The organism is Thermoactinomyces sp. DSM 45891 (assembly GCF_900119485.1).
GTDB lineage: Bacteria > Bacillota > Bacilli > Thermoactinomycetales > Thermoactinomycetaceae > Baia.
This window is the reverse complement of the sequence record NZ_FPJZ01000001.1, coordinates 115343-173013: the sequence shown is the minus strand read 5'-3', so window position 1 is coordinate 173013 and position 57671 is coordinate 115343. Positions and strand designations below refer to the sequence as shown.

Sequence of the window (57671 nt, the reverse complement as noted above, 5' to 3'; positions counted from 1 at the left end):
ATTTGTACCGAACCAAGCAATTAATGTAAGTGTAGAGGAAGGTTTAAAAGTAAATGTACGCTTAGTAGATTGTGTAGGATATGTTGTCGAAGGTGCCAAAGGATACCAAGATGAAAATGGTCCTAGAATGATTAATACCCCTTGGTTTGATGAGCCAGTTCCGTTTCAAGAAGCGGCTGAGGTTGGTACGAGAAAAGTCATTCAAGAGCATTCTACCTTGGGTATTGTTGTAACAACAGATGGGAGTATCGCTGATATTCCCCGGTATTCCTACGAAGATGTAGAAGAGAGAATTGTGAATGAGTTAAAAGAAGTAGGGAAACCATTTATCATGCTATTAAACTCCACTCGTCCTTACAGTGAGTCCGTACAAGCGCTCCGAGCCGAACTAGTTGAGAAGTATGACATCCCTGTGGTAGCACTATCTGTGGCGACGATGGGAGAGGACGATATTTTAGGTGTTTTACGTGAAGTATTGTATGAGTTCCCAGTGCATGAAGTAAACGTAAATCTTCCTAGCTGGGTTATGGTACTAGACGATGAGCACTGGTTGCGTCGTGATTTCGAAAATTCTGTTAGAGAAACTGTCAAAGATATCAAACGGCTTCGCGATGTAGACCGCGTGGTAGGTCACTTTTACAATTTTGAGTTTATCCAGAAAGCAGCACTTTCAGGTATGCAAATGGGGCAAGGAATCGCAGAAATCGATCTCTATGCACCGGATGAGTTGTATGATCATGTTTTAGCAGAAGTAGTGGGTGTCGAAATCCGAGGCAAAGATCATCTGCTTGAGATGATGCAAGAGTTTTCACTAGCGAAGCGAGAGTATGATAAAGTGGCGGAAGCACTCAAGATGGTACGGACAACTGGTTACGGAGTAGCTTCCCCTTCACTAGAGGAAATGAGTCTGGATGAGCCAGAATTAATTAAACAAGGTCCTCGTTTCGGAGTTAGACTAAAAGCGACTGCTCCTTCGATTCACATGATTCGGGTAAATGTACACTCTGAGTTTGCACCGATCATTGGTAGTGAGAGACAGTCTGAAGAGTTGGTAAACTACCTGATGAGAGATTTTGAGACCGACCCACTACGTATTTGGGAGTCGGATATCTTTGGACGTTCGCTCAATTCCATTGTTCGAGAAGGAATTCAAGCAAAGTTGTCCATGATGCCAGAAAATGCCCGTTATAAATTGCAAGAAACGTTAGAGCGTATCATCAACGAAGGCTCTGGCGGACTTATTGCCATTATTCTGTAAAGCAAAAGGTCTAGATGTAACCGTCTAGGCCTTTTTTGTGTCTTTTTGAGCAATCCTAGGGGAATCAAGGACATTTCTCTTGCAAAGGGGATCAGCACTGTATTAGTATAGGATTGTCCCAACCGGTTCTAGATTTTATCTGGAATTTGCTTGGATCTAATCAGGAGGTGCTTTATGAATAAAACCGACTTGATCAATCAAGTAGCAGATGCTACACAAATGACAAAAAAAGAGGCTTCAGAAGCAGTTGAAGCAGTATTACGTACAATCTCTGAATCTTTATCCCAAGGCGAGAAAGTACAATTGATTGGATTTGGCAACTTTGAAGTACGCGATCGTCAAGCTCGTAAAGGCCGTAATCCACAAACAGGTGAAGAAATCGACATTCCTGCAACCAAAGTTCCGGCTTTTACAGCGGGTAAGAAACTAAAAGATGTAATCAACCAGTAATACAGATAAGTATATTTCTGAGTGGATTTCAGGAAATTACATATACTGAGCAAAAAGTCCCTTTTTAAGAAAGGGGCTTTTTGCTAACATCTAGTTTTTACCTTACATACTTATATTAGGCTGAAGTATAATGTAATTTGTTTTATAGATTAGATAAATGAGATGGAGGACATCATCTTGAAACAAGTTGATCATGATAAAATTGAACAAGCAGTACGGATGATTTTGGAAGCTGTAGGTGAAGATCCGCAGCGAGAGGGCTTGTTGGATACACCGGCTCGTGTTGCTAGAATGTATGCGGAGGTGTTTCAAGGATTAGATCAAAATCCTAAGGATCATTTCTCTGTTGTATTTGGTGAAGACCATGAAGAGGTTGTCTTAGTAAAAGATATTCCGTTTTTCTCTACCTGTGAGCACCACTTAGTGCCATTCTTTGGACATGCTCATATAGCCTATATCCCACGTGGGGGAAGGGTAACTGGTCTATCTAAATTAGCTCGTGCGGTAGATTCTGTAACTAAGCGCCCTCAGCTTCAGGAGCGGATTACAAGTACGATTGCTGATTCGATGATGGAGACACTCGATCCACATGGTGTATTTGTGGTGCTAGAAGCAGAACACATGTGTATGACGATGAGAGGCGTAAAGAAGCCTGGCTCGAAAACCGTAACCAGCGTAGCTCGTGGTATCTATGCAGAAGATACAGGTAAGCGAGATGAAGTGTTTAAAATGATTCGAATGGGATCATTGACCTAGGTTATTGGGTCTTGACGTGTCTCCAGCCCGATCTTATAATGAAATGGTAAGATTTACTGTTTATTTAGATCGGGCTATGGCGCAGCTTGGTAGCGCGCTTGCATGGGGTGCAAGAGGTCGTCAGTTCAAATCTGGTTAGCCCGACCAACAAACTCTTCCAGAGATGGGAGAGTCTTTTTTATTTTGAAATTCGTATGATTATCCTGTTTTGTGGTACACTTTGGATTGCATAGTGAGAGGAGGCTGATCCTTATGTCAAATCATTCTGGAGAGTATTTTATTATTAAAGCAAAAGAAAATGGCGTAAATGTAATTGGGCTTACAAGAGGAAAAGATACAAGATTCCATCATTCAGAGAAATTAGATCAGGGCGAGATTATGATCGCTCAATTTACTGAACATACATCGGCTATAAAAGTACGAGGGAAGGCAACGATCATCACGCCATTTAGCACAATTGAATCGGATGAATAATCAAGCAAAAAAGGTCAAGCATAGCATGTTTCTGCTCTGAGTGCGTAAACTGGTGAAAAAGCCTACGGAGGATTACATGAAATGAGGACCTTTTTTCGCTATTGGTCATGGGGAATGATTGGAGCTATTTGTTTAGCAATAGGGCTTTCGCTGTGTGTATCGTATTCAGAAGAGCAAGAGGGACCAGTTAAAGAAGTGATGTTGCAGGATGAAAACTCATGGGTTTCGTTTGTTGTCGATCTGAACCGAAAATGGAATGTAGGGCGGGCGGATCAAAAACAAGGAACTCTTTTTATTGAGCTCAAGGAAGTTGCGATCGAATGGGAAGAGTTGGCGCAAGATGTAATTACGGAATCCTTTATCAAATTGAAACAAATCGAGGTGATTCGTCTTCGTTTGATGAATAATGAGCCAGAATCAGCCCGATTGATTCATGTCAGGAGATCGGATTGGCAAGATAGAGTGAAAAAATCGCAGTGGTCAAAAGAAAGTATTCAAGATTTCGACTTGTCAAATGACAAAAAAACAACAGATTGATTGTGCTGATTTTCACGAAAGTATGGTATACTATCAAGGAAATTATCTATTCTCATTTGGCATTTTTAGGGGGCGTGTAGATGACGTCCATATCTACAGATCAAAATAAAATTCTTATGGATTTAGAAAGACTTGTTGTGAATTCGGATTTGTATCTAAATCTGGGTGCACCACCCATCCCAACTCGATTTGTTCGTTTATTGGACCTCGTTTTGACGGCTTGTGAGGTGCCAGAAGAGCGTAAAAAGACTTTTGTCCAAGCGGCAGCATGTTTACATATGGCGCTTACAACGCACGAGCAAATCCCTTTGCAGACGATCGAAAACGAGGGATTACATCGAGTTCGCCAGTTGACAGTACTCGCAGGAGACTTTTATAGCAGTCTTTTTTATCAACAATTAGCCATGGCTGGAGAAATCGATGGAATTGTGTGTCTCTCCCAAGCTACCAGCCGTACAAACGAGCGAAAAATGAAAATGTATTGTGGAGAAGAAACTGTCTCCCTTTCTATACGAAAGATCGAATCGGTGGAAATCTTAACTGCTATCGCCGGTTTTTTTCTTGTCGAACATTATATAGGAAAAGAATGGATGACTGTTTTATTGCCATTATTGCTATTGGACGAGCTAAGAGAGCGTTCTGGATGGCAAGATCGCTTTCACGACGCTGTTTCTCAGGGAGAAAAAATCTGGAGACAGTCCCGTTTTCCGATATGGCTGAGATGCGAACTAGAGCAATGGATCGAACAAGAGTGCAGAAATCTCTAACAGAAGGAGGTAAGGGAGATGGAGAAACGGACTGGGGCTGAGAAAGAAAAATTCGTTCATGGTGTGTTTCAAAGTATCGCCAAAGATTATGATCGGATGAACACACTGCTTAGTTTCCGCCGTCATAAAGCCTGGCGCAAATTTGCGATGATAAAGATGAACGTCCAACCGGGGCAGACGGCGTTAGATATATGCTGTGGAACCTGCGATTGGACTCTAGCATTGGCCGAAGCATCTGGGCATGGAAACATAGTTGGATTAGACTTTAGCTCCAATATGCTAGAGATCGGGCGACAAAAAGTGCAAGAGAGTGGGCATGGCGACCAGATTGAGCTGGTACAGGGAAATGCGATGAGTCTTCCGTTTGAGGATTCTAGTTTTGACTATGTAACGATTGGCTTTGCACTGCGGAATGTTCCTGATTATGTGCAAGTGTTAAAAGAGATGAAACGGGTTGTGAAACCAGGCGGTCTTGTTGTGTCGCTTGAATTATCAAAACCTACTTGGAAGCCATTTCGTAAGTTGTACTACTTTTATTTTCAACGCCTATTACCGCTCTTAGGGAAGCTGTTTGCGAATCGATATGAGCAGTATAGCTGGTTACCCGAGTCGCTCATCGCCTTTCCTGACTATGTAGAGTTAGCTAGCGTGATGAAAAATGAGGTTGGGTTAGAGGTAGAAGTGTATCCTCTCTCAGCCGGAATTACAGCACTACATGTGGGGAGAAAGAGTGCCGAGTAAGGATGGTGTAGGACTACTATGAAATTTTTTCACAAGATAAGACTCATACTAGATATGATTAAGTTTGAACACTCGATTTTTGCATTGCCATTTGCGTATCTTGGCGCGATCTTAGGTAGTTTAGAAGTCTTAGGACATTTTCCTACTTGGGCACAGATCGGATGGATTACGCTTGCGATGGTGGGTGCGAGAAGTGCTGCTATGGCCCTCAATCGCATTATCGATCGAAAAATCGATGCGCGAAATCCGCGGACAGCTACAAGGCACATCCCAGCAGGTCTTATATCAGAGTTGTATGCGTGGGGGTTTGTAGTCGTTTCCTTTATCGGACTGTTCATTGCCGCATCTCAGTTAAATATGCTAGCTGTCAAGCTATTGCCGGTCGCTGTGTTTTTCTTGGTGCTTTATTCATATACGAAGCGCTTTACATGGTTTTGTCATGTTGTGTTGGGAATCGCAACTGCGCTTGGACCTTTGGGTGGTTGGGTGGCTACAACCGGTCAGATTGACCTGAAGTCGCTTATTTTATTTACTACGGTGGCTCTTTGGATCGGCGGTTTTGATGTGATCTATGCCTGCCAAGATGTGGAGTTTGATAAGCGAGAAGGCTTGCATTCGATTCCATCTCGATTTGGAGTTCGAGTAGCGCTCCTCATTTCTAGCTGGATGCACGTGGGAACCGCACTTGGACTGATTGCGCTTGCTTTTTTCACCCAATTAAGTTGGATTTATGTGCTGGGTGTCGTGATTGCCGTCATGATTCTCGTTTATGAGCATTCGATTGTTTCGGCAGATGATTTATCTCGTCTAAACATGGCCTTTTTTACCATGAATGGGGTATTAAGTATAATCGTGTTCGTCTTTAGCCTTGTGGATGTGTTGATGATATGAGACGTTATATTGTGGCGATGAGTGGTGCGAGCGGGGCACCGTACGCCTTATCGGTTATGGGGGAGTTGCTACGTCAAGGTCATGAAGTTCATGTGATCGTAACGGAGGCGGCTTGGCGAGTGTTATTAGAGGAGCATGATTGGGAAGTAGTAAAGAGAGAGCAAAATTTTGTAGAGCGATTTGGTCACCTCTCTGGAAAACTAGTCTATCATCCCATTCGTGATATAGGTGCTTCGATTGCTTCGGGGTCTTTTCAGGTAGATGGAATGGTTGTGGTTCCATGTACAATGGGGACGCTTGCGAAGATTGCTTCAGGTATCTCGTCCAATTTATTGGAACGGGCGGCCGATGTTATGATAAAAGAGCGTTATCCCCTGATCCTCGTACCCCGTGAGACTCCACTTAGCCCGATTCATCTAGAAAATATGCTAAAGTTAAGTAGACTAGGCGTACAAATCGTTCCCCCTATGCCTGGTTTTTATCATCGTCCATCTAATCTAGATGAGATGGTTCGTTTTGTCTCAGGTAAAATTTTAGACCAGCTAAGGGTTGCTCATCAATTATATAAGAGATGGGAGGGTGGCAAGTGAAACCAATCCGAATCGGTGAGATTTCCTACACAAACGTTCTACCTGTGTTTCATTTTTTTGATTCAAGCGGTTTGCCGATCGAGTGGGTGAATCATGTTCCAGCTACTTTGAATCAAGCAATGTCCAAGGGCGAGATCGATTTAGGTGCAATCTCTTCATTTGCCTTTGCGGAACACTCAGATCGCTATTACCTCTTTCCTAATTTATCAGTGAGCGCATATGGTCCAGTGGGTTCTATTTTTTTATTTACAAAAGGGAAATCACTACAAGAGCTAGACCAAGCATCGATTGCTCTGACAAATGCATCCGCTTCTTCGGTCAATTTACTGCGTGTGATTCTAGAGAAATTTGCAGGTGTAAAACCTTCTTATCAAGTGATGGAACCGAACTTGGAGCAGATGATGCAAGTGTCTGATGCGGCTTTACTAATCGGAGATGATGCTATCCGAGCGGCTTGGAGCAAACCACACTATCGTGTATATGATCTCGGTCAACTATGGTTTCAGCAAACGGGTCTTCCTATGATCTTCGCTGTATGGGCTGTTCGAAAAGAGATTGCTCAGAAGCGCTCTGAGTTGTTGGCTGAGATTTATGATCGGTTTATGAGGAGTAAAGAGAGCGGAAATCAAGAACCAATGGCAATTATAAAAGCGGCGCAACGAAAAGTGGGCGGAGAAGTTCCATATTGGAAACAATACTTTGCAGGTCTGTCTCACGATTTAGGAAAACGTGAACTGGAAGGGTTACAGTTGTTTTATCGCTATGCTGCGGAACTCGGAACGCTTCCACCAGAAATCGCTATCCAGATGTTCCAATTGTCCTTTTCTAAGAGCTAGAGAAACTAGGGTGAAGAGATGCTTCTAACAGATATATATCAAAGTTTAAAAAAGGATTTAAAACAAATTGAATATCGATTAGCGGAAACCATTCACACAGATGAGAAGGAGCTTCTCCATTCGTCTCGTCATTTGCTTGATGCAGGTGGCAAACGGATGAGACCGTTATTTGTTTTATTAGCAGGTCATTTTGGAGAGTATCGTTTGTCAGAATTAGAAAAAGTGGCGGTCTCTTTAGAATTAATTCATATGGCTACGTTGGTTCATGATGATGTGATCGATGATGCGGAGACTCGTCGTGGGCGAAAAACAGTGAAGGCAGAGTGGGATAATCAAGTTGCCATGTATACAGGTGATTTTATTTTTGCTCGCGCATTGACGGAGGTAGCAGGTATTTCGGATCCTCGTGTTCACCAGATCTTAGCCAAGGCTTTGGTTTTCCTCGTTCGTGGAGAGATCGATCAAATTCATGATCTGTATCAAGCTGATCAGTCCTTACGGCGTTATTTGCATCGAATTAAGCGAAAAACAGCTTTGTTGATGGCGATTAGTTGTCAACTAGGTGGGGTCGTGAGCGGAGCCCCTGAATCGGCTGTGAGGGCTTTGTATCAATATGGCTATTCTGTAGGCATGGCTTTTCAGATGACAGATGATGTTCTCGATTTAACTGGAGACGAAAAAGTGTTAGGGAAGCCAGCGGGTAGCGACTTACTACAAGGGAATGTAACGTTACCAGTTATCCATACATTGGAAAATGGTACACCCACAGAGCAGCAAATGATTCAAAGGTATCTAGAGTCGCGAGGGACTGAAGGGGATCTGGCCGAAATCTTGAAGATGGTTTGCCAATCGGAGGGCATTCCGTATACGCTAGCGCTTTCTAAGCGATATTTAAATCGGGCATTAGCAGCTTTGGAAAAATTACCGAATACACATGAGCGGGAGTCCTTGCGCTTTATTGGGGAGTTTATTGTAACTCGGTCGTTTTAAATGGAGAGACAAATATAAAGCCCATTTCAGAATGGTAATCTCGAACTTGTACACACTAAAACATAGTTTTAAATTGGAGGTTTTAGTGTGGAGCCGTTTATTCCTCAGTTGGTGTATTTTGAACCGAATGCGTTAAAATATCCTCTAGGGCGAGAACTGTATGAGAAGTTTAAAAAATTAGATGTTGAAATACGCGAAACGACTTCTCATAATCAAATCCGTGACTTGCCGGGGGGAAATGACTCGCAAAAATATCGAATTGCCAAATCTACGCTCGTCGTAGGGATCAGAAAAACGTTAAAGTTTGATACATCGAAACCTTCAGCTGAGTATGCTATTCCATTGGCGACTGGGTGTATGGCTCATTGTCATTATTGCTACTTGCAAACAACCCTTGGACAGAAGCCATATATTCGAACCTATGTAAATCTGGATGAAATTTTTGATCAAGCTCAGAAATATATGGACGAGAGAGAGCCAGAATTGACTCGCTTTGAAGCTTCTTGTACTTCTGATATTGTAGGAATCGATCATCTAACCCATTCCCTATTTAAAGCTATTGAATTTATTGGGAGAACGACGTATGGAAGATTGCGATTTACAACGAAATTCCACCACGTAGATCATTTGCTCCATGCCAAGCATAACGGGAATACTCGTTTTCGATTTAGTATTAACTCAGATTATGTGATCAAAAACTTTGAATTAAAAACTTCTTCCCTTGAGCAAAGAATTGAGGCCGCAGTAAAAGTAGCCAAAGCGGGTTATCCTCTTGGTTTTGTAGTGGCACCACTTTATATGCATGAAGGATGGGAAGAGGAGTATCTAAAGCTTTTTCAAATGCTTTCCGATAAAATACCAAAAGATTTATCCGAACATATTACCTTTGAATTGATACAACACCGATTTACAAAACCCGCAAAACGGGTGATTGAAAAAAACTATCCGAAGACTAAGTTGAAAATGGATGAAGAGGAACGGAAAGTAAAATGGGGAAGATATGGTATTGTAAAATATGTCTACGACACTGACCGAGCAAAGGATTTACAAGAGACAATTGAAGAATATGTCCAGCAGTTTTTTCCAGACTCGGTCATTGAATACTTTACTTAGGATGATGAACCTGTGAGGTTGTGGAGTATTCACCCAAAATATTTAGATTCAAAAGGTTTAGTAGCACTCTGGAGGGAATCGTTACTTGCCCAAGCAGTTTTAAGTGGACAGACGAAAGGATATACGAAACATCCTCAGCTACTTCGATTCAAACAACATGAACAGCCTTTCCAAGCCATTACTACTTATTTAGCGTATATTCTTCAAGAATCTAAAGAACGAGGATATCGTTTTGATGAGACGAAAGTGAGTGACACTGGTACTAAATGCAAAATCAAAGTGACGAAAGGACAAGTTGATTATGAATGGGGATGGTTACGCGAGAAGTTGAAGGTGCGTGATCCATCTTTTTTAGAGACATGGAAACATATCCAGCAAAATGAAGTACATCCATTGTTTGAAATAGTAGACGGCGGAATAGAAGCGTGGGAAAAAATGAAGTAGCCACCATGAATGTCCGCTACTGGTGCTGGATTCATGGATGGTGGATTTGAATCATAGATTGGAATAAAACGATTTTGAAGGAGATATCCATCTATGGTAACTTTTCCTGTTCACATTCACACAAAGCTTTACTCCCCGAATCAACACATCCATGTCTATGAACCCGAAGTGTATGGATTGTCTAATCAGACCGTGCAGCACCAGATCAATCGTAAGATCCAGACAACGCTGAGCCACTTACTTCGTGATCAGGGTTTAGGACAGCCTGGCCTTCAGGAGATGGTAGGGAATTTTGAGATTAAGACCAATGAACGAAATATTTTAAGCCTTGTTTTAGGAGTGTACTCCTTTACTGGAGGGGCACACGGTAACACGGTCATTCGTCCCCTCACCTTTGATACGACTACAGGGCGGCAGTACCAACTGAAGGATTTATTTAAGCCAAATAGTGATTATGTAGCAAAAATTTCTGATATGATTCGACTGCAAATTAAGGAACGCGATCTTCCTGTGTTTGAACCCTTTAAGAGCATAAAACCTGATCAAGATTTCTATATTGCCGATAAGTCATTAGTTATTATGTTCCCACTATACGAACTCCTTCCTTACGTCTACGGAATCCCTTATTTTCCTATTTCTGTATACTCCTTACGAGATATCGTAAACGAAGAAGGGCCGCTCGGAAGGATGATGGGTTAGAACGAAAGTAGATACTTAGTATTTTTCGATAAAGATTTGACCGCCACAGGTTTTCGAGCATGTTAAATGTTGTCTTTGTCGAACATAGATTCTATCTGGTTTTATAGGGGTTTAGTATAGTACGACAAGGAATAACAAAAGCACCATCAACAGAAAAGTTGATGGTGCTTTTACATTTATCAAAAAACTCGGTTTCTGCATAAGTTAAAAGATTTGTAGATAATCGCTAGAATGAATCGAATGGTTTTCCATGCTGTACGATCCAGTGTGTATAGCTGACGTGGTAGAGATTGTTCAACCGCAACACTTTTACTATACAAAATATCAAGGTTTAGTTAGAGAAATCTATCACCTGTGGCAGAAGGACGAGCAATATGTCAATATCGTTGAATTGGAACCCTTTTTAACAAAGCACGATCTTTCCATTAGCGACATGGTAGATATTGTAGCGAACACGATTACCACGGCAATAGAACGTGGTATATCATGCTACTCGATTAAGGGATTTAGCTAGTTTGCGCAACTTAGTAAGGATCGGACAAGATCTTGCTAGTATGGGACATATACGGGGTCGAGAAGAGATTAGAGAAGCTATCAATCAAGCGGAAAGGCGCATAAGCGAAGTAACCAACAGTACAGTCGAGGAAGGTACATTATCCCCTTTGTCTGATGCCCTTTTGAGGTACACAGGGAATTTAGAAGAGAAGTATGTGGCAGGCTCTCCGATTGTTGGGATTCCTAGTGGTTTTCAGGACTTAGACCACATGTTAACCGGCTTTAAAAAGCAAGAACTTATTATTCTTGCGGCCCGTCCGAGCATGGGGAAAACGGCCCTCGCTATCGATGAATGATAAAAAATGTGTAATAATCCCTTAGGCTTATAGAAAATACTTGGATAAATTTTGGGGTATATTCGGAGTTAGGAGCAAAGAGAGCTTGTCCAGAGGTTGTATTTTGAACGGTTAGACTGTCAGATTAGGAGTGAGAAATCCACTTTTTATCGGATTAAGAAAAAGGCACATTGAGAGGTATTGGGGTACATTCCTTATATGATTAAATAATGAAAAAAGTGTAGTTTTGTTATACAATATTAGAATAGGCTTCTTATCATAGCATGTAAACCGATGAGGGCAGGTATCCATCCTGTCCTTTTTCGCTGGATTGGAAGGGAGAAGATAACATCGATGCGAGACAACAAGGCTATTAAATTTGTACTCATTATGATGATTGCTTTACTAGTGGTCGGATTCGTTGGCAATGGAATGGTACATGCAGAAGGGAATTTTATCGATCAAACACCGATTAATGGAGAGTTTAAGGATGATTTAGCAGGTACATCTACAACAAAAGAGAAAGGATTCTTGGAGAAGGCAGGTGATTGGCTCTCGGATACGTGGGATTTTATTTGGGAGGGAGCTAAGGATCTAGCTGCTGGAATTTGGCAAGAAATATGTGATTTGTTTGCTTTCATTGCTAGTATTGTCATGGAGTTTATTGGCTTTTTTGTAATGGGAGTTGGTGTTCTAATGACTTGGATGATGTATAAAAGGAAACGGAACGACCTTCCAGCTATGTTCCAACGCGCGGGAGAATACCTAACAGGCATAGACAATAACAACCCACATGGAAAGTTAAGCGATGTAAAGGTAACTGATAAGCAATTGGCATATGCGGCGGATTTTGCGTATCATAACAATATTCCTGATGATGAATTAGAAAAGTTGGGTGTGGAATGGAAACTAGGACCACAAATTGATTCTATAAATGGACTTCAAGCAAAGACTTTTGTCAATGGAGAAACAAATGAAATTATTATTTCATTTAGAGGAACAGAAGGAACAGGTGACTATTTTTCAGATGCCATCTTAGCAGTAGGTCTTGATTCATATGTACCACAATCAGGAGCCGCTAAACAGTTTGTGGAACAACTAATTAATAGCCCAAAATATAAAGGATATCAATTTTCTTTAACAGGCCATTCCCTTGGCGGGTATATAGCTAATGAGGTAGGAATGACCTATCGGATACCCACAGTCGCTTTTAACGCACCCGGTAAAAACCTCTATCCTAATATAAATGCTTCACTGGCTACAGGTTATGCAGGTGGAGCGGGAACATATGCAATTAATATGAGTGATTATCGGAATCGTAGACAAGCTTATAACGAAGCAGCCGGTAACTTTGATGGCTTAATTAGGAATTATAACTCCTATGAAGACGTAGTCGGCTCGGTAGGGTACCGTCCCGGAGAAACATATGTAATAGATCGAAAGGGCGAAGTTACTCATAAGAAAGGGTTGGATAATAACATCATGAAAGGGATCGAATCAAGTATCAATAATGGAGTAACTGAAAACCATACAATGTCAAACTTCACTGGAGAAGTGGATGGAAAGCCTGTTTCTACTCCTATTACTTCCATTTACACGAAAAACAATGGAAATATAGTTCCAAGAAAATGATTGGAGGATGTGATTATATGATGGAGATACGGAGAACCAGAAGATTATGCCTAGGCTTACTAGTTGTTTTAATGCTGATAGCACTTGCTGGATGTGGTTCACCAAGAGAAGATCTATCTAAAATGACTCCAGAAGAAGAACAAAAGGTGAAGGAACAAGCAAGGCAGTATATCAAAGAAAAATATCATAAAGAGTTTGCGGTTAAAGAGATCTTCAAGAGTCGTGTCACGGGAGCCAGCTATGACGTGAGAGGTACGATTCAAGATGGAAAAAATACTCCCTTTACGGTAATGATAGAGCCACCAAAAGAAATACGTGATACATATATTCGTAGATTATTTTCTGACGAATTAAAACCCCCTATTAAGAGGTTAGCGGAACAAACATTTGACTTGAGATTGATGGAAGATAACCTTATATGTAGCTTTAGAGATGGTATGGGAGCGAAATATACAGGGGAAATTCCTTCGGTATTTGAAGTTCTAAAGAAAGGTGATAAGGATTTATATTTTCAAGTTAACCTTGAAGTATACGAGAAAAGCGATCAAGCTCAAAAGGAGATTTCAAACTTCCTACAATCGTTAAAAGAGATGAATTTCCATGAAGTGACGGTTGTGGTGTATGTGTACGATAATCGCTTAAAGTCAGCTTCAAAGAAAGAGGATGCAGATACGTATTTGCTGTATAGATACAATATTACTCCCGATGATATTCAAACCATTGATATCAACAATCTAGAACCATATAAAACAAAAATCAAAGAGTAACGATGATTGGGTCCAATCTGGGAAGTTATCGGGAATGAAGAAGGTATATACCGTGTTAAAATGATAGTATGAGAAGGTCGAATTGAGACGACACGGCTTTTGTTAGAGTATAAGACATGTGGGTCCCATTTCTGTATAGGGTGGGGCTTTTTCATGTTGCAAGGTGGTGAACATGTGGCAAGACGGGGAAAGAAGCTGGACGATGAGTTGAGAGAGCAAATAAAGGCTCACTATGCATCATGTGGCAATTTAAACGAGACGGCTAGAAAGTTTCGTGCCTCATGGTCGACTGTCAAAAAAATAGTAGCTGCGAATCCAGATTCGTTTCACAAACTACGAGAACAAAAAAAGCACGAGCACATAGAGAAATCGTGGTCAGTTATCCATGCTTATATTGATCGCCTTCATGATCCGGAGTTGATTCAGAAGACGAATGCACGAGATAGCGCAATAGTAGCAGGTACTCTATGGGATAAGTTAAACCGAGAGAAGGAACTAGCTTACAAGGGGCAAGAGATCGAACTCAAACGGCGTGAGCTTGAACAGAAGAATAAAGCGCCTGAAACGCCTAATGTAAAAATCTATCTAAATGCGTTGAAAGGCGAGTACCAGGACAGTTTCATATATAACTGCTGATCTAGCTATTGAGACCCTCCAAGAGGCTTTACACAAATGCTCACCTAAAAAAGGATTGATTTTGCATAGTGATCAAGGTGTTCAGTTCACTTCTAAATCCTTTACTGAGTTCTGTTCGCAGAACGGAATTGTACAAAGCATGAGTAAGTCAGGATGCCCCTACGACAATGCTCCAATGGAATCATTCTTCGGAAAACTGAAGCATGAGCACTTGAATCACTACGTGATTAAAGATCTTGATCATTTAAACCAATTAATTGAGGACTATATTTTTCGCTATTATCACCATATACGACCTCACAGTGTCTTAAATGGAAAAACTCCAATGGAGGTATAGTCGATTTGTTTTTTTCAATGGAGTGTTACAATTTTGCTTGACCAGGTCAATTTGTAGATAATCGCTAGAATGAATCGAATGGTTCTCCACAAATTGACCTTACTTTGATTTCTGATTTTGAATTTATAGATTCATGAATCTTTGCTACAGGGTCTATTGATTGGGGGTTTAGAGAAAGTTTTGTCACTAATATATCTCTCGATTGTCCGACCTCAATATATTCTTCAGCAGTTTGAAGATAAAGTAAAGCCTTTCTCATCTCAGCCAGTTGGGATTCCCCCGAGAATTTAAATAAATCTGTCCAAAACCAAAAAGGACAGGTAACCAAAATAAGAATAAACTCGTTAAAGCTTTTGGCAATTTTTCCTGCTTGGCCCTCCGAGCTTATGTAGACGATTGGTCGCTTCTCGACGTTATCTTTTCCCCATAAAGTAAAGAGCCCACCTGTACCATCTTTGGCGATGATAATCACTTGATCATCAACGACTATGTCTGACTCTAGTTCGATTGAATAAGGTTTCACAATTTCAAAGTCATAAGGCCATGTAAGTATATTGGTGGTTTCGCTGTCAGATACTATTTTGCTATATAAGTTTGGAACTTCCAAATTTATTACCTCCCATTAAGTACGAACAATATTAGCGTCCTATTTTAGCATGAGCTGTGTGTGGTCGACTACGGCATTTGTTATTCTTCTCTTAAAGTAGTGGGACTTCGTAATCTAAAAGCATTGCTTGCACAATAGATACTGATTTTGATCAACATTTTCTCAGCATTCAGCAAGGAAAGTCCAAGTTTGTAATTCAAGTTCTGTGTAATTGTATTGATGAGAGATTTATTGTGCCTGTTCGTAAAATTGGACAGAAGTGGGATGATTACCTTTGCCGCGTTCAATCATCAATACAGATCCTAAATTCCATACGTTTGCAAGGTTATTGACTGATCTTAATCGAATTAAGTAGATAAACCTCTGGAAGGATGTGGATCAAACTGAATCATTTTTCTATGCCCTATGCTCTTCATTACTCTTCTGGGGTGAAGTATCATGCAACTGAGTTTTTAAAGAAAAAGAGAGAAGATTTATCCCAATATGAGCGCTTAAAAGGAGAATGTTACTGTGCAAGCTGTTATGAACTACTGTTAGAAAGACTTGGAGTACAACCTACTCCAGAGGAGATACCCCAAGTATCACATGTGGATCATTCGAAATCGAAACAGGATACTTACTTTCGTCTGTGGCCTGATACCATTCCTCACTTAAACGGATGCTATTTTAAGAATCCATATACTGATATTGAATTAGCTTCAGAAGACTACGGCATTGAGAGTACAGGGTCAGGCGCGAGAAGAGTATACCTACTCAATATTTTAGATGCGGAGCCAACCAATTTCGTACAATCCATTAATTTCGATGAATCATTCACTTCTGGTGAAAGAAACCATTTACAAGGAGATACGGATTGCACTCAACGTCCAGCCCATTTCCTGGAGTCAATCTATGAACGACATGGTATGAGTGGGTGGAAAGAAACCCAAGTGAGAACAGAGGACGGAGATACGATGAGGATTGCCGATTTACTTACTACGGTGGATAAGGCAGCTGAACGAGTAGATCAATATGACGGTGACGAAGAGGGACCCATCTGCATCCTTCATGGAACAATCAAGCGCTGTGAGGAGAATAATGGTGGGTATGTTCAACTAGATTTAACGACTGATAGCAGACCTATTGTTCGTTTGATAGTGAATAAAGATAGCGTCTATCGAGTCGATGATTTACGTTGTCTACGGAAGCGAGAAATTTCTTGCTATGGGAGACTAACCCGATTCAGTAGGAACTTGATTACTATGAACCTAGAATCGCTCGATCGGCAACTTGCGTTCCTAGATAAGCACCTATATCCTGAGAATCCACGCCCCAAGATATATCCACCTATTCAGTCTTCGAGAATCCGAGACAAGTTTAAAAAAATCTTTGGGGGCTTTACACCTGACATACTTGGGAAGGGGAATGATTTCTTCCAGCGCTATGGGCATATATCCGTAGAGGATAAGCAGGTCATACGATCACAGATAAAAGAATCACTTGATTCACTGGAAAGAGAAAGAAAGGATACGGAAAATGCGATTGCAGATTTAAAGAAGCAGCAATTGGATCTTGCTAATCAAACTGGTTCAGTATATATGGAGATTGAGCAATTAAATCAAACTATGCAGAATACAACGGAAATCATTAGTCAATATGAACAGAGTATAAGACATAAGTTTCATCAAAAAATGAAATGGCCTGATGCTCCCGAACGAATTAAGATTTTAATGAGTGATCAAGAAAGCAGACTGCGACGAATTAAAGAGTTGGAACAGCAACAAACATATTTCTTTGATGACGAACCTCTTATCCAATTGGAACAAATTCTGCGAGTACTCAATCAGGAATACAAAAAAATCACAAGGAAACTAGATTCGATCGAACAGGTGATTCATAACCATCAGAAGCGTGTGGAAGCTGAGAAGAAGTGGAAGGGCATTTACCAGGATCCCGAAACAGAAATTTGGAAGATCCCCCTTGTTGCTTATCCAAAAGCTAAACACGTACTGGTTGGATTTAAAATAAAACCATTTCAAGATAATGCCTATACGTGGAGAGTTTGTTGTTATACGCAGGCTTGTGACCAGCAAGATTTCCAACTTCTTTCTGATATGCCCTTTAGAGAAGCACATTCTATCATCGATGCGAGACAGGATCGCCCATATGAAGCTATATCGAGATTGGAAAGGATGGTTCGGAGTCTCCTTGGAGAAAGGAGATAATCGGTTATCAACCTACACAGGAGATTTGCTTGTATTGCAAAGATAACATGAAGTGGGGACCTGACCCTCCTCACACATAAGAAATTCTTAATACAATTGACAATTCTATATATGCATCTGTATTATGTCTACAGATTCCCTTATTTTCCTATTTATGTATACTCCTTACAAGATATAGTAAATGAAGAAGGGCCGCTCGGAAGGACGATGGGTTAGAACGAAAGTAGATATGTAAAAAAGGTTGGAATTCACAATTTATCTGTGAATTCCAACCTTTTGATTTAAAGAGAACTTATGCTACATGATGACTTTGACTGCTCATATTAGCAGCAGTTAACTCGATATTAAATTAATCAAGTTTAACTATTCTAATGTTGGCAGATGGAACAGTATTTCCACTTCCAATAGAATTAATTAATCCGAATATTCCACCGACACCTGTGTTTGCATTAATTAATTCCAGATCTGAAGTATCATCGACTGTAATGATGGCCCCTCCAGACAACGTAACTATATCTGCTAAAGCACTAGATCCTGCTCTACTTAAAACAATTTCATTCCCACCTAATCGCAAACCAAGTGTCGGTGGAGTTGTAGTTGGAATGGGTTCTGTTACTGAAAAGCCTTCTGTCGTCGCGTTATACTCTACTAGGTAAATACCTGGCTGGAGACCTATACTAGAACTCGGAGGAAAAAAGCTTATATCAGGACCTTGTAGAACTAAACTGGTATCAAAAGTGATAGCTTCTTTGCTTTCTACAGTTGCAATAGCACTTAGAGCAAGAAAAGCCATGTTAGGAGGTATGACCGGTGCTACTGACCCAGGGGTACCTGGTGGTCCAGGAGTACCTTGCGGTCCAGGAGGTCCGGATGTACCGGGTGTACCAGGGGTCCCTGCTTCCCCTGGTGGTCCTGCAATGCCTGGCCCTTGCGGTCCTTGCGGTCCGGGTGTACCTGCGCTCGTTCCAGCACTATCCAAGACATTCTCTAATTTCTCATTTAAGATCCATTCTTTCTTAGCTATCACGTTAATGGTATCCTGAACACTTTGGTTGATCGCTAATAGATCCGTAAGAGTAGGATTAAGCGCAGAAGACACCCCAGGGAGTGTTCCGAGAACGTACTGCAACTTCTCACCTTCTGCATTGATAATATGACTTAGTCCTAGTTCCTCTAGAGCAATCGAAGATAAAAGTAAATTAATCGCATCATCTCGGGTCACAGAGATATTAGGGCTTACATTCGGTATATTGGGATAAGACATATTGCTCACCTCCTGTTGAAATCCATTTTCATTTTCATATATAGCTTATGCTCAAAAAAGAAAAGTGTATAAACAATTTGCTCCAGTAAATGGGTGGAGTGAAAATTGTTTTGTTCTATAGAAGATTTTTGCTTATGAAACTTGTAAAATAGATAGATTCACTTGGTTCCAAATATAAAAAAAACATATATTATACTATGAATCTATGAAAATGAAGGAGGTAGAGTATGTCACAAGCTAGCATTCCTAGCATTACACCTAATATAGCCATCACTAGAGAGGATTCGATTAATCTTTTGCTAATCTCTATCGCTCTCGAAGAGATTGGTCTTAGTAATATTTTAAATGCAGAAGGTGAAAAACTTCAGTACGTTCTAGGAACATTGCATAGATAGATTACTTGGCGACAAGTTAGGTTTGAATTTAGTTCTGATGCTTCTAGACCGTGGTCTGGGGGCTTTTTTCATATGTAAAAGGTGAAGTATCGTAGTGCCTAATGAAAGATCATTTGTTTGTAGCCATCCTTACATGTAAAATAAGTAAGTCTATTTTTTTGAAGGAATCATGATGGAATTGAAGGAGGATTATATGTTATTTATTGACAACCAAGGGATCTATGACCCGAGAGTGAACTTAGCAATCGAGGAGTATGCATTAAAGTATTTGGATCTAGCTGACTCCTATTTATTGTTTTATATAAACGAACCATCGATTATTATTGGGAAACATCAAAATACAGTGGAAGAAATTCATGTGGATTATGTGAGGGATCATGATATTCATGTCGTACGGCGCCTTTCGGGTGGAGGAGCTGTGTATCATGATTTTGGAAACTTAAACTTTAGCTTCATCACAAAAGATGATGGAAAAAGCTTTGCCAACTTTAGAAAATTTACTGAACCAGTTGTACAAGCCCTTCATCAAATGGGCGTACAAGCTACTTTATCTGGTAGAAACGATTTGCTGGTTGATGAAAAGAAAATATCAGGTAATGCACAGTTTTCAACACGTGGGAGGATGTTTAGCCACGGTACATTAATGTTTCAAGTAAATATCGAGCCACTGGTTCATGCATTGCAAGTAAAGCAAGAGAAAATTCAATCCAAAGGGATTAAATCGGTCCGTAGTCGTGTGGCTAATATTAGTGATTATCTAACTGAATCGATGACTATTGAAGAATTCCGACATCGATTACTAGGGTCGATCTTTGCAGGACAAATCCCAATTCCAGAATATAGGCTAACTGATCATGATTGGGAAAAGATCAATGAAATATCTCGTGAACGTTATCAAAATTGGGATTGGAATTTTGGAGAGTCTCCGGTATTTAATGTTCAGCATTCAAAACGCTTCCCGATCGGTTCAATCGATGTTCGCTTACAGGTAGGGGAGAAATCCATGATCGAGAGTTGCAAGATCTATGGTGATTTCTTTGGTGTGGGTGATGTCTCTGACCTAGAGAAAAGGCTAGTCGGTATTCGCTATGACCGTCAATCGCTAGAGGAAGCGTTATGTGATGTAGATATCCCCTATTATTTTGGGGATTTAGCGAGAGAAGAGTTTCTTGATTTTTTATATTAGATAGTAGTAGGATTTTATTAATGCCTCCAGGAAGCAGTCTGGAGGCATTTTTTCATTAGGGATAGATGTTGTTGCTAACACCGTACATATTTGCGCTTGAAGCCAATCCTTCCTTTGTCTATCTGTTTTTGAATTCGTTCGGAAACAAGTGAGAGACTGCTTGTTTTCGTGTCTTTTTTGATTTCGACAGTGCCTATAGCTGTAGCTGTTTGGACCGCTTTATTATGGAGCGGGAGATAGGAGAGAGCTACTGTATAGACAAAGTTGTTCATAGAGGATTTCGTTCTATCAGGGGAATCGTGAATGGTATCCTTCACCTGATCGAGCATCTCGGCTATTTTACTGGTGCTAAATTCACTGTCTGGTCGATTACCTAGAAGCCAGCAGTAACAACTCCAGCCTGCCGACATTCTTAGATCCTCACCGCACTTGATCCATTTATCAGCAACGACTTGCGCGATATCCGCTTCTGACAAAGTTACTGCAACGACATAGTCAGACAGCATATAAAAATAAGCTCCATCCATCCACCAATCAAAATGTTCCTCTGTCATAATCATGGGGTCTGCGATAACACCAGCAAAATACATGGCATCGTAGTTTCCGCTGGCGTAAAGCTGGTCGGCCAAGGGTTGATTTTTCTTGATCTTCTTCGCGAGTGGTTTCATTTCACCTGTAGTTACCCCAAAAAGAGGCTCGTTAGCCCCATTGCTTTTGTATATTTTTTTCATTCGTTCTTTGCCGAGTGCTTCTAGTTCCTGCATAACCATTTCGAAATTCATCGTATGCACTTCCTTTCCTCATCATTCTTCCACCATTCTAGAGTTATTACTATTTTTCCTTTCTATTTTCTAGCGGCTTTATTGGGTTTCTTTTCTTTGAAAACGGTTGCTTTCCCATTTACTTCTTGATACAATTTTTTTGGTCTTCTACATCGTTATCAATTGGCTTAGATGTATCGTCTGAGCACATTTGTTACATAAATTTGGAGGTAATACTCATGGAAAAAACATTTATTATGGTGAAACCAGACGGCGTACAACGTGCTTTAGTGGGCGAGATCGTGGCCCGTTTTGAGAAGAAAGGCTACCAGCTTGTTGGTGCAAAATTAATGCACGTGTCTCGTGACCTAGCAGAAGCACACTATGCAGAGCATAAAGAGCGCCCATTTTTTGGTGAGCTAGTAGACTTTATTACATCTAGCCCTGTGTTTGCTATGGTTTGGGCAGGTGAAGGTGTGATTGGAACCGCTCGTCATATGATGGGTAAAACGAATCCAAAAGAGGCGGATCTAGGTACGATTCGTGGCGATTTTGGAATAAGTGTTGGCATGAATATTGTTCATGGTTCCGATTCTGCTGAGAGTGCCAAGCGTGAATTGAGCCTTTGGTTTAAAGAAGAAGAAATGAACAGTTATGAAAAAACGTTAAATCGTTGGGTGTAAGGTGATGGTAAGAAAAAAGCTCGGGTTGACCGGGCTTTTTTCTTTTGAGAGGATATAGAGAGAATGTGATAGAGAGTGGGGCATGTACCAGATGTCGTTTCAGTCATATAAAGCTCAGAAACGAGTGATTGAATTTTTACAAACGGCGATCCGGCAAGATCGTGTTGCCCACGGGTACTTGTTTTATGGTCCCAAAGGTACATATAAAAGGGAAATTGCCCTCGAGTTTGCCAAGACAATCAATTGCGAAAAGAGTCAGTTAGATCCGTGTGATATGTGCCTTACTTGTAAGCAGATCCAATCGGGGAATCACCCGGATGTGCTAGTGATTGAGCCAGATGGTAATGTGATTAAGATGGAGCAGATTAAGCAGTTGCAACATCGTTTTCGATATCAACCTGCATCTGGGATGATACGTGTCGTGATCCTGGATTCAGCTGATCAAATGAGAATAGAGACAGCCAACACGTTGTTAAAATTTTTAGAAGAGCCGACCTCTCCTATGTTAGCGATTTTAATAACGGAACAAGAGAAGAGTATCGTGCAGACAGTTCGCTCTAGGTGTCAGGCCGTCCGTTTTGTAGAGCCATCTTGGCTGGAGCAAGCGAAGAGATGGCAAGTGAACGGGATTCAGCCGCCGATGAACTACGTACTAGCACAGTGCTCTCAGGAATTCGAGCAGCTCGAAATGGATTCGGAGGAGTTGGAACGAATCTTTCGTCATGTGATCGAATGGTCTCAGTTGTTAGTAAGTAAGCAATCTACCGCTATCATTACGATTCAAGAGCCATGGTTCCAAGAAATGATCCAGAAGAAGCAAGTGACGCTTGTTCTAGATTTTCTTATGATATGGCTTCGCTATGTCTCGAGATTGGTGATCGGGATGGCGGACGAGAATATGGCTGACTTTATTCAGCAAGGCAGTAATGTAGCAAAAAGAATGACTCAATCTGCGTGTGCGAAGATGATCGAGCAGGTTATGATTACGAGGAAACTAGTAGCTAGACCTGAGCTAAGCAACCAATCATTAATCGAGCAATTCGTCATCCGGTTACAAAAAGATGCTCCTAGTGATTGGACGAAACTGGGCTATAATTAAGCCGTTTTGAGAGGATATGAACATAGATGAGATACCTAACAGCAGGAGAATCACATGGTCCACAACTTACATTGATTATAGATGGTGTGCCGAGTCAAGTTCCTTTTTCGAAAGAGGAGATTGACCATCAGTTGCATCGTAGGCAAAAAGGACATGGTCGTGGCCGACGGATGCAGATTGAGCGAGATGAAGTCCAAATCATGAGTGGCGTCCGTTTTGGTAAGACGACCGGGGCACCGATTGCGTTAGTGATCGAAAATAAGGATTATACGCATTGGCAAAAGGTGATGAATCCGTTTCCGATGCAGGAAGAAGCAGATAAGAGAAAATTAACGCGTCCACGCCCGGGACATGCGGATTTAAATGGAGCGATAAAATATGACCATCGGGATTTGAGAGATGTCTTAGAGCGTTCGAGTGCGAGAGAGACGGCGGCTAGAGTGGCGGCTGGAGCTTTTGCACGGCAGATTCTAACGTTATGTGGAATCGAGATTGCAGGGCATGTACTACAGATTGGTGGAGTGAAGGCAGGACGAGTTCTTCATGTTCCTCTGGCTGAGTTCATAGCTCGAACAGAAGCATCACCTGTACGTTGCTTAGATCCAGAAGCAGAACAGGCTATGATGAAAGAGATTGATGATGCGAAGGCAGAAGGGGATTCGATTGGTGGTATCGTGGAAGTAATTGTAGAGGGGATGCCGATCGGCCTCGGAAGCCATACTCAATGGGACCGAAAGCTAGATGCGAAAATTGCGCAAGCGATCGTGAGCATCAATGCGTTTAAAGGAGTCGAGTTTGGAATTGGCTTTGAGGCGGCTCATTTGCGTGGCTCACAAGTTCATGACGAGATTATCTGGTCGAAGGAGCGTGGATTTACCCGTGCTACCAATCGTCTAGGTGGTTTCGAGGGTGGTATGACGACCGGTGAAGAGATGATCGTCCGTGGTGTGATGAAGCCGATTCCTACTTTGTACAAGCCGCTCATGAGTGTGGATATCGATACAAAGGAGCCATTTGCTGCAAGTATTGAGAGATCAGACTCTTGTGCAGTTCCAGCGGCTAGTGTGGTAGCAGAAGCAGTAGTCGCTTGGGAAGTGGCTCAAGCCCTACTTGAAAAATTCCCTGCTGATACAGCGGAGGAATTAATTGAGCAAGTCCTACGCTACCGAGAGCATACGAGACACTTTTGATGGGAGTGTGAGTACATGAGAAAACTAGAGATCTCGTTACCTAAGCAGTCCTACTCAATCTTAATTGGTTCAGGATTACTAGCGAAGTTGCCTGATCTATTAGAAACGCATGGTGTTCAAAAACAAGATCGCTTATTTCTCATCACAGACGATCTGGTGGCTATTCACTATTTGGAGCCAGTTCGAAGAAGTCTCTCTGAAGCTGGCTTCTCGCTCGAATTTGCGGTTGTCCCCCATGGTGAACAATCAAAATGTATAGCAATCTATGAATCGTTGATGGGGAAGTTGATAGAGGCAGGGTGCAATCGAAAAAGTGTCATCCTAGCATTAGGTGGGGGAGTAATCGGGGATTTAGCTGGATTTGTAGCGGCTACATACATGCGTGGAATTCGTTTCTTTCAATTGCCCACAACTCTTCTGGCACACGACAGTAGTGTAGGTGGGAAGGTAGCTATTAATCACACGTTAGGTAAAAATATCATGGGCGCCTTCTATCAGCCTCAAGGTGTTATCTACGATGTAGACACCCTACAAACATTATCAACACGAGAGCTTCAATCAGGGTTTGCTGAAGTGATTAAACACGGATTAATCTGGGATCCATCTTTCGTCGACTGGTTATTCAAAAGCAAAGAAGAGCTTTTACAGAGAAATCCTAACTATCTCATCGAAGCCATCGAAAGAGCATGTGCGGTCAAAGTAGCCGTCGTCAGCCAAGACGAAACGGAACAAGGAATCCGTGCCATTTTAAACTACGGGCATACCATCGGTCATGCCATCGAAGGAACCACTTCCTACAGCACCTACACCCACGGAGAAGCTATCTCGATCGGCATGGTCGGATCAGCGTGGATGAGCGAGCAACTCCACTCCTCCAACCAAGGATTAACCCAGATGACTGAGGAGCTACTAACTCACTTCTGCCTACCTACAAAGCTACACACACCTTTACCAGAAGATGAGCTAATGGACTATCTACGCCGAGACAAGAAGCACACTTCTACTGGCTTCACCTTCGTCCTATCACCCACGTGCGGACAAACTCGAATTACAGAGCACGTCCCAGAGGGCCTAATCCGCCAAGCACTGCGTAAGATAGGGGCTTGCTGATGCTAAAGCTAAAGCCTACGGTAATTAGTACTAACTAAAAACAATCGGGGACTCTAAAATCTTTGATAGGCCTGTTGATAAACCAGTAAATGAGATTGGAATAGGGGCAATGTATCTAGCTACTGCGATGTTAGTGAGTCTACTTAGCGTAGTCCTTTGAAGCAGGGGCGTTTTGAGGCAAATGTTTGAGCTGTTTTTGCGAGTTTTTGCCACTTGCCCTTGCTTCGAAGGATGAAGCGGACTTGCTTTTCCACATCCTCGCAGGCTCACTATTTGAGCTGTGGCTAGATACATGCTCCTGAACAAACTTCATTCAGTAATACTCCATCCATTGCTCACTTCTACGAAAATTTAGACCTTTCCGCCTTCAACTATTGTAAAATATAAAGAAAGGGAGGAATACATCTATGATCAAATCAAAAAAATCCATTCATGGCTTACCTGTCTATCAACCAGGAAAACCCCTAGAAGAAGTAAGACGAGAACTTGGTCTAGAGCGCATTATCAAACTAGCTAGTAATGAAAATCCATTTGGATCATCAAAGGCAGTTTGGAAAGCAATCGAGCAAGGAAAGGACTCTCTTCAACTTTACCCCGAAGGATCCGCTCCCACTTTACGTGAAAAAGTAGCTGAGCACCTCGAAGTAGATGCACGACGTCTCATCTTTGGAAATGGGTCAGATGAGATTGTTCAAATGATTGCTCGTACATATCTAGAACGGGATACAGAGGCGGTGATGGCGGATCTTACCTTCCCCCGTTATGAAACAGTAACCAAAGTAGAAGGAGCTACGCCAATTCGAGTCCCTTTGAAAGAAGGTATCCATGACCTTGAAGGAATGCTCTTAGCGATCACGGAAAAAACAAGAGTGGTCTGGATCTGTAATCCGAATAACCCTACGGGCACGATAGTCAGTCGCACAGAACTCGAATCATTCTTAGACCAAGTTCCAGATCACGTCTTAACCGTGCTGGATGAGGCATATGCGGAATATGTAACCGATTCCAGTTATCCAGATTCCTTGTCTTTACTTGATTACAATCCAAATATTATTGTTCTACGAACCTTCTCTAAAATTTATGGCTTGGCGGCGCTACGGGTTGGATTTGGAGTTGCGCATCCAGAAGTGGTAACAGAGTTAAACCGGGTACGGGAGCCTTTTAATGTAAATCGTTTGGCTCAATTAGCAGCCAGTAGTGCCGTGGAAGATCAAACATTTGTTTTTTATTGCCGCAATCAAAATGAGAGCGGACGTAAACAAATTACGGAGTGCTTGGACCGATTAGGCTTATTTCACTATCCCTCTCACGGAAATTTCATCTTATTTGATACAGGTTTTCCAGCCAATGATGTCTTTCAGTTCTTACTTCATCGTGGAGTGATAACCCGTTCTGGAGAAGGGCTCGGATTTCCGACATTCCTGCGTGTTACCATTGGTAGTAAAGAGGAAAATGAGATTTTTTTGAAAGAACTTGAGGCTTTCTTAGAAGAGTATAAATATTAGAAATTACTTGCATTTCAGATAATAAGTGGGTTATATTTAGTGTACAGTATGGTTTCTCTCCACTCCTATCCTATATTGCCATGTTAGAACCGAGTAACGGTTCTTTTTTTTGGTTTGTCCACATAATGTGGGATGAGGAGGGTTGTCTATGGGCGGGCGGATCTGGCATTTTTCATTGGAATTTTTCTTTGTTTTAATCTGTATTTTCATTTTGAAAACATGGGTATTTCCTTTTTTTATCTCTATTTGGTTCCCTATTAGTGATATGACAGAGCTTCTTCATGAATGGACTTTGCTCATGGTTGGAGTGATTACTTTATTCGCTTACATGGGTCTAGGTTCTACTGCTAAGTGGAGCTATCACCTTAACTGGAAGGTATCGAGCACCTTATTTTGTTTCTATCATTTGCCTTTTTTTGTTCTACCATGGACATGGTCCCAGCAAATGCAGGCGGATTGGACATATCTAGTAGGTGAGCTATTTGTGCTTTTTGGCTTGCGAGAGTGGGATTCACCGTTCTCTATATTGATTATCTCTTGTGTAGCATTCTTGTTTGGTAGATGGATGAAGATAAAAGAAAAGGATGAACAGGGAGGAAAACTCGTTTCTAAACATAAAGTATTCGTTCAGAAATAATTAGATTTATCAAGTATTGAGTAAAAAGATTGTCATTCTCGCTTTTTTTTGTCACAATGGACAAAGATCTCTAAAGAGGAGAATGAACATGAGCCAAGAGGTTGACTTAACCCTCCATGTCCGCTATCAGCGAGATGAGTGGAATGGGCGCCAGCAGGCAACTCCTTTTTCACTATCGCCAGAAGCGTATGTGAAATTGATTGATAAACTAAAAATCTCTGAACAAGAAATTCGTCAAGTATATCTCCCGATCGCTTCCCGCTTTGTGGAGCTATATCGTCATTTACAACAAGCTCCGCGTACTGCTAATATTCCACTCGTTATTGGAGTTGCAGGCAGTGTCGCAGGTGGAAAGAGTACGATTGCTCAGATTTTTCACACGTTATTCGAAGATTCGCTGGGTGACGGCTCTGTGGCAGTTGTATCAACAGATAGCTTTTTATACCCGATGAAAATCATGACTGAGAAAAATATGTTACATCGAAAAGGCTTTCCTGAGAGTTATGATATGGAAGGATTCGTCCGCCTTCTCTATAAATGTAAGTCTGGCTTTTCGAACTTTCAGGTCCCGATTTACTCACATGATACGTATGATATATTGCCAGATGAAACCCTTACATTCACACGACCGAAAATGGTGATTGTAGAAGGGTTAAATGTGTTACAAGTGGTTCCGGTCCAGTTAGATTTTCTGAAGCGAACTTCATGGATTGCCGCAGATTTTATAGACATTTCAATCTATGTAGATGCAGAAGAAGAGAATCAGATCAATTGGTATCTAGATCGAGTCAAAAGGCTTTGGAAGGAAGCGAAAACAAACCCATACTCCTATTATCATCAATTTACTTTACTAAGCGAAGAGGAGCTATTAAACCGGGCAACGAATGTATGGAATGAGATTAACCATGTAAATCTACATAACTATATCTTACCTTCACGCGAACGAGCCGATGTGATTCTACATAAAAATGGTGATCACTCCGTTTCCGATATATATGTACAGAGGAAATTACGGATTTGAATATGACTAACTTAACACCCTTTCGTCCAAACTAGCATTAATAGAGATGAAAGGGTGTCGTAGTGAGATGCGAATAGCAGAATGGCTTACCTATGTAGGAATTGATCAATTGAAACAATTACATCGGTACTATGGATGTGAACAAACGGATCAACACTCGAAACATGAGTTAATCTGTAGCTTACTACGTCAAATCAATAAAAAAAGTTATATCCATAACTTGCTGGAAGGGTGCTCTGCGACTGAGTTACGGTTCATTGAGCTAATTACGCTCGATCCAAGCCCAGCCTATACGATGGAAGAGCTACTCGCAAAAGGTCGGGCGGCCTTATCTGGAGAAGAAGGGACCCCTAGGTCATTTGTTGTAGAGGCTTTAAAAAAGGGCTGGTTGTTCCCGGGCTATTCTCACCAAACCCAGTATCTCTATCACATGCCTAGTGATACCAGAGAGCAGATTCAACAAGCATTTGTTCAGTCGTATATTCCTTTTCAGCAATCTTATGCTCCCAGTTGCTATCGTGACGAAGAAAATCAGATGGTATATGACCTACAACGTTTTTTACGATATTTACAGCAAGATATCGTGAGATTGACACAAGATCAAGCGATTTATCGTCAGCAATTTAAGCAGTTACTTCAAACATTTGCGATTCCAGAAGAGCCTATTAAAAGCGGTGGGCCAAGATTTGGTTTTGGGCGAATGTATCATCTATATCCGAATCGCTTCTCACTTCTTTATGATTATGCATACTATGAAAAATACATCTTAGAAGATCAAGGATATCTGGGCGTTACTTCTGCGGGATTGGAACGATGTAATCAACTAGAAGTACAGGAAGGAAAACAGCTCTATCGATTTTGGATTCGTCTCTATCGGCGTCCGATTCCTCAATTACCTATTATTTTAAGATGGATTGGCCTACTCTCTTACCCGAAATGGATATCGGTTTCTGCGATTTATCAAGCAGTCTCTCCTTGGTTAAAGCCGTTCTATTATGAAACAGAGAAATCGCTATTCCAAAAAATCATGGAGATGTTGGTTCACTTGGGGGTTGGGAAGTGGGGAGAGGAGAATCAAGAAGCTTATTTTACTCTCACATCGAATGGAATTAGGTGGATGCATGGCATTTCTGCATTTGGTGAACAAACAATTGAAGAAGGGTTTATTCAGTCGCCGAAGTAGGAAAATGGATTCTTTAACTCGAATGTAATAGTTATAGGTGTAATAGGATAGATACAAAGAGCTACATCTTTGTCAGAGATCGACTCATTCACCCATCCATGCAAGGGGGAAGGCAGATGAGCAACAGTGTTACCGTTTCAGAGAAGAAACAGTTTATCAACTGGTTTTTGAATCGGTATGAGTTACAAAAAAAAGAGGCGGCTTGGCTGCTCAGTTACCTGTCCTCAGATGAACAACTATTAAAACGAGTCCATTTCGTTGATTACGTAGAAAATCTACCTAAAGCGATTCTCATGTCCACGAAATGTGTCAAGAAGCCATCTTTTCAGTTTAAGAAGAAAAAACGGTTAGGTACAGACGTAGAAAGTGCATATTTTGACATCAAGTCTTTTCCAAATGAAGATATTTATATTGGTTTGTATTTTAAAGATTGTGCATCGTGTCCAGAGTTTGCTGCTGTATTGGAGGTAAATCCTTTGGAAAAACAGGATCTCGCACAAGATCAGCTACTAAGTCTGTTCGCGGAGATGTTCCTGGACCATACGATGAAGGAATTTCATAAAAAAGAGTTATATGTCCAGATTGATCAATCTCTAGAAGATCGAGATGAAGAAAGATTTGCTACTTTAACAGCGGAACTACGAAAATTAGAGAAAGACATGATATAATGCTCAGCAGAAGCTGGGTATTTTTTTGTTTGAGATAAGAAGGATGTGGACATGATGAAACTATATACAGTAGATAATAAGGAGTGGCAACAAGTAGCTCCTTTTGTAGATACGTTGATCCTACCTGTAGCCAGCTGTTTTATCGAACAGAAACAGGTGCCTCAAAGTTTTCATCGGTTGGAGCGTGTGGCAGAGCGCGTGGAACAAGGTTTACAGGGCAGGGTGTTTTTACTACCTACCATTGTCGATTATGGAATGGCTCCAGAGTTATTTCGTTCAGTGATTCACAACACCGTTCAATCACTGCAAAAATCTGGATTTAGTCACCTTGTTGTGCTGACAGATGAAAAACACGCACATATGGAGGGTGATGAAAAGCCTGATTCGCCTGTGCTTTCCACGTTTACTAAGGTTGTGTCGTGTGAATTGGAAGATGATACATGGGAACTAGAAAAGCATGTGCGAGAGACAATGGAAGCAATTGTACAAAATTGGCAGAACTCATATTGAAAACTTGTTACGTTTCTCACATGAGTTTTCTTGATTTTTCAGATGCCATTCGCTATTATTGGAGATGTCCTAGTAAAAGAATAAGTCCTAGCATGTGTAAAAGGTTCCGTTTCCCGTGTTTTAGGCGGTTCATGCCGTGTAGAAGGAGGTCGGACTTGTCGTGAGTAAAAAAGTTTCCCGCCGCCAATTTTTAACTTATACGTTGGGTGGGACGGCTGGTTTCCTTGGAATGGGCATGCTTTTCCCTATGATCCGTTTTGCAGCAGATCCTATGCTGAAAAAGGGAGGAAAGGGTGCATTCGTCAAAACAGACTTGAAGGATGATTCAATTAATGAAACTCCTCAAGCAGTTGGTTTTCATGTACCAATAAAAGACGGATGGTATGTTCCAGAAGGTGGGGAGCCCCGTACAGCTTGGGTTATGAAAGGCGAAGATGGAAAAATCCTAGCGCTTTCCCCTATTTGTAAGCATTTGGGTTGTACTGTAGGTTGGGAGAGTAACCCCCAATTCAAGGGTGAATTCTTCTGCCCTTGTCATTTTGGTCGTTATTTTAAAAATGGAATAAACGTTCCTGGTACGCCACCAACTAAACCACTTGATCAATACGAAACCAAAATTGAGGCTGGGCATTTATGGATTGGCCCAATCAAGAAAGTTTAAGTACTCAATCATCGAGGAGGTGTCGCGTTTATGTTGCGCGCGGTCTACAAGTGGGTGGATGAACGCCTCGATATCACGCCGATCTGGCGAGATGTTGCGGATCATGAAGTACCGGAACATGTGAATCCAGCACACCATTTCTCCGCATTTATTTATTGTTTTGGTGGACTGACTTTTTTCGTTGTTATGATTCAAATCCTTTCAGGAATGTTTCTGGCAATGTATTATGTTCCGGATATCATTAACGCCCACGCAAGTGTCAAGTATCTACAAACTGAGGTTGCCATGGGGACGATTGTTCGTGGTATGCATCACTGGGGTGCAAGTGTTGCGATCGTAATGCTATTCCTACATACGTTACGTGTATTCTTCACTGGCTCCTACAAAAATCCACGTGAATTTAACTGGATCGTCGGAGTGTTAATATTCTTTATGATGTTAGGCCTTGGATTTACCGGATACCTATTGCCTTGGGATAATAAAGCTTACTTTGCAACCAAGGTAGGGATACAGATCGCAGAATCAGTTCCATTTATAGGTAGCTATCTTGCTACGTTCTTGCAAGGTGGCGATATGGTAGGGGCAACCACGATTCCTCGATTCTATGCACTTCATGTGTTCTTTTTACCAGCAGGGTTGCTAGGTTTACTAGCTGCTCACTTTATCTTAATACGCCGTCAGGGCATCTCAGGCCCGTTGTAAGCCGTATACGTGAGGAGGGATCCACTTGGCACACAATCAAGACGGAAACCAGAAGCAAGTCCACTATGTGGGAGACTCGCGTGTAAGGGTGAATTCGAAAGAGATGCTCCCCCCAGATTACTCTCAGTTTCCTGGCAAGACAGAACAGTTTTTTCCTGACTTCTTGCTGAAAGAGTGGATGGTTGCTGCGGTTTTCCTAGTAGGTTTTATGACTTTGGTTATGGCTGAAAATCCGCCACTAGGTGATATTGCAGATCCTACTAATACTGGCTTTTTGCCTGTACCAGACTGGTATTTTTTATTCTTGTATCAGTTGTTGAAGTATAAATGGGCAGCTGGCCCATTTACCGTTGTCGGTATTATCGTTGTACCTGGGTTGTTGTTTGGTGGTTTGATGCTAGCTCCATTCTTAGATACCAGCAAAGAGCGTCGTCCAATCAAGCGTCCTGTTACAACGGGAATCGCAATCCTTTCACTTCTCGGAGTGATTGGTTTAACTTGGGCTGCGGAAGCAGAGCATGTTATCCAAGTTCAATCTTCTGCCGGTACCCCTGCGAAAGATCACAAGATTGTCGCTGAACATGACAAAGGCTACGAGCTTTATAAAAAGAATGCTTGTATCAAATGTCACGGTGACAAACTGCAAGGGGTTCAAGGTCCACCACTTCTTGGTGTAGGGGACCGTATCAAGGGTGAGGATGAAAAGTTGACTCGTAAGGAGATCGAGAAAGTGATCGATGAGGGTCGTGGTGCGATGCCAGCAGGTATGTTCCAAGGTTCCGAAGCCGATAAACAAGTTCTTCTCGACTGGCTCATGCAACAAAAACAAAAATAACAATGGATCTAAAACCTGGTTGCCATTCGGTGACTAGGTTTTTTCCGGATCATAAGGAGAATGAAGATGACTCCTGCGGTGCGTTATATTCGAAGTGTCATAATGGAGAGATGGTTTTTACTTTCTCTCTTTGTGGTTAATTTGGTCGGTACGATCTATGGTTACTATTGGTATAAAGAGCAACTGATGATGACAAAATGGTATCAAATTCCGTTTGTACCCGATAGTCCAACGGCTAGTCTGTTTTTCACAGTGGTTCTGTGCTTATATCTGATGAAGAAAAGAAGCCCTCTTATCGAAGCTCTAGCGTGTATCACTCTTTTTAAATATGGAATTTGGGCGGTCGTGATGATCTTCTGGGGAGCGGCTGTTACGCCCACTCCTTGGGCAGAGTCTCATACGTGGGAACATTGGATGTTAATTGGATCGCACCTAGGGATGGCGTTGCAAGGAATTCTTTATTTCCCTTATTACACGTTCCAAAAAAGAGATATCTTGATTACTGCTACGTGGACACTGATGAATGACTATTTTGATTACCAGTTTGATTTGCATCCGTGGGTAGTGACGGAGTTAGACGGCTATATGCCATCAATTGGATTCTTTACGGTTATACTAGGGCTGACAAGTATTTTCCTAGCTGCGATATTTATGATGATCCCGAGCAAGGTTCGATTATGGGAATACAAAAGGTTATATCAAAAATAGCGAGTATTTTTCCCCTCTTAGACATGCAAGTCGGACAACCTGAATAAGGTAGTAGTACTAGTGAGTTAACAGGAGGGGACCCTGTTGTGGATTCGACTTTGCCTGATACTTGTCATTTTAAACGGATTCTTTTTTTGGAATATACCAGATACATGGGCTGAGGATAAATTGCTTTCCGAAAAGGAAAAGGAGCAAGAATGGCTACAATTGGCGCTTCAGACACAGAAACAGATTGGGCAACAAAATGTAGTAGAAGCGAAATCGACTGTGACGAAGCTGGCTATCTCCTTTTCGCAAACAAATTTCCAGGTGAAAAAATATTCATTGGGAGTGATTTCGGCCTTATCTAATACGATTTTAGAGATGGACGAGCAATTAAATCAGGCGTTGGTAGATCCGGAGAGATTAGCGGCACGAGCGAGGAAGTTAGTCTATTCATTTGATGTTCTCGTTCATACTAATCAGCCTTTATGGCACAATGCAGAGCCTGAGTTACAACGATCGGTTGGTGGTATGAAGCAATCCAACCAAGAACAGAGGCAAGAGGACCTGCAAGAAGCGGTTCGCCAATTTCAAAAAAGTTTTGATCTGGTACGTCCAGCTATTTTGATTTCAAAAAGCCCTGCTATTTTACAAAGAGTAGATTCCATGCTTGCTTTTCTCGGTAAAAATAAGAATTTTTCGGAAAACGAGACGATTATTCAGCTCCTTGAGGAGCTTATTCCAAAAATTTTTCATGGAAGTGATCAAGATGTGATGCGACTACTAAAGCCAACTGTACAAATACCCATGCCAATGGTCATTATCTGGTTGCTTAGTACCATTTTGATTGTGTTAAGTTATTTTCTGTGGAAGAAATACGAGGGAACAAAAGCAAGCACTGAATAGACAAAAAGCACTCATTCATAAATGAAAATGAGTGCTTTTTGTCTATTCACTTGCTTTTTTAATATTCTTTTCTACTTCTTCAGGAGTTTCATACGAAAATCCCTCTCCATATACATCACGAACGTCATGAATGACCATAAAAGCGTATGGGTCTGCGTTGTGAACGATTTGTTTTAGTTTTGGGATCTGATTGGGAGCTAGGACGATATAAATGACATTTTTCTCTGTTCCAGTGTATCCCCCTTTTCCCTGTAGGAACGTGACACCGCGCCCCATTTTTCGAGTAATCTCATCAGCCAACAAAACAGCTGCGTTGGAGATGATGGTTGCCGCTTTAGATGCGTTTAGTCCCTCTACGACAAAATCGATCACACGCGCGCCGACGAAAACGACGATTAAGGTATACATGGCTTTATCCAAACCGATAACCTTACTAGAGATGAGGATGACAAAAAAGTCAAAGATAAACATGGTTTTCCCCATGCTCCAACCGAAGTACTTGTTCATCAGGCGAGCGATAATGTCTGCACCACCTGTTGTTCCTCCAACCCGGAAAATTAAACCAAGACCGATTCCGACTAATACCCCAGTGTAGAGGGACGCTAGTAGTACGTCTTGACGGGAACTTCCGAGCCCTGCTGTCCATTCGATAAATAGGGAGAAGGAAATGGTTCCGATTAAGGTGTAAAATAATGTTTGTTTCCCAAATACCCTATATCCAACAAAAAAGAGTGGGATGTTTAGAGCCAAGATGATCCATCCAGGGGACAAACCAAATTGGTAGTTGGCAAGCAGTGCAATCCCTGTGAAACCGCCTTCAGCTAATTGGTTTGGAATGGCAAAGTAGTTGATTCCGACAGCCGCAATAAAGGCTCCTATTAGGATAGAAAGAATATTACGGGTGTGCATGTAAATTTGCTTCTTCATAGTAGCTCGCTCCGTTTAACAGAATGGTTAACCAAATTCTGTTGTAGTGTAGTATACCCCGATATAATAACAAAAATCCGAGAGGGTTTCTTATTTAAATTTCGAATAGGGGATTCATAGATTCATTTTAGTAACTTTATATCTTCAGCTTGATAAGGTAACATGGGAAGGTCAGGAGGTATTTTGATGTTAGAAAAAAAACAACCGAAAACATTTCACGATATTCAGTGTGAAGTAGATGAATATATTGGTCAATTTAAGGAAGGTTATTTCAAGCCGTTATCTATGCTTGCTCGTATGACTGAAGAAGTGGGGGAGTTAGCTAGGGAAGTAAACCATCAATTTGGGGAAAAGCCTAAAAAGAAAACAGAAGAAGAAAACTCCATTCAAAATGAGTTGGGTGATCTTATTTTTATTATAGCTTGTTTTGCTAACTCTCTTGATATTGATCTACAAGAAGCTTTTGATGGAGTAATGAGCAAATACAATACACGTGACCGGGACCGATGGACACGAAAAGAGAATGAACTATAGAGATAAGAGAAAGAGGAGTAGACATCATGAGTATTCGTATTATCATCGCTGGAGCTTCCGGTAAGATGGGGCAAGAAGCGGTAAAATTAATTCAACGTGTAGCTGATTTTCAATTAGTAGGTGCGGTTTCACGTTCTGAAGAAGGGAAAGATGTAGGAGAGGTGATCGGGATCGGATCACTCGGGGTCTCGTTTCATCGTTCTGTCGCTACTGCGCTTGATGAAGTGGAGGCAGATGTTTTAATCGACTTCACTTCCCCTGAGTGTGTAAAGGATCATATGGAGTTATGCTTGCATGCAGGAGTTCGCCCCGTAGTAGGGACAACTGGCCTCAGCGAAGAGGAAATTGATCAGCTTCAAAAGGATTTTGCACAGAAGAAACTAGGTGCTTTAATTATCCCTAACTTTGCGATTGGAGCTGTGTTGATGATGGTATTTGCGGCAAAAGCAGCGAAATATCTTCCTCATGTCGAGATTATTGAATCGCATCATGATAATAAGCTAGACGCTCCGTCAGGCACATCACTTAAAACAGCGGAATTGATTGCAGAAGCGCGCAAAGAGGTAAAACAGGGTCATCCGTCAGAACAGGAAGTATGGGAAGGGGCGCGTGGAGCATACTATAGCGGCTTCCGCATCCACAGTGTTCGCTTGCCAGGGCTTGTGGCTCACCAAGAGGTCCTGTTCGGAGGAGATGGGCAATTGTTGACGATTCGGCATGACTCATTAAATCGGGAATCGTTTATGCCTGGAGTAGATCTTTCTGTTCGAAAAGTGATGAATTTGAATTATCTTGTGTATGGCCTAGAAGAGATTTTAGACATGTAATTGTAGCACATTAAAGGTGGAGAATTAGATGAATATTGCACTCATCTCACATGATGCATTAAAAAATAAGATGGTTAACTTTGCTATAGCGTATGAACCGCTACTTCTTTCACATTGCTTATATGCAACAGGTACAACTGGAGCTATGATTATGGAGGCGACACAGTTAAAGGTTAGGCGTTTTCTATCAGGTCCATTGGGTGGGGATCAACAGATTGGAGCGCTAGTGGCCGAGCAAAATGTGGATTTGATTATTTTCTTTCGGGATCCGCTTACTTCCCAGCCTCACGAACCTGATATTTTAGCCTTGTTACGATTAGCAGATGTTCATGACATTCCGGTAGCAACGAATTTAGCAACGGCAGAAATTTTGATTCGATCTCTTGATCAAGATGGATTTATCACAAGGGATCATTCACAAAATGGATAGAGAGAAGGGAATTTGGTGGAAGAATTTCATTCGGTAGATTTGTTGGCTTTTGGTGCTCATCCTGATGATGTGGAGATTGGTGCATCTGGGATTATAGCTAAACATGCTGTAGCGGGGAAACGCGTGGCGATTTGTAGCTTAACCGAGGCAGAACTTTCTTCAAATGGTACAGTTGAATTACGTAGAGAAGAAGCGAAGAAGGCGGGGGAAGCCCTGGGCTTGGTTGGACACTATAATCTTCAATTGCCAGATAGAGGTTTAACGGGATCGCCAGAGCAATTAATGAAAATGGTTCAAGTGATCAGACAATGCCGTCCTTCTGTCATACTAGCCCCTTACTTTGAAGATCGTCATCCAGACCATGTGGCTTGTAGTAAATTGGTTAATGAAGCCGTCTTTAACGCAGGTCTTAAAAATGTTCAAACCCCTGATCATGAGCCACATCATCGTATTGAGCAACTGTACTACTATTTCCTTAATGATATCGCCAAAGCAGATATGATTGTTGATATTAGCGATGTATATGAGAAAAAAATGAATTCTATCCTAGCGTATCGCAGTCAGTTCAGGCGAGAAGAAGGACAAGTGGATACTCCTATTAACGGGCCAAATTTCTTGTCGATGATTCAGGGGCGAGACCAGATGTGGGGACAGATGATTGGGGTACAATATGGCGAAGGCCTAGTAAGCCCACGCCCCATAAAACAACCATTATTAGTATAGTGTGCTAGTAGCAAAATAGGATTGGGGTGCAACTATGAAAATCGGTATCACATGTTACCCTACACACGGAGGCTCTGGAGTGGTGGCGACAGAGTTAGGAAAATTATTAGCCGATCGTGGCCACCAAGTCCATTTTATCAGTTATGATATGCCTTTTCGCTTAGGTGGATTTCATCAAAACATATATTATCATCCGGTAGAAGCAAATCAATATTCTTTGTTTAAATATCCTCCGTATGACTTGGCTCTAGCTAGTCGCATGGCACAGGTGGCCCAAACCTACAAGTTGGACTTGCTCCATGTGCATTATGCTGTGCCCCACGCGATTGCGGCTGTGTTAGCAAAGCAGATGGTAGGAGATCATCTAAAAATCGTAACGACCCTTCATGGTACAGACATTACTGTATTAGGCGAAGATCCAGTCCTAAAAGATGTAATCAAATTTGGAATTACCCAGAGTGACCGAGTGACGGCAGTATCAGATAGTCTAGCAGAACAAACGGTTGATATTTTTCAGGTAGAGACTCCGATTGAACGGATCTATAACTTTGTTGATCAACGTGTGTACTATCCAAGGGATGTGACGGGAACTTGTGAGAAGTATACACCTTGTAGCCACGAAAAAACGTTGCTACATATCTCCAACTTCCGACCTGTAAAACGGACAGAAGACGTGATTCGAATCTTTGCTCAAGTATATGAAAAAATCCCAGCACGCTTGCTATTAGTGGGTGAGGGGCCAGACTCTATACCCATCCACAAAATGGTGAAAAGTCTTGGATTAGAAGAGAAAGTCGCTTTCTTGGGCAAACAAGATGATGTGGCACAAATCCATTCTCTAGCCGATCTACTACTCTTGCCATCGGAAAAAGAAAGCTTCGGCCTAGTGGCACTAGAGGCGATGGCTTGCGGAGTTCCTACAATCGGATCAAATGCAGGTGGCCTGCCTGAAGTTGTAGAACATGGTGTAACCGGCTTTCTTTCACCTATTGGTGATGTGGATTCGATGGCGAACCATGCCGTCAAACTGTTAACCCAACCTGACCTTTACAATCAATTTGTAGAAGCGGGTATGGAAAGAGTACAGAAACACTTCTCTGGAGAAGCAGTTGTTGGGTTATATGAAAATCTATATCACGAGGTACTAGAAGAGCGGTAAGGGAGTGGAATTATGGACCCTAGACGAGAAGCAGCTCATGCAGTGATTCAAACGTTAAATGAATCAGGCTATGAAGCATATCTAGTTGGCGGATGCGTGCGCGATCTGTTGCTAGATCGCATCCCGAATGATTATGATATAGCTACTTCGGCAACCCCATCTGAAGTCCAAGCCTTGTTTACTCGTTCTTTTGCGACGGGAATTGAACATGGTACTGTAACGGTGCTGTGGAATCAGGAATCAGTAGAAGTGACTACATTTCGAACGGAAGGGGTTTATCAAGACCACCGTCGCCCAAGTGAAGTGCAGTTTGTACGATCCTTACGAGATGATTTACAGCGGAGAGATTTTACGATTAATGCGATGGCAATGGATTTGAATGGAACTCTATATGACTATTTTGATGGACAGGCTGATCTTGAAAAGGGAATCATTCGTGCGGTGGGTACTGCGGCGGAACGCTTTGGAGAAGATGCTTTACGCATGATTCGAGCTGCTCGGTTTGCGGCTCAGTTTTCATTTTCGATTGATCCACTTATCCAGGAAGCGATGGTGAATTGCAAGATAGATGTGAAGCACCTATCCGTCGAACGAATTATGACCGAGATGGATAAGATCTTGGGAAGCCCTAGTCCGTATATCGGCTTTCAAGTGTTGTTACAGACTGAGCTTTTTCATCACATGCCCCCATTTACGGGGTGGCAATGGGATCAGCAGAGAGTGGAAGAACGGCTTAACTGTATCCCCAGCCATTGCCAGCGTGCGGGGAAATGGGTTTGGTTCCTTTTAGCATTTGGCACCACTGCGGACTCAATGAAAAGCAGAACTCGTGAATGTAAGTGTTCGAAAAAAGACTTCCAGTACTTCCAGTCTATTATGGAGACCCTGACAGAATGGAAGCGAGTAAAAGTGCCTGACGAGAAATGGATGAAGCAAGTTCTTCTCCGCTACGGATTAGAATCTGTTGTAGAGAGCTACTACATCCAGCAAGCGCTGTATCATGAAGTAGATTGTAAAATGGAGAAATTACGAGATTGGTGGGCAGAAATGCCGGTTAAAAGAGTAACAGATCTATCTATTCAAGGAAATGAATTAATTTCATTCATAGAGAAGAAACCAGGTCCTTGGGTAAAATGGGTCTTGTCAGAATTATGTCGCTTGGTTGTAGTGGGAGAGATTCCTAATCAAAAAGAAGTTTTGTTGAAAGTAGGGGGCCAAATTGCCACAAAGTATTCGAGATGAAATACTGGCCGTATTATTGGACCGCCAGCCTAACTATCTATCAGGGGAAGAGTTAAGCCATCAAGTTGGCGTAAGTAGGGCGGCTATATGGAAGCATATGGAGGAATTGAGGGCTGGGGGATATGAGATTGAAGCAAAACCGCGCAGTGGCTATCGTCTGGTATACAGGCCTGATCGAGTCGCCCCAGAAGAGATCTATCCCCATCTACAAACCAACCGGTTTGGTCGTGAAATTCAATATCAAAACCAGACCCCATCTACGCAATTAATCGCACATCAATGGGCAAAAGAAGACGCACAAGAAGGGGCTATTGTGGTTGCGGAAGAACAGGTTGATGGCAAAGGTCGTCTAGGCCGTGTATGGCATTCTCCACCCCGTACAGGAATTTGGATGAGTCTGATTTTACGACCACCCATCGCTTTGCAAAATGCATACCATCTCACGATTTTAACATCCGTTGGAATTAAGCGTGGGATCGAACGAGTAACGGGGTTGGACATACAAATTAAATGGCCTAATGATTTACTCATAGACGGGAAGAAGGTTTGTGGAGTCCTAACTGAGATTCGAGGGGAGCAGGACCGCATTCACTACGCCATCATTGGAATCGGGATGAATGTGAATACAAAAAAACAAGATTTCCCTAAAGAGATTCTAGACATCGCCACATCGTTGTCCATCGAATTGGGTGGAGATATCCATCGTGCAACGTTAATTTCGGCTATCTTAGCAGAATTAGAAGAGTGCTACGAGCGATATCTAAAAGAAGGCTTTCAGGCGATTCAACAAGAGTGGGAGCGGGGCGCCTATAAGATGGATCAAATGATTACTGTGCGAACACCTCAGGGGGATCATACAGGTATACTTAAGGGCTTATATGATACAGGTGCACTAAAGTTGCAAGTGGATCAAGGAACCATAGCAGTTTATTCTGCAGAAATCGATATAGAAAAATACTGAGGGGAATAGCAAATGAAGAACGTAACGATTCGCACGCTTGCCAAGATGAAACGTGAACAGACTCCTATCGCGATGATTACCGCTTACGATTATCCAAGTTCTGTGTTGGTAGAAGAGGCTGGGGCTGATTTGATCTTAGTGGGTGATTCGCTTGGAATGGTAGTTCTCGGCTATGATTCCACGATTCCGGTAACATTGGAGGATATGATTCACCATACGAAAGCAGTAACGCGGGGGGCCAAGAGGGCGATGGTGATTGCAGATCTCCCTTTCTTGGTTGCTCACTTATCGCGGGATGAAGTATTAAAGGCAGCAGGTAGACTGATGCAAGAAGCAAATGCATATGGAGTTAAGTTAGAAGGTGGCAGTGAAATAATCGGCCAGATTCAGGCGCTCGTTCAAGCAGGAGTTCCTGTAATGGCTCACCTTGGCCTACAGCCACAGTCTGTGAATAAATTAGGTGGTTATCTCATACAAGGAAAAGATCCATCCTCTGCATTGCATCTAGTTGAAGAGGCGAAGAGGGTGGAGGCGGCTGGTGCATTTGCTCTTGTACTTGAATGTGTTCCCGAGGAGTTAGCAAGGCAAATTCGAGATGAGATTTCGATCCCTGTGATTGGGATTGGTGCAGGGCGATATTGTGACGGTCAAGTTCTTGTCTTTCATGATGTGTTGCAAATGGGTGGCGGCGACTTCAAACCTTCGTTTGTCAAAACGTATGCTGATGTGGGTGGACTGATTAAACAAGGGATTCGTTCCTATGTTGAAGAGGTGAAAGGACACCAGTTTCCAGCTGAGGAACATGTATCTCATCTATCTTCTGAGACTCAGCAACATCTCTATGGTAGTGGCCAGAAGGAGAAAGAAGGCATATCATGATGAGAGTGATTACAACCAAATCTGAACTAAGGTCCTTCTTACAGTCATCACGCCTTTCTCATAAAAAAATTGGATTTGTACCGACTATGGGGTATCTACATGAGGGTCACATAAGTTTAGTAAAACAAGCTAAACTAGAGTGTGATATAGTAGTTATGTCGATTTTTGTTAACCCACTACAATTTGGACCGAATGAAGATCTGGATCGTTATCCTCGTGATTTTGAGCGGGATTGTGAGTTAGCGAAAGAAGCAGGTGTTGACTATTTATTCCATCCTGATGTACCAGAGATGTACCCGGGTCAATCGTTAACCTATGTGCGAGTTGGCCAGATTACAGAAAAGCTATGTGGTGCCACAAGGCCAGGTCATTTTGATGGTGTGGCTACCGTAGTAACGAAATTATTTCAGATTGTGCAACCAGACCGAGCGTATTTCGGGTTAAAAGATGCCCAACAAGTAGCTGTCATCGAACAAATGGTACGGGACTTGGATATTCCTGTGACCGTTGTTCCGTGTGAGATTATTCGTGAACCTGATGGACTAGCATTAAGTTCGCGCAATGTGTTTTTAACTTCCGAACAATATCAACAGGCATTGATTTTGTCGAAAAGCCTCCAGATGGCAAAAGATAAATTAGCTTCTCATTTGTTTGAAAGTGCTGATCAAGTGAGTCAATTTGTAATCCAGCAGATTCAAACGCAGTCTTTGGCTGAGATTGACTATGTCGATACTTTGCGATATCCATCACTTGAGAGCCCGAATTCTCTTACAGATGACCTACTCATCGCAGTCGCAGTACGTTTCGGCTCTACACGCCTGATTGATAATGTACTGGTCCGTCATAACAACAAGGAGTGTTAATCCCATGTTTCGTACGATGATGAAGTCAAAAATACATCGTGCTACCGTAACAGAAGCAAATCTAAACTATGTAGGTAGTATTACTATTGATGAGGATATCATGGATCGAGTTGATATCTTGGCTAATGAGAAAGTGCAGATCGTCAATAATAACAATGGAGCCCGTTTGGAAACATATGCTATCCCAGGTGAGCGTGGTAGCGGAGTATTATGTTTGAATGGCGCGGCTGCTCGCCTTGTGCAACCAGGTGATAAGGTTATTGTCATTGCTTATGCATTAATGGATGATGCTACTTCTCGAAACTATCAACCGAAGATTGCCATCATGGATGAAGGCAATCAGATTTTACAAATGCTTGGTGAAGAGATTCATGGTGTCATTATCTAAATAAAGAAACCAACATAAAAACCTCCTAAACAAGAAATTAGGGGGTTTTTATGTTGGTTTCTGAATACATTTCTTTCATAAGGAGATACTCCAAACATCAAGCATGAACGAGCGGAGGAGATTTTATGTTTCAACCACAATGGATCGAAATCGTAGAACAAACATTAAAAGAGATTGAAGCTAATTATCCAGATAGCCCTTTGAAAGACCGACAAAAATGGAAAGGTCGTTTTCGCCAATTAAAAAAATCATGTGACCAGTTATTGGAGTCATGGTCTGCTATTGAAGAGAGAGTGGCCCAATTGGTTCATGAGCATCCAGAGCTTATGAGTGATGAAAAAGAGGTAGAAGAAGAGTTTTGGATTCATGAATCAGTGGTTCGTCAATTTAGACAAGGTCAGGGATACTTTAATCTTACGATGTTTCATGAGGCAAAAGATTTGTTCCATCAAGTTGTCCATCAAGAGCCTGATTTTTTATTAGGACGTGTCTATCTAGGATTATCGCAGTTTCATGCAGGTGAACTAGAAGAGTCTGCCAATCATTTTCATCTGGTGATCCGTACCACGACACAAGATGTATTTGTAGGGTTTGCCACACATATGCTGGGATGTATAGAAGTGAAACAAGGTAATGATGGGCAGGCGATCAAGTATTTTCGTAAGGTAATTAGCATCATCCCAGATCACAGTGATAGCTGGTTTAACTTAGGAACTTGTTATTATCGTATGGGTGAATATCATGAAGCGATCCCTCACTTTTATCATGCCTTAAACATAAATGAACACGACTGGGAGTCAATGCACTATTTATCGAATTGTTATAGGCACTATCGTGAGTGGGGAAGCGTCAATTTCTGGCGAATGGCTTCTTATGAGAAAACGCATCACCCGATGGTGATCATTTCGATTGCTCATGATTATGAAGAGATGGGTGAGCATGATAAAGCCATTGAATGGTACCGGAAATTAACTAGTAACCAGGAGCATCGATTTACGGCTTTTCACGGGATTGCTTGGAACTTCTGGGTGAAACATGATCCTAATTCCGCTTTGTTGTGGTTGAAGAAAGGCCTTACACTTGATCCTCGAAACCCGAATTTGTTGTTTACATTTGCATGGATCTCCTTTTTACAAGGAGAAGATGATAAGGTGGAGAAAGTTTTATCCTCTATTCCGATAGAAGCACAGAAACAACCTAATTGGATTGCTATGCGCTCCCGTCTCTCTACTAAAGCTGGCAAGACCCCAGAAGCCATTCAAATAGCAGAAGAAATGATTGAACAAGAGCAATCATCCTCTCAAGCGATGGGATATTACCAAAAAGGAAGAGTTTTACTGGAGATGGGGCAGATTCCAGAAGCAATTGAACAGTTTCAGGAGGCTCATTCCCGTTTAAAAAGTTGGAGAGACCCTATCTTTTATCAAGGGATTTGTCACTTGATTGAAGGACGCTCTGATCTGATGCAACAATGTTGGAAGGAAATTTGCTTGTCATCCTAATGATAGATGGGGGTAGAAGATCGTGCATACGATGTGGAAAGGCTCGATTAGCTTCGGTCTAGTAAACATACCGGTTAAAATGTTTGCGGCTACGGAAGAGAAGAATGTAAAGTTTCGTTATCTTCATAGCAAGTGCCAAACGCCTATTCAGACCGTCCGAACTTGCCCGCAATGTCAAGAGGAGATTCCGTGGGGAGAAGTAGTGAAGGGCTTTGAATATGCGGATGGTAAGTTTGTGGTGATGGACGATGAAGAGATGGATGCTTTACTACCTGATTCAAATAAAGCGATTGAGATTCTAGATTTTGTAGACCTAGATCAGATCGATCCCATCTATTTTCAAAAGACGTACTATCTAGGCTCTCAAGACCAAAATAATAAAGCCTATGCTTTACTTAGAGAAGCGCTAAAAGAGTCGAATAAGATTGGGGTGGCTCAGATTACGATTCGTTCCAAGCGCTCATTAGCTGTAATTAGGGTTTATCAAAAGTGCTTGGTTATGGAGACGGTTCATTATCCGGATGAGGTTCGTGATGTGGGAATGGTCCCAGGCGTTCCAGAAGCGATGGAGCTACCCGAAAAAGAGCTCCAGATGGCAAAACAGCTGATTGAGAACCTGACTACTGAATTTAACCCTGAAAAATATCACGATGAATATCGTCAAGCCATGCAAAATGCAATTGAGAAGAAAATCACTGGCCAAGAGGTAGTAGAGGCTCCTGCGCGCCGTCCAGAAAAAGTAATCGACCTGATGGAAGCACTACGAGCTAGTCTCGAAGCAACGACTTCGAATAAAGTAGTCGAAACACCCACAGAACCCTCTAAGAAGAAAATAACCAAGAAAAAAACAGAAAGTCCCCAAAAAAAATCTACAAAAAAAATACAGAAAAACAAAGAAGCCTAATTTATCAACAAAACCCCGATTTATTCTGGGTTTTTTTGTTTTGTAATTTAATTATTCTTTATAGAAAGAAATTTACCATCTAAAAAACTCGCCATATTTTACTATTCTTAACTACTTGACGGCTATAATATGATTCCTATACCATGACATTTAAATAGATTCAAATATATAAAATCTGTTTCAATTTGTTTGGTCATTTTTATTTGAAATATTTATTAGCAATTACCAATTTCTGATTTATTTTAATTTTTTCCTGTATCTGGAATGCTGTATAGGGAAATCGATTAGGGAGGCGAACGGTCTAGGAGTATAGCATTCCAAATCATGCTTGATAAAGGGGGCCTTCACTTGTCCACAAGGGATATTTTAATTTCTACATACGGATTAACCAAAAAATTTGATTCATTTACCGCGGTAAATGAAGTTGATTTAGATATTTATGAGGGTGAAGTCTTAGGATTGCTGGGGCCTAATGGAGCTGGTAAGACGACACTCATCTCCATGCTGACAACGGTTTTGCCGCCTGATGGGGGTTCGGCCACTGTATGTGGATATGATTTGCTGAAGGATAGTTCGAAAGTAAAGCAGAAAGTGAGTCTTGTCCCTCAAGATCTTGCTCTTTATCTTACGCTTACCGCAGAGGAAAATCTCTCATTCTTTGCTAATTTATATGGTTTGAAAGGCAGAGAGAAGAGATCACGAATCAAAGAAGTGTTAAAAATTGCACAATTAGAAGATTGGGCGAACCGTAAAGTAGGAGCCTATTCTGGAGGGATGAAAAGGCGTTTAAATTTAGCGATTGGTTTACTAAATCGTCCGAAAGTATTATTTTTGGATGAACCGACTGTGGGAGTAGACCCTCAATCACGGAATCACATATTTAATTCGATTCAATACTTGGTAAAAGAGTTCCAAATGACAGTGATTTATACGACCCACTACATGGAGGAAGCCCAAGAACTTTGTGATCGTGTTGCGATTTATGATAAAGGCAAGATATTGGATTTAGAGGAAACAGACACCTTGCTCCAAAAGTATGGGGACAAGCAGTTGGTACTCGATTTTAAGTCCATCCCTGATTGGTTGGTCCAGCATATCTCCTCATTGCCACATGTTGATTCTCACCATGTGATTGATAACAAACTGACCATTCATTCCTCCAATCTCTTAGAGGTTACCGAAAACGTTTTGGGCTGGCTTCGTACAAACCAGATACCAGTCGAGTCTTTTAACGTTCACGAGTCTGATCTTGAGAGTGTATTTCTAAAATTAACAGGCAAAAAACTACGTGATTAGAGAGCGGAGGGATTCACTTGAGTATATGGCATATAGCAAGAAAAGATTTACAAATCTTGTTTCGTGATATTTGGGGATTAGCTTACCTATTTTTAGCTCCTATCATTATCATTGCGATTGCTAGTGTTGCTCTATCGGGACTATATGGTGGTCCTACCGAAAAGTTTAAGATACCGGTTGTGGTTGAAGATAGTGGACAAGCGGCGAAGGATATGGTGGAGGCACTAAAAAAAGTAGAAGCTTTGGATTTGATACTTACTTATAAAAAAGATGGAGAAGAACAGCCGATGACTAGGAGCGAAGCAGAGGAATTAGTGAAAGATAAGAAGGCTGCAATCGTGATTCCTAAAGGATTTTCAAAGGCTGTAGATGAAGGGAAAGGGGCTAGTGTGGAGGTTATCCAAAATCCAGCGGATCAAGTGATCCCGGGTGTGATAAAGAATGTAGTATCGGAATATACGTCTAGGTTGTCGACTGCGATCGTTGCCAATCAGGTTGGAGCCCAGTCTATACAAAATTTTGCTAGTGTTGTGGGGCAAAAGCATAATCTAAAATTGGATCCTACTTCAGAAATTTCCAAAGTACAAGATTATGTTAAGCCATATACAGAAAAGCCTCCAATTGAAGTGAAAACAAAAAGTTTGGAAAAGAGTAAAGGAAGTACAGCAACTCCATTTGATTACAATGTACCCGGATATGCGGTTATGTTTGTCCTTTTCGGTGCAAGTTCTGCTGCTTCGGCATTACTCGAAGAACGAGAGAATGGAACATTACGCAAATTAAAAACATTACCAATTTCGAGTCAATCTATTCTCTTAGGCAAAATGCTTTCTAGTTTTATGACAGCAACATTCCAATGTCTTGTTTTATTTACAGTTGGTTATCTCGTTTTCGACATGAATCTAGGAAACAGCATCCTTGGATTGTTATTGATGATGATCAGTACCGCATTTGCGGCAACAGGATTGGCCATGTTACTGGCGGCATTTTGTAAAACACGCTCGCAAGCAAGCGGTATTTCGCTTTTAGTGGTTCTTTCGATGTCGGCGTTGGGAGGGTCTTGGTGGCCATTATCAATCGTACCAGAATGGTTGCAGAAGTTTGCTCACGTTACCTTGACAGCTTGGTCAACGGGTGGATTTAGTGATTTGTTGGTCTACGGAGGAGGCTTGGTGGACATTCTTCTTCCAGCAGGTGTATTACTAGGTATGGGCTTATTATTCCTCACCATTGCAATCCAACGTTTTCGCTTTGAATAACCGATTAGGAGGTGGATGATGAGTCTCGCATTTCTATTTCCGGGCCAAGGTTCCCAGCATGTGGGTATGGGCAAGGATTTCTATCGAAGATATGAAGCTATTTTCTCGGATCTTTTCAACGAAGCCAATGAGGTGTTAGGGTTTGATTTACAAAAAATGTGTTTTCAAGGTCCGGCTGAGTATTTAACCGCGACAGAAGTAGCTCAGCCAGCGATCTTAACAGCTAGCGTTGGAGTGTATCGTTTACTAGAACAAGAGGGCATCACTCCATCGGCGATGGCTGGGCATAGTGTGGGACAGTTTTCGGCGCTAGTAGCGTCTAGCTCTCTCACGTTTGCGGATGCACTACAAATTGTTCGTAAGCGTGGAAAATGTATGGCGTCGGTGAAGCAACCGGGTAGCATGGTTGCGATTGTGACTTCGAAACACGAACTGATGGCTGAGGCCCTTACATGGATCGAAGAGCAAGGGATCGATATAGCCGCTTATAATGCACCGAATCAAATTGTATTGTCGGGTGCTGTAAAGCAAATGAATGAGGCTTACAAGGTGCTAGATGAGGTGGAAGGGATTAAGGCTAAGAAGTTATCGGTTAGCCAAGCGTTTCACTCTCGGTTAATGGAGGAGATGGAGGCTGAGTTTATGGAATTTCTGATGCGGTTCTCCTTTCAACCTCCTCATGTCCCCATCGTCCTAAATAGTACAGCGGTGGAATCACGAGATGTCACTTTGATCGTAGAAGATGTGAGGCGACAGTGTACAAGCCCTGTCAGATGGGCACAAACGATTAAGCGATTAGCCGAGATGGAGATTGAGCAATTTGTAGAAGTGGGATCTAGTAAGACGTTATCTGGATTGATGCGTTCCTTTGCAGAGGGATATCAAGTACATTCTACCGAATCGCCGATGGCGCTAGCGAAGGCATTCAAAAGGATTAGATTGGAGGGCGTGAATCATGTTTGAGGGTACAGAAGTAGCATTGGTTACGGGTGGATCAAGAGGAATAGGCAAGGCGATCGCGATTGATCTAGCGGCAAATGGAGTAACCGTTGTGCTTACGTTTTCAAGCAATCCACGGGGAGCAGAGCAGACGATTACCGAGATTCAGGAAGCTGGTGGTACAGCACATGCCATACAAGTGGATATCTCGCAAGAGAAAGAGGTGAAATCGCTATTTAAGGAGGTGAGAACGAGGTTTGGTAGACTTGATATCTTAGTCAATAACGCAGGTATTACCAAAGATGGTTTTGTTGCTGTGATGAGTGAGGCGAAATGGGATGATGTGATTCGGGTGAATCTGGGTGGAGCGTTCTTATGTTCGAGGGAAGCGGTCAAGATCATGATGAAGCAGAGGTCTGGTGCTATTATCAATGTTTCTTCTACGAGCGGAGTAGCTGGTTCTAAGGGGCAGACCAACTATGCGGCCTCTAAAGGTGGCATTATCTCTTTTACCAAAAGCTTAGCGATGGAAGTGGCTGAACACAATATCCGTGCTAATGTTGTTGCCCCCGGTTTTATTGCGACAGATATGACAAAGGGGATGGACCAAGCGATCTTATCCAAAATGATGGATCTGGTTCCGCTAAAGCGCATGGGACAAGCAGAAGAAGTGGCTCATCTCGTTACCTTTTTAAGCTCTCATAAGGCCTCATATATAACTGGAAAAGTGTTTACGATTGATGGTGGATTGATCAACGGATAAGAAAATGAATCCACAATATAACGACATGGAGAGAGGGACAACATTGCTTACATACCAAGAGACAAAAGAAAAAGCAGAGAAAAGACGTGAATTAACGCAGCGAATCAAGGCTATCATCGTGGAGCGGTTAAATCTCGATATGGAACCAAGCTTGATTACAGATGACCAACCTCTTTTTGGTCGAGGCCTAGGATTAGATTCGATTGATGCATTGGAGTTGTTTGTTGTAATTGAAGATGAGTTTGGTGTGACCATTTATGATGATAATATGGAAGTTTTTGGTTCTGTGAATAAACTAGCCGATTATATCCTAGAAAACATTGAGGAGTGAAACAGCGATGACAGTGATGAATGCGGATGAAATTCGTAAATTACTGCCCCACCGCTGGCCCTTCCTCCTGCTAGATCGTGTGACTGAGTTGAAACCAGGTGTAAGTGGTGTAGGGATTAAAAACGTGACGATAAGTGAGCCTTTTTTCGAGGGGCATTTTCCGAACGAATCGATCATGCCAGGGGTTTTAATCGTAGAAGCACTTGCACAGATGACAGCAGTCGTCTATTGTACAGGAGCCCTTCAGGCTATGCGTGAAGCAGAGCAAGAGGCGGCGGCAACTGCAGAGCTACAGGTGGAGTCGGTAGAGGAGGTAGATGTCTCTTCTCGTGTTGGATACCTAGTGGCGATCCGAGACATGAAGTTTATGAAGCCAGTAGTGCCAGGAGATCAGCTTCTTTTAAAGGTGAAGATTGGGAGATCCCTTGGGATTTTGTCAAAAGTAAATGTAGCTGCCTATGTTGGCAAGGAATGTGTTGTGGAAGGAACTCTAAGTGTATCTCAACGACCTTAACTTTGAGTTCATAAACATGGGGAGTGAGAGTGTTGGATCAAGATCAAGGGTGGGTTAAGATCCGGGATTGTAAACGGGAAGATGCTGAGCAAATTGCCTCTTTCTATAATCGTTTTGGTTATGGAACGGGACCTTCTGGATATCCGCTGAAGACGGACGATATTTTGCGACTGATGGATGAGCGGGAGATCGTCTCCTATCTACTAGCGGAGTATGAAGGAAGCATCATTGGAACGATGTTGTTTAGCACGTTATCAGGTCAGAAGATGCCTGATTCTAGAGCCGTATGGTCTGGCTACTTTATTATCCACCCTGAATTTCGTAATGGAGGAATACCGGGACGTTTTTTTTCGGAATCCATTTCGCGGTTGACTGAAAAAGGATACTGGTACATCGACACAGAGGTGGACCCAACTAATCGACTGGCTATGGCATTATACAAACGAGTGGGGATGTACAAGACGAGTCGATCTCGTCTGGATTACGATGGGTATATTGATTTACGTTGCTACCTCCCCTATATACTCCAGTACGTACTAAACGGTTATCAGTCGATGCTGCCAGAAGGCATGATGGAGAATGTTGGCTGGAAAAACCTAATTACTTCTGCTACACGTTCGAGTGAAACGGATTCGGTAGTTGAACATGGAGTCGAAATGGTTCCCTACACGATTCAGTATGGTGAAATGGGTGTCACATGTTGGATCGATATTCGGAGTCAAAAAGTGACAAGAATGGAAAGTCCACAGTTTCGTTTTAACAGCTATATTGTGGAAGGACAGACGCTAACGATTGGACAAAGTATTCGAATTCGTTTCGAGTTTGAGAATCGGCAGGATTCGAATATCCTCGTTCAGTTTCAAACTCACTTAGGGAATCAAGAAGTAGAATATCAAAATGGGCAAAAGATCCAACTACTGGGTGCAGGCGAATCAATCGAGTGGGAGGAGACGATTACCCTACTAGGTCCCCTGCAAGGTGAACTAAAAACAAGTGTCCGATTTGGTGAGGTTCAATTTGAGTTTCATAGTGGTGTGGAGGTTCGCTCTCGAGTGGAATTAAGTATGCCAGAGCAGTCGCTGTTATTGGGAGAGAGTACTACCACCTATCTTCGTCTACAAAACTTTGTTCCCGAACCCATACGTGTTCAAATACAAGTAAAATCTTCTGATGATAAACGGCTACAAGCCATTTTGCCAGAAAAGGATACATGGTTGATCGAATCAGAGGAAATCGTGGACATCCCGTTGTGGTTGCAAGGAGCCCGCACTGGAGTGGGGGAGCTTGTCTGTGAGGTTACCTCCGAGCAAAATAAGTGTATCCATACGAGCCATTTTCAAATTCCTGTCCATTCTAAGGATGGGGTGGTTCGATACAGGAGAAACGGCAGAATCATATTAGAAAATCCTCATATTTCGGTCCAAATTGATTCGGATACGGGCGGGGTATATGTATATGACCAAGTCTCAAGAAAGCAAGTGGTTCAGGAGGCTTGGCCCGATCTCGGCTTCCCTTATACGAGCGGCGTAAAGCGTATGGCAAGTCGTTCTCTTCTATGTAACGATGACTCGGAATCTACTATCGTGGTGAAGGAGATAAGGGACAATGGGGCGATATTGACCCGGAAAATCTCGATCTGCTCTGTTCGCATCGTGAAGATTGAAGATAGCACTAACTCTACTGAGTCGCTAAAGATCCATCCATGGTGTATGTTGCAAGATGCGGTTATCCATATCCCATTTAAGGAAGGAATTAGAAAAGATACAGTTATTTACGAAGAGTTCCCTTTTTTGATTCATGACTTTGAGTATGCACGCGATTTACAGTTACCGTCTGATCCTCAGGCTTACTCAATGTCGTGGAGTGCTTTTGAAGATCGCGAAGTAACAGTAGGAATGGTATGGAAGGGACAAGTTGAATCTCTTCTATATGGATTACGCTGGATGCCAGCGATTGTATTTGCAAGTGGTGCTGGTGAGAAAAAGTCGTTTCCATTTATGAGCAAGAGAAAGAAGTTACGAAATATACGAGAATCATATAAAGCAAGCGAGTCTAGGGCTATTCATTATTATGTTGTAGCCCGGAGTGGCGTCGAAGATATTAAACAGCATTGGCAGAGGCTAGTAGACAGAGGGAATTTTTCCGATTTTTTCACACAACCGGCTGCAATCAATTTGCCAAGTAGGCATACATCTTCTGCGGAGAATGGCAAAGTAAGTGTAGAGGAACGAAGCGAAGCTTCTAAGTCACTATATTTGATTAACAATCAAACAATCCAATTGAAACTGGTCCCTGAACATCAAGGTGCGATGACGAGTGTAAAGTTTCAGGGAAAGGAGCTACTTTTTCAGTTGCAAGGTTCTGAGAGAAGAGGGGGACGTGACAGCTCTTCACCACGTTCTGGCATTCTTTTGAAGCCGTTTAAACAGCCGATTGATCTGGAGAACAGTGTCCTTCTCGATGACCCTCCGTTTCTTTCTTTTCAAGGGCAGCCCATCTCCGTCACAGAGAAGGGTGGGATGACATGGGAGGGAGTTCGTTGTAGTACTGAACATTTCTCGCTAGATTATTTACTCGTTCCCGATGTCCCGTTGATCCGATTGGATTTTCATGTTGCCAATCGTTCGAGAGCGCTTCAGGAATCATACTTTGCGATCCAATCACTTTGGAATGGATTTCAAGAAAAACGTCGTGCGAAGACGATTCATTATTGGAATGCACTCGGCCATCAAGTTTTGACCGAAAATGGAATTCGACGAAAAGTATACGGGGAGCCACGGATGGTATTGGAATTGGGGAGTGACTTGTTTGTAGCGTGTTGGATGCCCTCGTATCAAGGACAGTTAGCGGTGTATGAGATTCCGAAGAAAGGGTTTCAAGTTTCATTAATCCATCCAGTCAAAGTTGGAAGTGGTGAAAAGAAGCGATACTCTACCTACTTCGCTATAGGACATTCTGTAGAAGAGGTTTGCAACTATTTTAGAATGGGGGGCTAATCAGATGAATGTATTATTTATCGCACCCAGCTTATTTAGTATCGGAGAACTACACAACACGATTTATTTAGCCAGACAACTAGAAGAACAAGATGTTCGAGCCCACTTCTTAACTAGTCCGAACCATATCGATTATGTACGACAAGCGGGAATGTCAGCTACTTCCTTACGAAAAGCTACGATGCAAACGGCTCCAATACAAGCATTGGTAGAGGAATTTCAGCCAAATGCGATCGTGATTGCGGATTATCATAATCTGGATCTCGAATCACCACTCATCGACCTCGATTATGTGCTGCAACTGGGGATTCCTTGTGCCACAATCGATTCGCTTTCTTGGGCGCCTAACTCTAGAATTTTACGAAACAGGCTGTTTGATGGAACGATTAATAAACGTCCAAATGCCAATATCAAAGGTGAAGTTCATCTGCGCGAAGTTCCGGAACAGATGAAGATTATCCGGACATGTCCGATTAATTCGCCAAAGGATGTAGGCGATCGAATCAAGGCAGTGACTCTGTATAAAGAGCCATTTCATATTGACGAAGATGTCAAACAGCAGATGAGACAGCGATTTGGTTGTGGGCATAAAGATGATAAATTGGTCATGGTATCAAAGGCGGCATGGGCTAGCTTGCTGGTTAAGATGCGAATGTTAGAAAGCAAGCTACATATGCAGGCATCTTATAGCTATGAATACTTTATTCAAGAGTTGATCGGTCAGTATTTAGGTACCCGCTCACTTCCGTCTAAAGTAGTGGTTGTGGGGATAGCGTCAGAGAAGGGCTTTCTTGAACGAGACCCACATTCTAAGTTGTCTTTTGTTTCATTACCATTTATGGATTTAGACGAGTATGAAGATCTATTGTTTTCCTGTGATTTATTTATTACAGATAATATCACTTCCTGCTCGATGGCAAAGGCGTTATTTGGATATGTGCCAACACTTAGCCTCATTAATACGAAAGTGGTAAGTAGCCCAGATGAAGGTGTTCCCATTCTTCCACAATTGAGTAGTGAACCGATTAAGGAGATTCTAGAAAGATGGAGTCGAGTGTTGCCACAAGGATTATATCCATTTCTTACCTTTCCGAATGGTTGGGTTGAGGAGTTGGCCCCTTTGCTAGAAGATAACCCATTTTTTGATGCGATTGATATTGCGGAGATGTTCTGTGTGGATCAAACTGGCGAAAAGATATGGAACATGTTATACGATGAGTCAACGAAGCAACATATTTTGGACAAGCAAGAGAGATATATAGAGAAAATCATTCATTTACCTGGTGCGATGGAAATGCTCTGTTTCATTACTGAACAAAAAGTAGAGTTCTCATGGGGGAGATAAAATGAAAACAACACTGTTAACCAAAAACATTATGAACGATCATGCTTGTCGCGTGGCAGATGGTTATGCCGTGGTTTCGGCGTATACCGATGTAAATGAGGAATACTGTGTGCTGCGTGGTGGGGTTGGCCTGATTGACCTATCTTCTGTTGGGAAAATCAAGGTAACTGGAGAGAGTCATGTAGAGTTTATCAATGCATTAGTTACCAAAGAGATTGAATTCCTTGATATCGAAAAGTCTTTATATACGTTGCTTCTTGATGGTGATGGACAAGTGATTGATCTCGTTAATGTATATAAGACAGAGGATGCAATCCTGATTGAAACATCTATAACAAAGCGTTCAGCGGTATTGGCATGGTTGAATGAGCGCAAAGTGGATGATGTAGAGATCGAGGATCTTAGCGAGATGTTGGCCATGATCGGACTGGAAGGGCCGTATGCTTGGAAACTGGGCCAACGTTTGATCGATTTTGAAATCTCTTCCCTCCCATTCCAAGCATTTGTAGAAATCGATTGGAATGGACATCACGTCTTCTTTGCCCGGACAGGTGTTACCGGAGAATATGGATATAAGATCATTGTCCAGATGGATGTGGCCCATCAGATGTGGGAGACTTTGCTCGGTTACGCTGATGAAGACGTAAAAGTACAAGCAGTGGGTATGGATGCTCTTGAAATCGCGATGATGGAAGTGCGTCAGCCGAATATGACGGTTGAAGGCAACGAATTAACATTGTATGAAGCTTGTCTGGAGTGGTTGGTCAGCTTTGACAAAGAGGATTTTGCTGGCTTTGATGCGATCCACTCGATGAGAGAACAAGGGGTTAAACAAAGGTTGATCGGCTTTGTTACCAATCCAGATCACATGCTTGATGCAAACGATTCGGTTGTCGTAGAGGATACAAATGTCGGGAAAGTCCTACAGATTTGCTACAGCCCGTCTCTGGACAAAAAACTAGGGCTTGCTGTTATCCAGGAAGAGTTTTCTGTTTCTGGGATTGATCTAGAAGGGTTAAATCAGAACGGAGAACGAGTGTTGATTCAAACCCAATCATCCCCGTATACATTCCCTAAATCATGGTCAATCAAAATCATCTAAGGTGGTGAGTGGACATGTCAATCCAAAAAGCCCGTATCGCTGTAACAGGCGTAGGAATCATCTGTGCAAATGGCAATGATGTAGAAGAATTTTGGGATCATGTGGTTGCTGGTAAAAGTGGAATTAAACCGGTCACTTCCTTAGACTTGTCCCAAATTAATACGAAATTTGGGGGCGAAGTGAGTCATTTCAGTCCTGAAGATCATTTTACCGACGAAGAATTAAAACATATGGATCGCGCGGGGCAGTTTGCGGTTTTAGCTGCCCGCGAGGCGATTCAATTTGCGAAAATGAAACTGTCTAATCTAGATCCCTATCGAGTTGGAATCGTCTTAGGAACTTCGCTTGGTGGGATGCGTAGTGGAGAAATTTTTCACAAACAATGGATTGAAAACGGATTAGATGAAACCGATGTAAATCTACTATATAAATACCCTGTTCATACCCCATGTGACAACATTGCCCATGCGCTTGGTATCAAAGGGCCTAAAAGCGTCATTTCTAATGCATGTGCAGCCGGAACCAATTCGATTGGATATGCAACGGATATTATTCGTACTGGGAAAGCGGATGTCATGATTGCGGGGGGAGTAGACCCGCTTACATTTTTATCATTTAGTGGTTTTAATAGTTTACAAGCACTCTCCAATGAGCCGTGTGCACCTTATAGCCAAAGCCATGGTCTAAATATCGGTGAAGGTGCAGGCATTCTTGTTCTAGAGCGAATGGAAGACGCTTGTGCTCGAGGCGCTACGATTTTAGCTGAGGTTCTTGATTATGATCTCTCAGCCGATTCCTATCACCAAACAGCACCCGATCCTGGGGGCGCCGGTGCGATTCGCTCCATGAAAGGAGCATTGAATAAGGCTGGATTGACTGAACAGGATCTTTCGTATATCAATGGACATGGTACAGGTACCCCTACCAATGATGCTTCTGAGCCAAAGGCGCTACGAAGTATTATCAAAGAACAAGCTGTTCCCATCTCATCGACTAAATCCATGTTGGGTCACACGCTAGGAGCCGCCGGTGCAGTGGAAGCTGTTACGTCCGTCTTGGCGATCCATCGCTCCTTTATCCCTCCTACAGTCAACTTTGATGAGAAAAGCCAAAAATTTGATTTGGACTTTGTTCCCAATAAAGGACGAGAAGCAGAGATAAATACAGTTCTTTCTAACTCGTTTGCGTTTGGAGGGAATAATGCAACGGCCCTTTTTGGAAA

General features: G+C 42.1%; 64 protein-coding genes and 1 tRNA gene (2 of these 65 running past the window's edge). 61 read left to right on the top strand and 4 right to left on the bottom strand.

Going from position 1 to position 57671, the window contains the following annotated elements; genetic code table 11:
* From spoIVA to BT147_RS15935, 21 genes are all read left to right on the top strand, one after another.
* Positions 1-1258: the 3' portion of a stage IV sporulation protein A gene (gene spoIVA, locus BT147_RS00875; protein ID WP_072329960.1), read on the top strand. It extends 221 nt beyond the left edge of the window; only the last 1258 of its 1479 coding nucleotides appear in the window; the start codon falls outside the window, past its left edge; the stop codon is at positions 1256-1258.
* 174 nt (positions 1259-1432) lie between these two features.
* A complete protein-coding gene (hbs, locus tag BT147_RS00870) occupies positions 1433-1708 on the top strand; it encodes a non-specific DNA-binding protein Hbs (RefSeq protein ID WP_072329958.1) in 276 nt (91 codons plus the stop codon).
* A 177-nt stretch (positions 1709-1885) separates the two neighbouring features.
* A complete protein-coding gene (gene folE / locus BT147_RS00865) occupies positions 1886-2464 on the top strand; it encodes a GTP cyclohydrolase I FolE (protein WP_072329956.1) in 579 nt (192 codons plus the stop codon).
* A gap of 70 nt (positions 2465-2534) precedes the next feature.
* A tRNA-Pro gene (locus BT147_RS00860) sits at positions 2535-2611 on the top strand.
* Positions 2612-2716: 105 nt separating this feature from the next.
* Positions 2717-2938, top strand: coding sequence for a trp RNA-binding attenuation protein MtrB (mtrB, locus tag BT147_RS00855; protein ID WP_072329954.1), 222 nt, complete (start codon positions 2717-2719; stop codon positions 2936-2938).
* 81 nt (positions 2939-3019) lie between these two features.
* Complete coding sequence (locus BT147_RS00850; protein ID WP_072329952.1) at positions 3020-3475, top strand: hypothetical protein; 456 nt, start codon at positions 3020-3022, stop codon at positions 3473-3475.
* A gap of 80 nt (positions 3476-3555) precedes the next feature.
* Entirely contained in the window at positions 3556-4242 is a 687-nt protein-coding gene (locus BT147_RS00845; protein ID WP_072329950.1) for a heptaprenyl diphosphate synthase component 1, read from the top strand.
* An 18-nt stretch (positions 4243-4260) separates the two neighbouring features.
* Entirely contained in the window at positions 4261-4983 is a 723-nt protein-coding gene (locus BT147_RS00840; RefSeq protein ID WP_072329948.1) for a demethylmenaquinone methyltransferase, read from the top strand.
* Between the two features lie 18 nt (positions 4984-5001).
* Positions 5002-5874, top strand: coding sequence for a UbiA-like polyprenyltransferase (locus tag BT147_RS00835; RefSeq protein WP_072329946.1), 873 nt, complete (start codon positions 5002-5004; stop codon positions 5872-5874).
* A complete protein-coding gene (locus tag BT147_RS00830) occupies positions 5871-6464 on the top strand; it encodes a UbiX family flavin prenyltransferase (protein ID WP_072329944.1) in 594 nt (197 codons plus the stop codon). Before BT147_RS00835 ends, BT147_RS00830 begins: the two co-directional genes overlap by 4 nt.
* Entirely contained in the window at positions 6461-7300 is an 840-nt protein-coding gene (locus BT147_RS00825) for a menaquinone biosynthesis protein (RefSeq protein WP_286118858.1), read from the top strand. The genes BT147_RS00830 and BT147_RS00825 overlap by 4 nt, the downstream gene beginning before the upstream one ends.
* Positions 7301-7318: 18 nt before the next feature.
* Positions 7319-8290, top strand: coding sequence for a polyprenyl synthetase family protein (locus BT147_RS00820; protein WP_072329940.1), 972 nt, complete (start codon positions 7319-7321; stop codon positions 8288-8290).
* 87 nt (positions 8291-8377) lie between these two features.
* Complete coding sequence (gene splB, locus BT147_RS00815) at positions 8378-9403, top strand: spore photoproduct lyase (RefSeq protein WP_072329938.1); 1026 nt, start codon at positions 8378-8380, stop codon at positions 9401-9403.
* Between the two features lie 12 nt (positions 9404-9415).
* A complete protein-coding gene (locus BT147_RS00810; protein WP_072329936.1) occupies positions 9416-9847 on the top strand; it encodes a pyrimidine dimer DNA glycosylase/endonuclease V in 432 nt (143 codons plus the stop codon).
* Between the two features lie 93 nt (positions 9848-9940).
* Positions 9941-10546, top strand: a complete 606-nt coding sequence (locus BT147_RS00805; RefSeq protein ID WP_072329934.1) for a DUF3298 and DUF4163 domain-containing protein — start codon at positions 9941-9943, stop codon at positions 10544-10546.
* 250 nt (positions 10547-10796) lie between these two features.
* Complete coding sequence (locus BT147_RS00800; protein WP_072329932.1) at positions 10797-11060, top strand: DnaB-like helicase N-terminal domain-containing protein; 264 nt, start codon at positions 10797-10799, stop codon at positions 11058-11060.
* A 1-nt stretch (position 11061) separates the two neighbouring features.
* A complete protein-coding gene (locus BT147_RS00795) occupies positions 11062-11397 on the top strand; it encodes a DnaB-like helicase C-terminal domain-containing protein (RefSeq protein ID WP_072329930.1) in 336 nt (111 codons plus the stop codon).
* Positions 11398-11730: 333 nt separating this feature from the next.
* Positions 11731-13008, top strand: coding sequence for a Tle-like phospholipase domain-containing protein (locus BT147_RS00790; RefSeq protein ID WP_072329928.1), 1278 nt, complete (start codon positions 11731-11733; stop codon positions 13006-13008).
* 17 nt (positions 13009-13025) lie between these two features.
* Positions 13026-13775 (top strand): hypothetical protein, encoded by a 750-nt coding sequence (locus tag BT147_RS00785; protein WP_072329926.1) that lies wholly within the window; start codon positions 13026-13028, stop codon positions 13773-13775.
* A 153-nt stretch (positions 13776-13928) separates the two neighbouring features.
* Positions 13929-14411 carry a hypothetical protein gene (locus BT147_RS00780; RefSeq protein ID WP_072329924.1) on the top strand — a complete coding sequence of 161 codons (483 nt, stop codon included), beginning with the start codon at positions 13929-13931 and terminating at the stop codon, positions 14409-14411.
* Positions 14401-14748: an integrase core domain-containing protein gene (locus BT147_RS15935; protein ID WP_083426269.1), complete on the top strand. Its 348-nt coding sequence runs from the start codon at positions 14401-14403 to the stop codon at positions 14746-14748. The genes BT147_RS00780 and BT147_RS15935 overlap by 11 nt, the downstream gene beginning before the upstream one ends.
* 64 nt (positions 14749-14812) lie before the next feature.
* Here BT147_RS15935 and BT147_RS00770 read toward each other — a convergent pair whose 3' ends face one another.
* Positions 14813-15355 (bottom strand): SMI1/KNR4 family protein, encoded by a 543-nt coding sequence (locus BT147_RS00770; RefSeq protein ID WP_072329920.1) that lies wholly within the window; start codon positions 15353-15355, stop codon positions 14813-14815.
* 371 nt (positions 15356-15726) lie between these two features.
* Here BT147_RS00770 and BT147_RS00765 point away from each other — a divergent pair, with 371 nt between their 5' ends.
* Positions 15727-17559: a hypothetical protein gene (locus tag BT147_RS00765; RefSeq protein ID WP_143187869.1), complete on the top strand. Its 1833-nt coding sequence runs from the start codon at positions 15727-15729 to the stop codon at positions 17557-17559.
* Positions 17560-17908: 349 nt separating this feature from the next.
* Here the strand turns inward: BT147_RS00765 and BT147_RS15340 are convergent, their stop codons facing one another.
* A complete protein-coding gene (locus BT147_RS15340; protein WP_072329916.1) occupies positions 17909-18823 on the bottom strand; it encodes an alpha-helical endospore appendage domain-containing protein in 915 nt (304 codons plus the stop codon).
* A 227-nt stretch (positions 18824-19050) separates the two neighbouring features.
* On the opposite strand from BT147_RS15340, the gene BT147_RS15335 reads away from it, so the two are divergent.
* Together BT147_RS15335 and lplA are read left to right on the top strand one after the other, a co-directional pair.
* Positions 19051-19218 carry an alpha-helical endospore appendage domain-containing protein gene (locus BT147_RS15335; RefSeq protein ID WP_177239605.1) on the top strand — a complete coding sequence of 56 codons (168 nt, stop codon included), beginning with the start codon at positions 19051-19053 and terminating at the stop codon, positions 19216-19218.
* A gap of 193 nt (positions 19219-19411) precedes the next feature.
* Positions 19412-20404, top strand: coding sequence for a lipoate--protein ligase (lplA, locus tag BT147_RS00755; RefSeq protein WP_072329914.1), 993 nt, complete (start codon positions 19412-19414; stop codon positions 20402-20404).
* Positions 20405-20478: 74 nt separating this feature from the next.
* Here the strand turns inward: lplA and BT147_RS00750 are convergent, their stop codons facing one another.
* Positions 20479-21186, bottom strand: a complete 708-nt coding sequence (locus tag BT147_RS00750; RefSeq protein ID WP_072329912.1) for a DNA alkylation repair protein — start codon at positions 21184-21186, stop codon at positions 20479-20481.
* Between the two features lie 218 nt (positions 21187-21404).
* On the opposite strand from BT147_RS00750, the gene ndk reads away from it, so the two are divergent.
* From ndk to BT147_RS00675, 15 genes are all read left to right on the top strand, one after another.
* Positions 21405-21848, top strand: coding sequence for a nucleoside-diphosphate kinase (ndk, locus tag BT147_RS00745; protein WP_072329910.1), 444 nt, complete (start codon positions 21405-21407; stop codon positions 21846-21848).
* A 91-nt stretch (positions 21849-21939) separates the two neighbouring features.
* The gene (holB, locus tag BT147_RS00740; RefSeq protein ID WP_177239616.1) at positions 21940-22947 is read left to right on the top strand and encodes a DNA polymerase III subunit delta'; all 1008 of its coding nucleotides are present in this window, start codon (positions 21940-21942) and stop codon (positions 22945-22947) included.
* A 26-nt stretch (positions 22948-22973) separates the two neighbouring features.
* Positions 22974-24137 carry a chorismate synthase gene (gene aroC / locus BT147_RS00735; protein WP_072329905.1) on the top strand — a complete coding sequence of 388 codons (1164 nt, stop codon included), beginning with the start codon at positions 22974-22976 and terminating at the stop codon, positions 24135-24137.
* Between the two features lie 15 nt (positions 24138-24152).
* The gene (aroB, locus tag BT147_RS00730; protein ID WP_072329903.1) at positions 24153-25247 is read left to right on the top strand and encodes a 3-dehydroquinate synthase; all 1095 of its coding nucleotides are present in this window, start codon (positions 24153-24155) and stop codon (positions 25245-25247) included.
* A gap of 407 nt (positions 25248-25654) precedes the next feature.
* Positions 25655-26752 (top strand): histidinol-phosphate transaminase, encoded by a 1098-nt coding sequence (gene hisC / locus BT147_RS00725; RefSeq protein WP_353640691.1) that lies wholly within the window; start codon positions 25655-25657, stop codon positions 26750-26752.
* Positions 26753-26900: 148 nt separating this feature from the next.
* On the top strand, positions 26901-27389 hold the full coding sequence (locus BT147_RS00720) for a hypothetical protein (RefSeq protein ID WP_072329901.1): 489 nt from the start codon (positions 26901-26903) through the stop codon (positions 27387-27389).
* Positions 27390-27477: 88 nt separating this feature from the next.
* Positions 27478-28410, top strand: a complete 933-nt coding sequence (gene coaA, locus BT147_RS00715; protein ID WP_072329899.1) for a type I pantothenate kinase — start codon at positions 27478-27480, stop codon at positions 28408-28410.
* A 67-nt stretch (positions 28411-28477) separates the two neighbouring features.
* Positions 28478-29593, top strand: coding sequence for a hypothetical protein (locus tag BT147_RS00710; RefSeq protein WP_072329897.1), 1116 nt, complete (start codon positions 28478-28480; stop codon positions 29591-29593).
* 116 nt (positions 29594-29709) lie between these two features.
* On the top strand, positions 29710-30261 hold the full coding sequence (locus BT147_RS00705; RefSeq protein WP_072329895.1) for a ReoY family proteolytic degradation factor: 552 nt from the start codon (positions 29710-29712) through the stop codon (positions 30259-30261).
* A 51-nt stretch (positions 30262-30312) separates the two neighbouring features.
* Complete coding sequence (locus BT147_RS00700; RefSeq protein ID WP_072329893.1) at positions 30313-30771, top strand: DUF2487 family protein; 459 nt, start codon at positions 30313-30315, stop codon at positions 30769-30771.
* Between the two features lie 160 nt (positions 30772-30931).
* Positions 30932-31432 (top strand): QcrA and Rieske domain-containing protein, encoded by a 501-nt coding sequence (locus BT147_RS00695; RefSeq protein ID WP_072329891.1) that lies wholly within the window; start codon positions 30932-30934, stop codon positions 31430-31432.
* Positions 31433-31462: 30 nt separating this feature from the next.
* Positions 31463-32134 (top strand): menaquinol-cytochrome c reductase cytochrome b subunit, encoded by a 672-nt coding sequence (gene qcrB, locus BT147_RS00690; RefSeq protein ID WP_072329889.1) that lies wholly within the window; start codon positions 31463-31465, stop codon positions 32132-32134.
* Between the two features lie 25 nt (positions 32135-32159).
* Complete coding sequence (locus BT147_RS00685; protein ID WP_072329887.1) at positions 32160-32969, top strand: menaquinol-cytochrome c reductase cytochrome b/c subunit; 810 nt, start codon at positions 32160-32162, stop codon at positions 32967-32969.
* A gap of 66 nt (positions 32970-33035) precedes the next feature.
* Positions 33036-33677 (top strand): DUF1405 domain-containing protein, encoded by a 642-nt coding sequence (locus BT147_RS00680; protein WP_072329885.1) that lies wholly within the window; start codon positions 33036-33038, stop codon positions 33675-33677.
* 84 nt (positions 33678-33761) lie between these two features.
* Positions 33762-34565, top strand: a complete 804-nt coding sequence (locus BT147_RS00675; RefSeq protein WP_072329883.1) for a sporulation protein YpjB — start codon at positions 33762-33764, stop codon at positions 34563-34565.
* Positions 34566-34607: 42 nt separating this feature from the next.
* Here the strand turns inward: BT147_RS00675 and BT147_RS00670 are convergent, their stop codons facing one another.
* Positions 34608-35492 carry a YitT family protein gene (locus BT147_RS00670; RefSeq protein WP_072329881.1) on the bottom strand — a complete coding sequence of 295 codons (885 nt, stop codon included), beginning with the start codon at positions 35490-35492 and terminating at the stop codon, positions 34608-34610.
* Positions 35493-35678: 186 nt separating this feature from the next.
* Between BT147_RS00670 and BT147_RS00665 the strand changes: the two genes are divergently transcribed.
* From BT147_RS00665 to BT147_RS00560, 22 genes are all read left to right on the top strand, one after another.
* Entirely contained in the window at positions 35679-36026 is a 348-nt protein-coding gene (locus tag BT147_RS00665; protein WP_072329879.1) for a nucleotide pyrophosphohydrolase, read from the top strand.
* 26 nt (positions 36027-36052) lie between these two features.
* Positions 36053-36853 (top strand): 4-hydroxy-tetrahydrodipicolinate reductase, encoded by an 801-nt coding sequence (gene dapB, locus BT147_RS00660; protein ID WP_072329877.1) that lies wholly within the window; start codon positions 36053-36055, stop codon positions 36851-36853.
* Between the two features lie 28 nt (positions 36854-36881).
* Positions 36882-37283 carry a methylglyoxal synthase gene (locus tag BT147_RS00655; RefSeq protein ID WP_072329875.1) on the top strand — a complete coding sequence of 134 codons (402 nt, stop codon included), beginning with the start codon at positions 36882-36884 and terminating at the stop codon, positions 37281-37283.
* A 15-nt stretch (positions 37284-37298) separates the two neighbouring features.
* Positions 37299-38006 (top strand): bacillithiol biosynthesis deacetylase BshB1, encoded by a 708-nt coding sequence (gene bshB1 / locus BT147_RS00650; protein ID WP_072329873.1) that lies wholly within the window; start codon positions 37299-37301, stop codon positions 38004-38006.
* Positions 38007-38040: 34 nt separating this feature from the next.
* On the top strand, positions 38041-39165 hold the full coding sequence (gene bshA, locus BT147_RS00645) for an N-acetyl-alpha-D-glucosaminyl L-malate synthase BshA (protein WP_072329871.1): 1125 nt from the start codon (positions 38041-38043) through the stop codon (positions 39163-39165).
* Positions 39166-39177: 12 nt separating this feature from the next.
* Positions 39178-40407 carry a CCA tRNA nucleotidyltransferase gene (locus tag BT147_RS00640; protein WP_072329869.1) on the top strand — a complete coding sequence of 410 codons (1230 nt, stop codon included), beginning with the start codon at positions 39178-39180 and terminating at the stop codon, positions 40405-40407.
* The gene (locus BT147_RS00635; protein WP_072329867.1) at positions 40385-41368 is read left to right on the top strand and encodes a biotin--[acetyl-CoA-carboxylase] ligase; all 984 of its coding nucleotides are present in this window, start codon (positions 40385-40387) and stop codon (positions 41366-41368) included. The genes BT147_RS00640 and BT147_RS00635 overlap by 23 nt, the downstream gene beginning before the upstream one ends.
* A 12-nt stretch (positions 41369-41380) precedes the next feature.
* Positions 41381-42247 carry a 3-methyl-2-oxobutanoate hydroxymethyltransferase gene (gene panB / locus BT147_RS00630; protein WP_072329865.1) on the top strand — a complete coding sequence of 289 codons (867 nt, stop codon included), beginning with the start codon at positions 41381-41383 and terminating at the stop codon, positions 42245-42247.
* Positions 42247-43110, top strand: coding sequence for a pantoate--beta-alanine ligase (gene panC / locus BT147_RS00625; protein ID WP_072330825.1), 864 nt, complete (start codon positions 42247-42249; stop codon positions 43108-43110). The genes panB and panC overlap by 1 nt, the downstream gene beginning before the upstream one ends.
* Before the next feature lie 4 nt (positions 43111-43114).
* Positions 43115-43498, top strand: a complete 384-nt coding sequence (panD, locus tag BT147_RS00620; protein WP_072329863.1) for an aspartate 1-decarboxylase — start codon at positions 43115-43117, stop codon at positions 43496-43498.
* Positions 43499-43623: 125 nt separating this feature from the next.
* Positions 43624-45000, top strand: coding sequence for a tetratricopeptide repeat protein (locus BT147_RS00615; RefSeq protein WP_072329861.1), 1377 nt, complete (start codon positions 43624-43626; stop codon positions 44998-45000).
* A 31-nt stretch (positions 45001-45031) separates the two neighbouring features.
* Positions 45032-45904, top strand: coding sequence for a non-homologous end joining protein Ku (ku, locus tag BT147_RS00610; RefSeq protein ID WP_286118970.1), 873 nt, complete (start codon positions 45032-45034; stop codon positions 45902-45904).
* 348 nt (positions 45905-46252) lie between these two features.
* A complete protein-coding gene (locus BT147_RS00605; protein WP_083426264.1) occupies positions 46253-47200 on the top strand; it encodes an ABC transporter ATP-binding protein in 948 nt (315 codons plus the stop codon).
* A gap of 17 nt (positions 47201-47217) precedes the next feature.
* Positions 47218-48459, top strand: coding sequence for an ABC transporter permease (locus tag BT147_RS00600; RefSeq protein ID WP_072329857.1), 1242 nt, complete (start codon positions 47218-47220; stop codon positions 48457-48459).
* An 18-nt stretch (positions 48460-48477) separates the two neighbouring features.
* On the top strand, positions 48478-49422 hold the full coding sequence (fabD, locus tag BT147_RS00595) for an ACP S-malonyltransferase (protein WP_072329855.1): 945 nt from the start codon (positions 48478-48480) through the stop codon (positions 49420-49422).
* Entirely contained in the window at positions 49415-50161 is a 747-nt protein-coding gene (gene fabG, locus BT147_RS00590; protein WP_072329853.1) for a 3-oxoacyl-[acyl-carrier-protein] reductase, read from the top strand. The genes fabD and fabG overlap by 8 nt, the downstream gene beginning before the upstream one ends.
* Before the next feature lie 43 nt (positions 50162-50204).
* Positions 50205-50492, top strand: coding sequence for a phosphopantetheine-binding protein (locus BT147_RS00585; protein WP_072329851.1), 288 nt, complete (start codon positions 50205-50207; stop codon positions 50490-50492).
* 7 nt (positions 50493-50499) lie between these two features.
* Positions 50500-51006: an ApeI family dehydratase gene (locus BT147_RS00580; RefSeq protein ID WP_072329849.1), complete on the top strand. Its 507-nt coding sequence runs from the start codon at positions 50500-50502 to the stop codon at positions 51004-51006.
* Between the two features lie 32 nt (positions 51007-51038).
* Positions 51039-54002: a GNAT family N-acetyltransferase gene (locus tag BT147_RS00575; RefSeq protein ID WP_072329847.1), complete on the top strand. Its 2964-nt coding sequence runs from the start codon at positions 51039-51041 to the stop codon at positions 54000-54002.
* Between the two features lie 4 nt (positions 54003-54006).
* On the top strand, positions 54007-55347 hold the full coding sequence (locus BT147_RS00570; protein ID WP_072329845.1) for a DUF6365 family protein: 1341 nt from the start codon (positions 54007-54009) through the stop codon (positions 55345-55347).
* A 1-nt stretch (position 55348) separates the two neighbouring features.
* A complete protein-coding gene (locus BT147_RS00565) occupies positions 55349-56449 on the top strand; it encodes an aminomethyl transferase family protein (RefSeq protein ID WP_083426263.1) in 1101 nt (366 codons plus the stop codon).
* A 14-nt stretch (positions 56450-56463) separates the two neighbouring features.
* Positions 56464-57671 carry the beginning of a beta-ketoacyl-[acyl-carrier-protein] synthase family protein gene (locus tag BT147_RS00560; protein ID WP_072329843.1) on the top strand. It continues 1243 nt past the right edge of the window, so 1208 of the gene's 2451 nt are visible here — the first part of the coding sequence; the start codon lies at positions 56464-56466; the stop codon falls past the right edge of the window.

Coding starts and splice junctions, on each gene's coding strand:
- BT147_RS00700 (WP_072329893.1), top strand. CDS start 30,313: ATGATGAAACTATATACAGTAGATAATAAGGAGTGGCAACAAGTAGCT.
- BT147_RS00835 (WP_072329946.1), top strand. CDS start 5,002: ATGAAATTTTTTCACAAGATAAGACTCATACTAGATATGATTAAGTTT.
- BT147_RS00570 (WP_072329845.1), top strand. CDS start 54,007: ATGAATGTATTATTTATCGCACCCAGCTTATTTAGTATCGGAGAACTA.
- BT147_RS00765 (WP_143187869.1), top strand. CDS start 15,727: ATGTGGATCAAACTGAATCATTTTTCTATGCCCTATGCTCTTCATTAC.
- panD (WP_072329863.1), top strand. CDS start 43,115: ATGTTTCGTACGATGATGAAGTCAAAAATACATCGTGCTACCGTAACA.
- BT147_RS00565 (WP_083426263.1), top strand. CDS start 55,349: ATGAAAACAACACTGTTAACCAAAAACATTATGAACGATCATGCTTGT.
- BT147_RS00830 (WP_072329944.1), top strand. CDS start 5,871: ATGAGACGTTATATTGTGGCGATGAGTGGTGCGAGCGGGGCACCGTAC.
- BT147_RS00840 (WP_072329948.1), top strand. CDS start 4,261: ATGGAGAAACGGACTGGGGCTGAGAAAGAAAAATTCGTTCATGGTGTG.
- BT147_RS00705 (WP_072329895.1), top strand. CDS start 29,710: ATGAGCAACAGTGTTACCGTTTCAGAGAAGAAACAGTTTATCAACTGG.
- fabD (WP_072329855.1), top strand. CDS start 48,478: ATGAGTCTCGCATTTCTATTTCCGGGCCAAGGTTCCCAGCATGTGGGT.
- BT147_RS00670 (WP_072329881.1), bottom strand. CDS start 35,492: ATGAAGAAGCAAATTTACATGCACACCCGTAATATTCTTTCTATCCTA.
- BT147_RS00580 (WP_072329849.1), top strand. CDS start 50,500: ATGACAGTGATGAATGCGGATGAAATTCGTAAATTACTGCCCCACCGC.
- BT147_RS00615 (WP_072329861.1), top strand. CDS start 43,624: ATGTTTCAACCACAATGGATCGAAATCGTAGAACAAACATTAAAAGAG.
- fabG (WP_072329853.1), top strand. CDS start 49,415: ATGTTTGAGGGTACAGAAGTAGCATTGGTTACGGGTGGATCAAGAGGA.
- coaA (WP_072329899.1), top strand. CDS start 27,478: ATGAGCCAAGAGGTTGACTTAACCCTCCATGTCCGCTATCAGCGAGAT.
- BT147_RS15340 (WP_072329916.1), bottom strand. CDS start 18,823: ATGTCTTATCCCAATATACCGAATGTAAGCCCTAATATCTCTGTGACC.
- BT147_RS00720 (WP_072329901.1), top strand. CDS start 26,901: ATGGGCGGGCGGATCTGGCATTTTTCATTGGAATTTTTCTTTGTTTTA.
- panB (WP_072329865.1), top strand. CDS start 41,381: ATGAAGAACGTAACGATTCGCACGCTTGCCAAGATGAAACGTGAACAG.
- qcrB (WP_072329889.1), top strand. CDS start 31,463: ATGTTGCGCGCGGTCTACAAGTGGGTGGATGAACGCCTCGATATCACG.
- BT147_RS00710 (WP_072329897.1), top strand. CDS start 28,478: ATGCGAATAGCAGAATGGCTTACCTATGTAGGAATTGATCAATTGAAA.
- holB (WP_177239616.1), top strand. CDS start 21,940: ATGTCGTTTCAGTCATATAAAGCTCAGAAACGAGTGATTGAATTTTTA.
- BT147_RS00820 (WP_072329940.1), top strand. CDS start 7,319: ATGCTTCTAACAGATATATATCAAAGTTTAAAAAAGGATTTAAAACAA.
- BT147_RS00680 (WP_072329885.1), top strand. CDS start 33,036: ATGACTCCTGCGGTGCGTTATATTCGAAGTGTCATAATGGAGAGATGG.
- ku (WP_286118970.1), top strand. CDS start 45,032: ATGTGGAAAGGCTCGATTAGCTTCGGTCTAGTAAACATACCGGTTAAA.
- BT147_RS00655 (WP_072329875.1), top strand. CDS start 36,882: ATGAATATTGCACTCATCTCACATGATGCATTAAAAAATAAGATGGTT.
- bshA (WP_072329871.1), top strand. CDS start 38,041: ATGAAAATCGGTATCACATGTTACCCTACACACGGAGGCTCTGGAGTG.
- BT147_RS15335 (WP_177239605.1), top strand. CDS start 19,051: ATGTCACAAGCTAGCATTCCTAGCATTACACCTAATATAGCCATCACT.
- hbs (WP_072329958.1), top strand. CDS start 1,433: ATGAATAAAACCGACTTGATCAATCAAGTAGCAGATGCTACACAAATG.
- dapB (WP_072329877.1), top strand. CDS start 36,053: ATGAGTATTCGTATTATCATCGCTGGAGCTTCCGGTAAGATGGGGCAA.
- BT147_RS00665 (WP_072329879.1), top strand. CDS start 35,679: ATGTTAGAAAAAAAACAACCGAAAACATTTCACGATATTCAGTGTGAA.
- BT147_RS00640 (WP_072329869.1), top strand. CDS start 39,178: ATGGACCCTAGACGAGAAGCAGCTCATGCAGTGATTCAAACGTTAAAT.
- mtrB (WP_072329954.1), top strand. CDS start 2,717: ATGTCAAATCATTCTGGAGAGTATTTTATTATTAAAGCAAAAGAAAAT.
- hisC (WP_353640691.1), top strand. CDS start 25,655: ATGATCAAATCAAAAAAATCCATTCATGGCTTACCTGTCTATCAACCA.
- BT147_RS00750 (WP_072329912.1), bottom strand. CDS start 21,186: ATGAATTTCGAAATGGTTATGCAGGAACTAGAAGCACTCGGCAAAGAA.
- aroC (WP_072329905.1), top strand. CDS start 22,974: ATGAGATACCTAACAGCAGGAGAATCACATGGTCCACAACTTACATTG.
- BT147_RS00800 (WP_072329932.1), top strand. CDS start 10,797: ATGCTGTACGATCCAGTGTGTATAGCTGACGTGGTAGAGATTGTTCAA.
- BT147_RS00850 (WP_072329952.1), top strand. CDS start 3,020: ATGAGGACCTTTTTTCGCTATTGGTCATGGGGAATGATTGGAGCTATT.
- lplA (WP_072329914.1), top strand. CDS start 19,412: ATGTTATTTATTGACAACCAAGGGATCTATGACCCGAGAGTGAACTTA.
- BT147_RS00790 (WP_072329928.1), top strand. CDS start 11,731: ATGCGAGACAACAAGGCTATTAAATTTGTACTCATTATGATGATTGCT.
- aroB (WP_072329903.1), top strand. CDS start 24,153: ATGAGAAAACTAGAGATCTCGTTACCTAAGCAGTCCTACTCAATCTTA.
- BT147_RS00780 (WP_072329924.1), top strand. CDS start 13,929: ATGTTGCAAGGTGGTGAACATGTGGCAAGACGGGGAAAGAAGCTGGAC.
- panC (WP_072330825.1), top strand. CDS start 42,247: ATGAGAGTGATTACAACCAAATCTGAACTAAGGTCCTTCTTACAGTCA.
- BT147_RS00785 (WP_072329926.1), top strand. CDS start 13,026: ATGATGGAGATACGGAGAACCAGAAGATTATGCCTAGGCTTACTAGTT.
- BT147_RS00845 (WP_072329950.1), top strand. CDS start 3,556: ATGACGTCCATATCTACAGATCAAAATAAAATTCTTATGGATTTAGAA.
- ndk (WP_072329910.1), top strand. CDS start 21,405: ATGGAAAAAACATTTATTATGGTGAAACCAGACGGCGTACAACGTGCT.
- BT147_RS00805 (WP_072329934.1), top strand. CDS start 9,941: ATGGTAACTTTTCCTGTTCACATTCACACAAAGCTTTACTCCCCGAAT.